The organism is Granulicella sp. dw_53, from assembly GCF_018449545.1.
In the GTDB taxonomy this organism is placed as follows: Bacteria; Acidobacteriota; Terriglobia; order Terriglobales; family Acidobacteriaceae; genus Edaphobacter.
In genome coordinates, this window is record NZ_JAAVUR010000002.1 from 57,351 (window position 1) to 115,021 (window position 57,671).

Annotated in this window: 41 protein-coding genes (1 of these 41 only partly in view); 24 read left to right on the plus strand and 17 right to left on the minus strand. The window is 52.6% G+C overall.

Features of this window, described 5'->3' with window-relative positions; translation table 11 throughout:
• Nucleotides 1–64: 64 nt before the first annotated feature.
• On the minus strand, nt 65–1,054 hold the full coding sequence (locus HB393_RS03215; RefSeq protein ID WP_213803722.1) for a hypothetical protein: 990 nt from the start codon (nt 1,052–1,054) through the stop codon (nt 65–67).
• A gap of 68 nt (nt 1,055–1,122) precedes the next feature.
• Nucleotides 1,123–2,745 (minus strand): hypothetical protein, encoded by a 1,623-nt coding sequence (locus HB393_RS03220; protein ID WP_213803723.1) that lies wholly within the window; start codon nt 2,743–2,745, stop codon nt 1,123–1,125.
• A 277-nt stretch (nt 2,746–3,022) separates the two neighbouring features.
• On the opposite strand from HB393_RS03220, the gene HB393_RS03225 reads away from it, so the two are divergent.
• From HB393_RS03225 to HB393_RS03240, 4 genes are all read left to right on the plus strand, one after another.
• A complete protein-coding gene (locus HB393_RS03225; protein WP_213803724.1) occupies nt 3,023–3,640 on the plus strand; it encodes an ECF-type sigma factor in 618 nt (205 codons plus the stop codon).
• On the plus strand, nt 3,637–6,783 hold the full coding sequence (locus HB393_RS03230; RefSeq protein WP_213803725.1) for a serine/threonine-protein kinase: 3,147 nt from the start codon (nt 3,637–3,639) through the stop codon (nt 6,781–6,783). Before HB393_RS03225 ends, HB393_RS03230 begins: the two co-directional genes overlap by 4 nt.
• Nucleotides 6,784–6,866: 83 nt before the next feature.
• Nucleotides 6,867–7,280 carry a hypothetical protein gene (locus tag HB393_RS03235; protein ID WP_213803726.1) on the plus strand — a complete coding sequence of 138 codons (414 nt, stop codon included), beginning with the start codon at nt 6,867–6,869 and terminating at the stop codon, nt 7,278–7,280.
• A gap of 67 nt (nt 7,281–7,347) precedes the next feature.
• The gene (locus HB393_RS03240; RefSeq protein WP_213803727.1) at nt 7,348–8,673 is read left to right on the plus strand and encodes a hypothetical protein; all 1,326 of its coding nucleotides are present in this window, start codon (nt 7,348–7,350) and stop codon (nt 8,671–8,673) included.
• 293 nt (nt 8,674–8,966) lie between these two features.
• On the opposite strand, the gene HB393_RS03245 is transcribed toward HB393_RS03240, so the two are convergent.
• From HB393_RS03245 to HB393_RS03265, 5 genes are all read right to left on the minus strand, one after another.
• Nucleotides 8,967–10,205: an alpha/beta hydrolase gene (locus HB393_RS03245; RefSeq protein WP_213803728.1), complete on the minus strand. Its 1,239-nt coding sequence runs from the start codon at nt 10,203–10,205 to the stop codon at nt 8,967–8,969.
• A 158-nt stretch (nt 10,206–10,363) separates the two neighbouring features.
• On the minus strand, nt 10,364–10,645 hold the full coding sequence (locus tag HB393_RS03250) for a GntR family transcriptional regulator (protein ID WP_345945047.1): 282 nt from the start codon (nt 10,643–10,645) through the stop codon (nt 10,364–10,366).
• Nucleotides 10,646–10,703: 58 nt separating this feature from the next.
• Nucleotides 10,704–13,412 carry an ABC transporter permease gene (locus HB393_RS03255; RefSeq protein WP_218623879.1) on the minus strand — a complete coding sequence of 903 codons (2,709 nt, stop codon included), beginning with the start codon at nt 13,410–13,412 and terminating at the stop codon, nt 10,704–10,706.
• Nucleotides 13,413–13,414: 2 nt separating this feature from the next.
• Entirely contained in the window at nt 13,415–13,762 is a 348-nt protein-coding gene (locus HB393_RS03260) for a PadR family transcriptional regulator (protein ID WP_213803730.1), read from the minus strand.
• 238 nt (nt 13,763–14,000) lie between these two features.
• Nucleotides 14,001–14,150: a hypothetical protein gene (locus HB393_RS03265; protein WP_213803731.1), complete on the minus strand. Its 150-nt coding sequence runs from the start codon at nt 14,148–14,150 to the stop codon at nt 14,001–14,003.
• An 864-nt stretch (nt 14,151–15,014) separates the two neighbouring features.
• Here HB393_RS03265 and HB393_RS03270 point away from each other — a divergent pair.
• The 5 genes from HB393_RS03270 (at nt 15,015) to HB393_RS03295 (ending at nt 22,773) form a co-directional block, all read left to right on the plus strand.
• Nucleotides 15,015–18,302, plus strand: a complete 3,288-nt coding sequence (locus HB393_RS03270) for a hypothetical protein (RefSeq protein ID WP_213803732.1) — start codon at nt 15,015–15,017, stop codon at nt 18,300–18,302.
• A complete protein-coding gene (locus tag HB393_RS03275) occupies nt 18,299–18,772 on the plus strand; it encodes a hypothetical protein (RefSeq protein WP_213803733.1) in 474 nt (157 codons plus the stop codon). Before HB393_RS03270 ends, HB393_RS03275 begins: the two co-directional genes overlap by 4 nt.
• Complete coding sequence (locus HB393_RS03280) at nt 18,769–19,980, plus strand: response regulator (protein WP_213803734.1); 1,212 nt, start codon at nt 18,769–18,771, stop codon at nt 19,978–19,980. The genes HB393_RS03275 and HB393_RS03280 overlap by 4 nt, the downstream gene beginning before the upstream one ends.
• Before the next feature lie 763 nt (nt 19,981–20,743).
• Complete coding sequence (locus tag HB393_RS03290; RefSeq protein WP_213803736.1) at nt 20,744–21,769, plus strand: hypothetical protein; 1,026 nt, start codon at nt 20,744–20,746, stop codon at nt 21,767–21,769.
• Entirely contained in the window at nt 21,766–22,773 is a 1,008-nt protein-coding gene (locus HB393_RS03295) for a hypothetical protein (RefSeq protein WP_213803737.1), read from the plus strand. The genes HB393_RS03290 and HB393_RS03295 overlap by 4 nt, the downstream gene beginning before the upstream one ends.
• A gap of 503 nt (nt 22,774–23,276) precedes the next feature.
• On the opposite strand, the gene HB393_RS03300 is transcribed toward HB393_RS03295, so the two are convergent.
• The 4 genes from HB393_RS03300 to HB393_RS03315 form a co-directional block, all read right to left on the minus strand.
• Nucleotides 23,277–23,537: a hypothetical protein gene (locus HB393_RS03300; RefSeq protein ID WP_213803738.1), complete on the minus strand. Its 261-nt coding sequence runs from the start codon at nt 23,535–23,537 to the stop codon at nt 23,277–23,279.
• The gene (locus HB393_RS03305) at nt 23,537–23,989 is read right to left on the minus strand and encodes a hypothetical protein (RefSeq protein WP_213803739.1); all 453 of its coding nucleotides are present in this window, start codon (nt 23,987–23,989) and stop codon (nt 23,537–23,539) included. Before HB393_RS03305 ends, HB393_RS03300 begins: the two co-directional genes overlap by 1 nt.
• 83 nt (nt 23,990–24,072) lie before the next feature.
• Complete coding sequence (locus tag HB393_RS03310; RefSeq protein ID WP_213803740.1) at nt 24,073–24,609, minus strand: hypothetical protein; 537 nt, start codon at nt 24,607–24,609, stop codon at nt 24,073–24,075.
• 515 nt (nt 24,610–25,124) lie between these two features.
• Nucleotides 25,125–26,411 carry a hypothetical protein gene (locus HB393_RS03315; RefSeq protein ID WP_213803741.1) on the minus strand — a complete coding sequence of 429 codons (1,287 nt, stop codon included), beginning with the start codon at nt 26,409–26,411 and terminating at the stop codon, nt 25,125–25,127.
• A gap of 103 nt (nt 26,412–26,514) precedes the next feature.
• Between HB393_RS03315 and HB393_RS03320 the strand changes: the two genes are divergently transcribed.
• A complete protein-coding gene (locus HB393_RS03320; RefSeq protein WP_213803742.1) occupies nt 26,515–27,651 on the plus strand; it encodes an RES family NAD+ phosphorylase in 1,137 nt (378 codons plus the stop codon).
• A gap of 7 nt (nt 27,652–27,658) precedes the next feature.
• On the opposite strand, the gene HB393_RS03325 is transcribed toward HB393_RS03320, so the two are convergent.
• Both HB393_RS03325 and HB393_RS03330 read right to left on the minus strand, forming a co-directional pair.
• Nucleotides 27,659–28,453: a DUF2971 domain-containing protein gene (locus HB393_RS03325; protein WP_213803743.1), complete on the minus strand. Its 795-nt coding sequence runs from the start codon at nt 28,451–28,453 to the stop codon at nt 27,659–27,661.
• Between the two features lie 117 nt (nt 28,454–28,570).
• Nucleotides 28,571–29,779 carry a hypothetical protein gene (locus HB393_RS03330; protein ID WP_213803744.1) on the minus strand — a complete coding sequence of 403 codons (1,209 nt, stop codon included), beginning with the start codon at nt 29,777–29,779 and terminating at the stop codon, nt 28,571–28,573.
• Nucleotides 29,780–30,003: 224 nt separating this feature from the next.
• On the opposite strand from HB393_RS03330, the gene HB393_RS03335 reads away from it, so the two are divergent.
• The 4 genes from HB393_RS03335 to HB393_RS03350 all read left to right on the plus strand — a co-directional run bounded on the left by HB393_RS03335 (nt 30,004) and on the right by HB393_RS03350 (nt 35,673).
• A complete protein-coding gene (locus tag HB393_RS03335; RefSeq protein WP_213803745.1) occupies nt 30,004–31,701 on the plus strand; it encodes a hypothetical protein in 1,698 nt (565 codons plus the stop codon).
• 310 nt (nt 31,702–32,011) lie between these two features.
• Nucleotides 32,012–32,878, plus strand: coding sequence for an endonuclease NucS domain-containing protein (locus tag HB393_RS03340; protein WP_213803746.1), 867 nt, complete (start codon nt 32,012–32,014; stop codon nt 32,876–32,878).
• A gap of 566 nt (nt 32,879–33,444) precedes the next feature.
• Nucleotides 33,445–34,617 (plus strand): Fic family protein, encoded by a 1,173-nt coding sequence (locus HB393_RS03345; protein WP_213803747.1) that lies wholly within the window; start codon nt 33,445–33,447, stop codon nt 34,615–34,617.
• 63 nt (nt 34,618–34,680) lie between these two features.
• Nucleotides 34,681–35,673 (plus strand): DUF3644 domain-containing protein, encoded by a 993-nt coding sequence (locus HB393_RS03350; RefSeq protein ID WP_213803748.1) that lies wholly within the window; start codon nt 34,681–34,683, stop codon nt 35,671–35,673.
• A gap of 238 nt (nt 35,674–35,911) precedes the next feature.
• Here the strand turns inward: HB393_RS03350 and HB393_RS03355 are convergent, their stop codons facing one another.
• The gene (locus HB393_RS03355; RefSeq protein WP_213803749.1) at nt 35,912–37,138 is read right to left on the minus strand and encodes a type II toxin-antitoxin system HipA family toxin; all 1,227 of its coding nucleotides are present in this window, start codon (nt 37,136–37,138) and stop codon (nt 35,912–35,914) included.
• Nucleotides 37,110–37,388 (minus strand): helix-turn-helix domain-containing protein, encoded by a 279-nt coding sequence (locus HB393_RS03360; protein ID WP_213803750.1) that lies wholly within the window; start codon nt 37,386–37,388, stop codon nt 37,110–37,112. The genes HB393_RS03355 and HB393_RS03360 overlap by 29 nt, the downstream gene beginning before the upstream one ends.
• A gap of 884 nt (nt 37,389–38,272) precedes the next feature.
• Between HB393_RS03360 and HB393_RS03365 the strand changes: the two genes are divergently transcribed.
• On the plus strand, nt 38,273–39,493 hold the full coding sequence (locus HB393_RS03365) for a hypothetical protein (protein ID WP_213803751.1): 1,221 nt from the start codon (nt 38,273–38,275) through the stop codon (nt 39,491–39,493).
• 104 nt (nt 39,494–39,597) lie between these two features.
• The gene (locus HB393_RS03370) at nt 39,598–39,972 is read left to right on the plus strand and encodes a hypothetical protein (RefSeq protein WP_213803752.1); all 375 of its coding nucleotides are present in this window, start codon (nt 39,598–39,600) and stop codon (nt 39,970–39,972) included.
• Between the two features lie 718 nt (nt 39,973–40,690).
• Here the strand turns inward: HB393_RS03370 and HB393_RS03375 are convergent.
• Together HB393_RS03375 and HB393_RS03380 are read right to left on the minus strand one after the other, a co-directional pair.
• Nucleotides 40,691–46,252: a DUF3320 domain-containing protein gene (locus HB393_RS03375; RefSeq protein ID WP_255550767.1), complete on the minus strand. Its 5,562-nt coding sequence runs from the start codon at nt 46,250–46,252 to the stop codon at nt 40,691–40,693.
• Nucleotides 46,253–46,349: 97 nt separating this feature from the next.
• On the minus strand, nt 46,350–47,207 hold the full coding sequence (locus HB393_RS03380) for an abortive infection family protein (protein WP_213803753.1): 858 nt from the start codon (nt 47,205–47,207) through the stop codon (nt 46,350–46,352).
• A 1,686-nt stretch (nt 47,208–48,893) separates the two neighbouring features.
• Between HB393_RS03380 and HB393_RS03385 the strand changes: the two genes are divergently transcribed.
• From HB393_RS03385 to HB393_RS03420, 8 genes are all read left to right on the plus strand, one after another.
• Nucleotides 48,894–50,177, plus strand: a complete 1,284-nt coding sequence (locus tag HB393_RS03385) for a hypothetical protein (RefSeq protein ID WP_213803754.1) — start codon at nt 48,894–48,896, stop codon at nt 50,175–50,177.
• 361 nt (nt 50,178–50,538) lie between these two features.
• Nucleotides 50,539–51,234 carry a hypothetical protein gene (locus HB393_RS03390; protein ID WP_213803755.1) on the plus strand — a complete coding sequence of 232 codons (696 nt, stop codon included), beginning with the start codon at nt 50,539–50,541 and terminating at the stop codon, nt 51,232–51,234.
• Nucleotides 51,222–51,599: a hypothetical protein gene (locus tag HB393_RS03395; RefSeq protein ID WP_213803756.1), complete on the plus strand. Its 378-nt coding sequence runs from the start codon at nt 51,222–51,224 to the stop codon at nt 51,597–51,599. The genes HB393_RS03390 and HB393_RS03395 overlap by 13 nt, the downstream gene beginning before the upstream one ends.
• 30 nt (nt 51,600–51,629) lie before the next feature.
• On the plus strand, nt 51,630–52,898 hold the full coding sequence (locus tag HB393_RS03400) for a tail fiber protein (RefSeq protein WP_213803757.1): 1,269 nt from the start codon (nt 51,630–51,632) through the stop codon (nt 52,896–52,898).
• 57 nt (nt 52,899–52,955) lie between these two features.
• Complete coding sequence (locus HB393_RS03405) at nt 52,956–53,975, plus strand: hypothetical protein (protein WP_213803758.1); 1,020 nt, start codon at nt 52,956–52,958, stop codon at nt 53,973–53,975.
• Between the two features lie 19 nt (nt 53,976–53,994).
• Nucleotides 53,995–54,201: a hypothetical protein gene (locus HB393_RS03410; protein WP_213803759.1), complete on the plus strand. Its 207-nt coding sequence runs from the start codon at nt 53,995–53,997 to the stop codon at nt 54,199–54,201.
• 212 nt (nt 54,202–54,413) lie between these two features.
• Entirely contained in the window at nt 54,414–55,409 is a 996-nt protein-coding gene (locus HB393_RS03415; RefSeq protein ID WP_213803760.1) for a hypothetical protein, read from the plus strand.
• A gap of 359 nt (nt 55,410–55,768) precedes the next feature.
• On the plus strand, nt 55,769–57,671 hold the 5' portion of the coding sequence (locus HB393_RS03420; protein ID WP_213803761.1) for a hypothetical protein. The gene runs 947 nt beyond the window's last position; the window shows 1,903 of its 2,850 coding nt (coding positions 1–1,903); the start codon lies at nt 55,769–55,771; the stop codon falls past the right edge of the window.

Sequence of the window (57,671 nt, forward strand, 5' to 3'; positions counted from 1 at the left end):
CACGCCGCTGTCTACTGCCGGTTTTGAGTTTGGCGAAAATCCGGAGCTGCAAAAGTAGCGGGTCCTAGCTCGATACGAAGGTGAAGTTCAGTGCATCCATAATTGGGCCAATCGGGCTGAAGACGCTGCCACCACCCTCTGCTTGCCCGAAGTGAAGCCCCACGATACTTCCTGTTTGCGCATCCAACACCAACGAGCCGGAGTCACCATCCGTTGTGTAGTGCTCGCAAAGCACCTGATTCTTGAAGCAGATCTGTCCGACTCCGCCGTAGAACATTTTGAAGTGAAAATTCGCGTCCAGGACTTTTCCTGATGTGATGCCTGAGCTCCTGCCTTGTAGAGTTACGGTCATGCCAATGCTCACGGCCGCCACCGTGAGAGGCGAAGCTGCATTGGCAATGTTGTATGTGATGTCCGGAAGACTGCCCTCGAACACTTGTGCCAGCGCGGCATCCATTTCGTTTACAAAGGCGCCACCGCGCACAAAGGGAATGAAATCGCTCAGAGTCGCAACCCAGTTGGTGGGATCAGTTCCCCCATCGACCGTTCCTGGATATAGGATTTTGTCTCCTTTGGAGGCAAGACCGTTGCGGGCAAGAATATGGGAATTACTCAGCAGGAATCGTGCATCGTCTTTTTGCACAATGGCGCCAACGGTGCCGGTCAGGCCCGAGATGTGGCCTACGCTGAAACCACTCTCAATAGGCTGGCTCCGAATGAGGTATCCCGGCGAAAAGTTGCCAATTTCCTTCACGTCGGTAAATGCTGCCTCGCCCTTGGCCGAGGCGAGCACCGCCGGAATCATGTAACGTCGCGAAATCCTGCTGAGTGGCCGCTTCCGTGCAACGTAAAAACAAATAGAGAGCTCGCCCGTCTCCTGCCCTTGACGCTCTTTTCGGCTGATTCCGATACCAACAATATTAGGATCTTTCAAAGTTACACGAATCTTTGCAACGTGCATTCCATGGGTGCGTTTAGAACGCGGGGTCCCCGGCATCTCTTCTGCTGTGATGGCCTCAAGGATTCTGAGAAGTCGCTGCGGTGTTACGTGCATCTGTTCCTCCTGGTGGTCAGCGCGGTGGCGGCCAAGGCAGTCCGCCGCCTGAAGCTGAAATTAAAGCGTTACTTTCCGAATCCCGAGAATGCCTTGATCAGGTTTGTGTTGAAAACCAGCCCAAAGGAGAAGGCAGGGGTGGTTGCAGTTTGCGTCGGCGCTGTTGTTCCTGAGAACAGCGACACCTTGTCTCCATTGCTGCAGCCGGAGGTTGTGCTGGTCGTGGTGATCGTCGTTGTGGTGGTCGTCGTGGTGGTGCCGCTGGCGGTTGTTGAAGTTTGGCTCGTATTGGTTGAGGAAGGTGCCGATGAAAACGACGGGCCAGTCCCGTACCCCGTGCATGCCGTGATGCCTTGCGAAAGCGTCGTCTTGCTGCGCAAGGTAAGACCTGCAAATACCTGGACACCGGGAAAGAATTCATAGCTCGGCGCCGCTGTGAAATTACCGAACGAACTGACCGAGGTGCCCACAAAAATGCCGAATGAACCCTTGGGGCTATAGGCAGATTGCGTGAGTGTTAGCCCGTGTTGGTTCGTTACGGGGTACGTATCATGGCCAAACGGGTACCATGTCAGACCGGCGATTCCGCTGTACTGTTGATTGCTCTGTTTCTGTGACAGAACGTATGACGCTGTCCCGCTGACCGTGCTGACCGTGGTTGAACTGTTTGTTCCTGTATTCACGCCGTTAGTCAGCGTGGTAGTAGATGCGGTGTTAGTCGTTGTGATCACTGTTGGGACAGAGATCACGGAGTAAGCGTTGGAGGGCGCGTTTACGGTGAGTATGCCGCCCCCAGCGGAAAAGTGGATGATCTTGTGCCTCTCCAGCAACACAGTTGCAACCGTGTCGGATCCCTTGCCGGGGCCGTCCCCGGTACCGGTGTCTACCGAAAACGTCACCCTTTCCAGGCTATTGTTCGTCACTTTTGTTGCATCGAGAACATACAGCCGATCCATCGAAGAAAGCTGCACTCCCGCCAGCTTCGCACCTTGGGGGGTAACACCTGTGTCGTCTGGTCCGGTCACAACCACTGACGTTTCGGACATCGAAGAGCCGTCGCCAAACTTTGCGTTGCAGATGAGCACCAGTACCTTTTCCGTGGTGTACACCTTTGCGACAAAGCCCGGATTATTGATTGGACTAAGCGCAACTCCGTCGCCTTCCTCTTTCCAGAAGAGCTTCCCGTGCGTGGAAGAGCTGCTCCTTGCTTTCTTCTTCTGCTCCTGTATTGCCTCCGCATCGTCTGCTGCCGCGTTCAGTTGCGCTTGCTTCGTCTTCCGTGATGTAATATCTGTCTGCAGTGCTGCCTTTTGAGCTTGATCTGTAAGTTTAGTTAACTCCTCTTCTTTATCCTTGATAGTCTGGTGCGCGGCCTCAGCGTCCGCGCGCTTCGTTAGCGCATCCTGCGCCGCCTGCACGGCGTCCAGTCCCGCGCGCACACCCTCCATGTTGTAGATCAAAATTGGATAGTCCCTTTTCCACGGCTTATCGAGAAGCCTGCCTGCGGGGGACATCGTGAACAACGACGCCGAATTTGGACATACAGTTTGGAAGGTCTGGGCCTCCAACTGGAGGCGCGCCATGGAGACGGACAAAACAACAGCAAAACAAACCCAAGAGACGAGCCTGCCTGATACGCGTAGACGAATTCTCATGTCAATCCTCCAAAATGGTTTTTCAAAGCCAGCCATTTGCGCCGCATGACCGGCATGTGAGTGGTTCCACGACGCCGACCAAAGTCGCGACGGTTTATCCGGAAAGGCGTATTCGGCAAGAGCGCAAAGGTTCTACGTTTGCCTTGTCTCTATAAGCGAGAATTTCTAGGAAATGGGGACATCCGTCACAGACGGTCTTAAAAGAACAGATTCGAAAACCTGGTAATCCGCTTCAACTGGTCCCGCGACCGTGATGATATAACCATGGTAGGCCCCTGTCTCGGATGTTTCGTTCGCTTGCAGAGGAGTAAGTATGCTGTCCATCGACGGCCCCTCAGACCATGACATCACCCGCCTGCTCCGAGAGTTACGTACCGGAGGGCCGACGGCCGACGAGAGGCTGATTCGCGCCGTATATAAAGATCTACGACGCCTTGCAGCCAGTTATCTCCGCAAGGAAGGTGACGACGAAAGCCTTCAACCGACCGAACTCGTCAACGAGGCTTACCTTGGTCTTGCGGACAAAGACAAGGTTGCCTGGCAGAACCGCTCCCATTTCTTCGCCGTGTCTGCCAAAATCATGCGCCATATCCTCGTCGACCGCGCACGGGCTCGACTCGCGGCCAAGCGTGGCGATGGCCTGCAACGGGTGGAGCTTGAAGAGACACTTCTCGCTGCACCCGTTACCTCGATTCAGGCGCTGAGCGTACACGAAGCCTTGGAGCGTTTTGAAAAGATCTCTCCGCGCCAGGCACAAATCATAGAGTTACGTTATTTTGGCGGCCGCAGTAACGCCGAAATTGCCGAAATACTAGGAATCGCCGACCGCACGGTGAAACGAGACGTCGCCTCTGCTCTGGCTTGGTTCTTCCGCGAACTGCAGCCATCGAACCGCCGTAGTCCTAAAGCTGGAGGCTTCGCGAGTCAATGACGCCCGCACAATGGGATGTGGCCAAGGAAATCTTTGACGCCGCCATCAGCCTGTCGCCGCATGCGCGCCTCAATTTTGCACGGAATGCCTGCGCCCACGAGCCAGAAGTTTTAAACGAGGTGCAGCAACTTCTCGAGGCCTACGCCTCTGCGCCGAGCAGCTTCCTGAAGCCCATATGGGACGAAAGCTCCGTTGCCACGCCTTCGCTCGAACCTGGTGATGTCATCTCTGCACGATACCAGATCGTCCGCCGCATCGGGGCCGGCGGCATGGGCCAGGTCTACGAAGCTCGCGACCTCACTCTCGACGTTACTGTAGCCCTCAAGATGCTTCGGTCCGACATCGCCGCTGACCCAGAGATGCTCTTCCGCTTCCATCAGGAAGTACGAATTGCCCATCGAGTTACGCACCCCAACGTTTGCCGAACCTTTCATCTCGACCGCGAGATATCACACGTCAGCTCTCACGGAGGCCCACCCACTGATCTCACCTTCATCATTATGGAGTTCCTCGAAGGAGAGACCCTTCAACAACTTCTAAAACGCGAAGGCTGCTTGACCCAGGACCGCGCGCTGGGCGTTATACGGCAGATGGCCGCAGCACTGGAAGCAGCGCACCGGACCGGTGTTATCCACCGCGATATCAAGCCCGGAAACGTCATGATCTGTCCGGCGGCACGGGACAGCTTGCAACCGGTGCGCGTCGTTATAACAGACTTCGGCCTTGCCAAATCCGGCGGTCCTGTGGGCGCTGACCTCTCGTCTGTGAGTCATCCGGGAGCTGCAATTGGCACGCTCTCCTACATGTCGCCCGAGCAACTGCAAGGGCTACCGGTAACCTCTGCCACCGACATCTACGCGTTTGGCCTCGTCCTCTTCGAAGCGGTCACGGGCCGCAAAGCCTTCCCCAATGCATCCACCTTTCCTGGTGCCCTCGAGCGCCTCACCCAACAAGTTCCTTCCGCATGCGGGTTCGTTACCGGTTTGCCCGCTGTCTGGGATGCGGCTATCAGCGGGTGCCTCGCCATTGAACCGACGATGCGGTTCGAGCATGCCAGTGATGTCATCGCAATGTTAGAGGGAGAGAAACTTGCCCGGTCAATTCCGCAACCGCACTTCGCGAAGCGTCTAAGCGTTTCTTCTCCGTTGCAGGGTTTCTGGTATCGCAACAAAATATGGGCGATCTTCTTATCTTTGATACTTTGCGTGGCCCTTCTATGGCGACCGTTCCGCTTATCTAAATCAAGAAGTGATGGAAGAGTCGCACCCGGAACTTTGGTTTACTTGGCTCCGATCCGCAATACAACGGGAGATGCACAGTTGGAGAACGTCATTGAACTCGCACATGCCGGACTTAGTCAGTCCACGCAGATTAACCTGCTCGATCGTGGGAGCGTGGCAGAAATTCTTGGGCAGATGACTAAGCCTCACGATATCACCATCACCGATCCAATCGCCCGGGAGATCGCCATGCGCGCCAACGCATCTCGGATTATCTTCCTCACTCTTTCTCGCTCCGGCAGCCGCCATAACATGACGGTCGAAATCCAGCGTCCCGACCTTACAACACCCTTACGTGTCCGAGAACACTGGACGAAAGTTTTCGAGTGGACTCAGCCATCTCAGCCTCAACCGACTGTGCCGTCCGACCTGCTCGACGCCATTCGCAATGCTACTGACTGGGTCCGTAGCACGGTCGGCGAATCCAGCGGCGATGTCACTTCTTTGAGTGCATCGCCTGAATCCGTCACCACCGACAACTGGGATGCTCTCACAGCATTCCGGCAGGCTGAAAGCTTCGACGCCCAGCATCGCAAGTGGGAAGCCGTTTTAGCGCTTCGTAAAGCAACCGCTTTCGACCCACACTTTGCCCTTGCGTATGCACGCCTTGGCGACATTCTTTTCAACATCAATCGAGATGCCGAAGGCCTCGATGCCTACCGCCATGCGCTCGACGCAAGTACAGACAGAACTCTCTCCAGGCGCGAGCTCGATCGCGTTCAGGGGATGTATGCCATTGACGGCCTAGATTATCTGACTGCTGTCGCGGCTTTCAAGGACTACGCCGCTTTTTACCCAAATGACTATATCGGCTGGGCCTATCCGACCTCCGCGTTACGAGCCCTCGGACGCGATGAGGAGGCTGTAGCCAACCTGCGTCGAGCCGTCGCACTTGCACCGTCCCTCCCATTCCCGATGATCGAGCTCGCGAATGAACTTGCCATCATCGGTCAGCCTGCCGAAGGCCAGACCTGGGTCGAATCTCTCCGCCGCAAAGGTTACGAGACGGCGGCGAAAGAGCTCGAGGTGCGTCTTCGCTTTCTTTCTCTAGACTTCGCTGGAGCGCTCCAGTTTGCGCGCGAACTCGAGGCTTCCAATGACCTTCCGCGCCGTTTAAGGACCTATCGCACCCACCTGAGACTTGCAGCCGAGCTTGACGACTACGACCAGGCAATCCAGGTCGCTAATCAAGGGGTTATCGACAGCCTCGCCTCAGGCGAACAGGCTACTCAGGCTGCCATCCTAGTCGACCGCGCTTCGCTCGAATGTCAACAAGGTCAGATCCAACCCTGTGTCGCCGACATCGACAAAGCCTTGTCCCTCGACGAAGGACTCAATACTCTCAGAGCAGCTGAAGACACCCTTGGTCCCGCCGCCACCTCTGCCGAGACAGGCGAACGAAAACTCATCCGTGTACAACTTGCTCGCCTCGCCAAAGACATCGATCATAACGACTTCGGCTATACCCAGCGCTTCCTCCATACACGTGCCCATGCTGAACTCCTTTTGGCCGACGGCAACATTGACGCTGCTCTCGAGGAGATGCGGCGCGCCGGACGCCTGGACGCTCCAACTGCTAGCCACGAATACCTCGGTCGCACTTTGCTAATCGCCGCCCGTACCTCCAAATTTGCCGCCCACACCCGTCAATTGCGTCAGGAGGCACTTAATACCTTCGCCGTCGTTGCCCGTTCCCCTCGGGCCGCCGTGCTCAGACCGTGGGATAAGCCTCCAGGGACCCTGTCCACACAGACCGCTACGTACCTTCAGATTGCGCGTGCCCTCCGTGAACCTGCTCTGGGTATTTCCAAGGACTTCAGTTTGTACGCTCACTTACGACCACACGCTCTCAGTCCAAAGTAACAACCAATCGTGTTCACACCTCCTCTCCCCATCAACTTAAATTAAAAACCCGGCGCACAGTCGCCAGAAACGAGAATTTGATCATGAAAACGAAAAAGGTACTCGACAAGGATAGCGCTGAAGCACTGATTCTCCTGTGGGCCATGGTCACTACGCGCGCCGATTGGCTCTTGGGCGCTCAGGAGGAACATTTCGAAGCCCTGGACATGGCACTGAATCTCACGCCGGGTTTCAGCAGTTACTTGTGGTGCGCAGCAAAATCGGACACATCTGTTCCCGCGGCAGCAACCTTCTTCAAAAATTTCGTTGCTGGAAATTTCAGGTCAGCATGCACGAAGCCTGACACCGCAACTGTTGACCCCTGGAGTACAGATGGATGCAGGATGCTCGGCAATTATGTCCAGATTCTAAATCCCGATATCGACCTCGACACATTTCCGGACATCGTAACGGCTGAAGTGCCCTTTACTGCGTCGAGGAAAAGCTCTACCCGTTAGAGAACCGATTCACCCGGCCGATCTCCTACACTGGTGGGATCGGCCCCACCCCTGTCGAGGCGAAGCCATGCTTTTGAAAACCGTACTATCGTCGGTCGCCACGTTGCTTCTCTGCGCAGCCTTGCATTCCTGTGTGCCGACCTCGCAGTCCCCCTTCGAAGCGCGGAGAGTTGCCGCAACACCACCGACAACCGATGAACTCGTCTCCTCGCAGGAAGGGAAGTTCGGCAGGCCCGTTGCCTGGGATGAATTTAGTTGGAAAATCTTCGCCTCCATCTCACATACGTTTTCCCCTTGCACGATCAAAACTCCAAAGGGCAACCTTGAAGAAAATGACGTACTCTGGGAGCGCTGGGCGGATAACGACACTACGTTTTCCGTGGCGGCGCAACCGTTTCCTAGCACCGATCCCAATTCCGGCGGCTCCTGTCCCATCTCTCACCGGAAGTTTCAAAGAGACGAGTTGAGGTTGCTCTTAGACAATCCTCGAAAACGACAAGCTAACTCCGGCGGAGCTGAGAAACAAAACCCTACGATTCCCGCCGATGCCATTGAAGCGGTCTACCGAAACAGGCTTGCCTTTGACATCCTGAATGGTTTCCGCACTAGGAAGAAGCTACTTAAGGCTGTCGGTGACCTTCCTAAACCCGAAACGGGGAAAGTTACGTATGACTCCATCTTCGACTTGCCTTCCGGCGCTATCCAGGTCAAATCTCAATGGACGCCTCTGCCGGAGTGTGGCTCCGCAGATATCATGTGCCAGCAGACCAACTCTACTTTTCACACTACCTACGATACAAACGGACGCCTTATGGGACTGGTGGGGCTCCACGTCATGACGAAGCTCCATCCTTTGCCAAAGCAAGAAGGACTTTGGATATGGTCTACGTGGGAATGGGCAGGCGATAGCAACTTTCCAACCAGACCAAGCGGCAATGCCGGGCGCTGCGACATTATCGGTTGTAACGACACCTTCGGTCATCCAACTCCCGAGCAATCACAGCAAGGGGCAACTCATCCTCCACAGGGCTCCCAATACATTCCGGGCATCGTCTCCCAGAATCTCAATGATCTCTTCACCGCTTATCAGCTGGCACCAGTATGGAAAAATTATCGGCTCAAAGGTACCCAGACTTCGTACGATAACCCTGCGAAGCTCGGAAACTCCCAGATCGAAGGCAGATACATACCCACCTCGTCCTGTGTAACTTGTCATAATCGCGCCAGCGTAAACAACCAAGGCAACGATGTGATCGGAGGTCGCAAGATTCGGATACTAGACAAAAATACTGCTCAGACGGGCCCCATGAAGGACGAATACTTTACCGATTTGCACCCGATCCAGATTTTCTACCGGACGGACTCAGTCTGGTCGATCATTCATGTTCAATGATGATTCGCCAGCGTTGCCGATTGGCTTGCACAAGATTCTCGATTGAGGCTGACAGACCCAAGGATGTCATCGATGAAAGAGTTAGTAATCGGAAACGTGCCAGGGTCTAGGTGTGCCATTGTGCGCATTTCGCTGCGGCAATCCACTTGAGAGTATGGTCGGTTTTCCGGGCAAGTGACCCTTGGCTCAACTGTCGCAAACAAGCCAAAACATGTTTCCAGCCGAATACGTCGTCGAAACGCGAGTTGACGATTTCGTATAAACCAAGCTTGCGGCATGCATGTTGCCTGGTACTAACGGGGCGTTTCGCTCTTCGGCAGTCCATCTACAAATCGGCTGATCAGCGAAAGTATTTCGGCCTCATCTGACAGAAAAATGTAGTGTGTGGCGTTGGGAATCACCACGATCTCGGCCTTCCGCTGCTTGTGCCAAATTTCGAGTTGTCCCTGCTTCCGGCTAGCCTCTTGCGCCTTGTAGGCCGCGAGTTTTGCGGGATCATGTGTAACACCGATGCTTAGAGCATTCGGATACGGGACGATTACGAGTGCCCGGGTGTCTACGGAGCTAAATTGCTCCTTGTCAAACTCGTGCACTCTCTTGGCACTGGGGTGGACCATCCGTGCTCCGACTGCCCCGTCTGCCGTGATTTCGTAAAGCTGCCTGATCTCGTCCTCAGGCAGAATGCCGCCGTAATACCCAACAAAATACTTTTGAAATGTTGCAATGCTCGATCGATCCGATTGGGTCGGTGAGGGTGACTCCGCCCCTTCAACTTCGTCGCGAAGATCTTGCAGGTTGCGCCGGTAGCGGGTTTCGTCAGCAAGCGTTTTCACGATGGTGGCATCGTCGAACTCATTGTGAGCAAGTCGGGAAAGATCCTCTTGCAATTCAACCCGGTCGGTATCGATGTCTCCGTGCTCGGGGTTGTAAAGAGCGAAAGGACCACCTGCGTCGAGGTAGACGAGCGCTGCTGCCCGCCCTGGATGGTATTTGGAGACCGCACTCATTTCCTGGCCAGCTATCGAATGGCCGATCAACACTGGATCGGTGAGACTCAGGGCATCAAGAACCGCGACGACATCGTCTCCGGACCGTCTTGCTGTATATCCACTCGAAGGTGAAGATGACACGCCGGCTCCGCGCCTGGTGATTCCATAAACGTGAAAATGCTTAGCGAGCTTAGGCGCAAGAATTGCAAACACATGGGCTGTGTTGCCGCCCCCCGCAAGCAGCACAAGGTTACGGCCTGAACCACCCCAGTCCATGACTTCGAGCTTTACATCGGGCGAAACAGCGACAAACTGCTGCCGTGGGGGCGTGTTCGATACCACAGGCGCTCGCTGCGCCATGCAGGCGGTCAACGAGCTAACGAGGAGCATCGACAACCACTCAGTCTTCGCGCTCCGTCGCTTCGTTAGAATCACTTTGTGCGGGTCGACAGCAGTCATGGTCTGAGGATAAGCTTTTGCTTTGGGAGAAATGGAAACCCTGCGAACCACATCAGTACCGACAAGTCGGCCAGTGTCCTCCAATCTGCCTCGACTGATCTTTGATAGTCGATATCAGGTCAATAGTGTTTCCAGAGCCGACATGCGTCGAATTGTGACTTGGCGATTTATCACAAGCGAACATCCCACAACCGTCAGTTTTGATTAAGGAGAGAGCGCTTGCATGCTCAGACAACATGCAGCTAAACTGCAGCCCTTCCAACAAATGTGCCGCGCCCCCTATCGCGAATGATGTAACCCTCCATGCGAAGCTCGTAAAGAGCCTGCCTCACCGTCAGGCGGCTGACTTGAAATGCGGCCCCCAGCCGCGTCTCCGATGGAATCAGATCACGGGTGGCAAGGTCACCATGTTCAATGCGATCCAATACGAGGTCTTTGATCTGCCGATATAGGGGAACGAAGCTCTGGCGATCGAGCCTGCAATCCGTAATCGCCAATCTCGCTGGCGGGGTTTCATGGTGCACCAAGATTTCCTCCTCTTCACAGTAAGCCGTTCGCATTACGTTTTTCTGCGTGATGCTGCTAGTCCCCACGCAAGGCGATGATGGGGTTGATCTTCGCTGCGCGCATGGCGGGGAGAGCGGATGCAGCGAGCGCAAACGACAACATGGCGACGGCAGATAGTGTCAGCACAAGTGGATCGAAAGGGCTGACTCCAAAGAGAAACGTACGCAGCAGGTGAGATACAGCGGTTGAGGTGAGCAGACCCAGGAGACATCCAACGGCGCCGAGCTTCACTGCCGAGGTAAGAACAAGGTGGAGTACTCCCGTGCGCTGGCAGCCGAGCGCCATGCGTATCGCCAACTCCTGCTCTCGCAAGGCAACCGAGAAAGCGATGACGCTGTAAATCCCCAGCACGGCCAGCAGCAACGCAATTATCGCGAAGGATGAAATCAACACCGTGTTGAACAGGCGTGGAGCTTCGCTCTCCGAGATCACACTCTCCATCGTCTGCATGTCGACCAGGGGGAGCTGAGGATCGATCTTTCGGGCGGCGGCCACAAACGGGTTCTCCAACTGCTCCGGAGGAGTCTCGGTATGCAGGACGATACATCCGTAGGTTCCGGTCAGTTCACCGGCCGGAGCAAACGCTCCTTCCGAGATGACCTGTTGGGTTACAGGCTGATAGAACTGTTCTGCTGTCTCGCCGTCGGCCGATCCCAGCTTGACGTCATCCACGACTCCCACGACGGTCAGCCAGGGAGTCGGCGTCTCCGGCATCCCGCGGCGCAGCCTTTTTCCGAGAGGGTTCTCGCCGGGCCAGTAGTGCTCGGTCAGCTTCCGGTTCACGATCGCGACGAGTTGGGAGTCTGCCTTGTCCGACTCCGTAAATACTCGTCCGCGCAACAAGCGGATGCCGAGCGCCTGGAAGGGATCACCCTGCAACAGCGATACCGTTGCCATATTCAGTTCCGCGTCTTTGCGAGGGACAACGCCCTCCACGGTGATTGCGATTCCTCCGTTATTCCCTGAGCCGGGCCGTGAGGAGGTTATACCTGCGGCTTTGACTCCGGGCAGTTGCCGCAGACTGCGCAGCAGATCGTTCGTCACGTTGTCGATTCCGAACTGTGTCGCATACCGCTCTTTGGGGAGGACATAGTATGCGGTGAGCGTGTGATCCACCCGAAATCCGGGATCGATCTGACGCATCTTTTCGAAGCTGCGCAGGAGAAGCCCAGAGGCCGTCAACAAGACCAGGGCCACTGCGATCTCCGCGATGACGAGCGCGGAACGGAGCCTTCCGTGTCCACTTCCTGCGGTGCCGGTTCTTCCACCCTCCTTCAGGGTGTCGTTGACGCTGGTCCGTATGGCCGCGAATGCAGGCGCCAGGCCGCAGACCAGACCGATCAAAATAGCCAGCGCGAGAGCAAAGCCTACCACGGGCCAATCCAGCGTAATCTCACGAATTCTCGGCAAGGTCTCCGGCAGGAGGCTGATGCCGATCCGGATGCAGGCGGTAGCGAAGACCAATCCGACGAGGCCTCCCGCGATGCTCAGCGCCAGGCTTTCCACCAGCGCCTGCCGTAACAGCATCCCGGTACTCGCTCCCAGGGCAAGGCGGACGGCGATCTCTCTTCTTCTCCGGATCGAGCGCACCAGAAGGAGACCGGCCAGATTCGCGCATGCGATCAGCAAAACCGTCACGACCGCAATCAGTAACGTGTGCACCAGCGGACGGGCCTGTGTCACGGTGTCTTCATGCAGGAGTTTTACCTGCGATTGAATGCGCAGGCTCCGCATAAATCCCGGGTAGTTCCTCATCGTCTCTTCGGCGACGAGCTGGGCATCTCTCTGTGCTTGTGCTGGCGTAACGCTGGGTTTGAGACGGCCTGCCATGCGAAAGTTCCACGATGCCGCGTAGCCCGCGGTGAACTCTTCCGGGCGCAGGCTCAGCGGAATCCAAAGTTCACTGCTGTTTAAATGCCCCGGCACCAGGGGAAATTCAAAATCGCGAGGCATGATGCCGATCACGAGATAGGGTTGGCGATCCAGAAGGATCTTCGTGCCAAGAATCTTCTCATCTCCATGAAAGCGGTTGCGCCACATGGTATAACTCAAGACGACGACCGTCTGATGCTGGTCGTCTTCCTGCTGGGTGAACCAGCGGCCCATCAGTGGGTCCGTAGCCAACGCCGAAAATATTTCACCACTCATTCTCGTCGCATAGATGTGCACGGGATCGCCGACGCCGGCCAACTCGCGACCGATTCGCTGATAGCCGCCGAGATGGAGAAAGCTGTGCGTGTCCCGCATGTAGTTGCGGACGTCCGGCGGGGTGACAGTAGGCTGGGTCCAATGCGATCCGACGAGGTCATCGCCAAGGATGACGAGGCGATCGGGATCGGCGAACGGAAGCGGACGCAGGAGAACTCCCTCGACGATCGAAAAGACGGCTGTCGTCGCGCCAATTCCGAATGCCAGCATAAGGATCGCCGTGAGCGTGAAGCCCGGGGACTTCCGCAGGTGGCGCAGGGTGTACCGAATGTCCATCACGATGGTGGCCAGCCCTTGGAAGGCTCGTTCGTCGCGGTGCAGTTGCTTCGCCTGCTCTACTCCTCCATAGGCGCGCCGGGCGGCGCGGCGAGCTTCCTTCGGAGTCATCCCCTGACCCAAGAAGTCGTCTTCCAGCAACTGAAGATGAGCTGCGATCTCCCGGTCCAGCTCGGCCTCTGTGCTGGAGTTAGTGAAAAGGCTAAGGAACCTGAGAAAAATTCGCCTTAGGTCTTTCATCTTTAGAGCTCCTCGACAAGAAGCTTTTCGACGAGCCCGGACATTCTTCTCCACCGCTGCGTCTCTTCCCCAAGCGCCTTCTGGCCAGTTCGAGTAATCGCGTAGTACTTCGCTTCCCGGTTGTTTTCCGTTTTCCCCCAGGTTCCTTTGATCCATCCGTACTGCTCGAGACGCACAAGCGCTGGATAGAGCGTGCCCTGATTGAGGCTGAGAAGATTGCCGGATACGTGCTCCAACCGGCTCGCTATCTGATAGGCGTGCTGTGATCCCATGCTGACAAGCGTACGAAGGACAATCAGGTCCAGCGTCCCCTGAAGAAGTTGAATTGGTTCGTTCTCTTTACTTGGCATCCAAGTGCTCCCTTGATGAGGCTCGTCCTTCGAGCACTTGTTTGTCAAGTGAAATATTGATGAGCAATGCGATGACGAGAATTGTCCATTTGCGGCACCTGTCTTTACGCCTTATAGATAGCCTTTTATTTTGATTTAGCTAGTTTGGATTGAAGTCAATTGGCGTGAACAGGGCATTCCGCGTTCCCAGATCAGATGTGCTCGAACGTGCCTAGGCGATTTATCACTTACCAAGAACCTAGGTTGGCCAGCCGATGCCATGAGCTGCGATGCGCTCTTCAACTGGGCAGAAAATAGCTTGTAGATCTCCCATAGCTTGCTTGCGTATCAGCGGCACCAGTTCGTCGAGGCTACCCGCACTGTTCTGCGCCGCAATCGAGAGCGACATGGGATGAACGACCAGTGCAAGGCGACAAACCGGGCGGCTTTCATGAGGCGGTTGTTCGTTGCGATAAGTGCGGCCTCGGTACCTGCTTTGTCTGGCGGCGAAAAAGAATCACCTGACCGAAGCTCAATGAAATCATCTAAGAGGCCCGGAAGGTTGGTCCATCGAAGACCTGACATTGACCAACGGAATTGTGGAGTCGTGATGCCCATCTGGTGAGAGCTTAGTTACGGCGACGATACTGCGGGCTGAAGTCTTCGAGCGAATGCGCTCAACTGCGTCTTTCAGGGGTGGTCCGAGTCCTGCGTCAGGCGACCGGCTCTCAACTGGTGCGTACAGGCCAATTCACGTTTCTAGTCGCCAAAAGACCGTCGAATCACGCATTGGCAATTTGCCTCAATGGACTATGCAGAGCATTGCCGAAAATTTCCATATTCGGCTATTCCAATTGCTTTTCAAGGCCCCGTTGCAGAGGGCTATTCAACACTCTGTCTGGGACGTTTTCTAAAAATAGGCAAGTGCCTTAGAATCTGCAACTTTTGTCCCGGAAGATTGCGGAAAATGCGAGATGCTTCCCCATGACAACTATAGGACGACAGAGCCCAAAAACAATGTTCCGAAAGGGTGGGTTTCTGACATGCTTGCGAGAGGAAGATCCCGAAGGCAAAAACTGGATAAATCATCGATTGCCATTGCATCGGTATCGATTAACACCGAGCATCTTCGACCTGAAATATACCTTATGTTATGTATTCGAAAGCAGCATAGAAGTCGCAAAGCTAAGTGAGCAATTCGATATGCCTGGCAATGAAGGGGTCGTGTATTCTTGTCACGACACTTCACATGATCTCGGAGGCTGGGACTGACTTGGCTGAAAGCTCGATCCCACGCACCTTCAAGAACGCCATTGCGGGAGCAGAAAACCCCCATTACGCGCTGTCTGCGTTGCGTCCGAAACTCCCGGTCATACAATATCGACCCCTCCTCCAGTTCTTGCCCTCGGTCGCGCGTAGAGGCGCGCAATCTGCGCGGCTCGCTCGGGGTAAGTTCTCAGGCTTGTCGAGCAACGGTTTCATTTCCGCTTTAGGCGTGCCGTTTCCAAAGTCTTATAGCGACCTCATGAGAGCCCAAAACACACTCTCGCCACTCCCGATCGAAAACGAACTTCTTTGGATGTCAGAACGAATTGGGCTGGCCGGCCAACAAATTTCTGAGTTTGTCTCTCGAAAACAGGCCATAGAAGCGGCAATCCTCGCCGGAAGTGCATCGGAGATCCTAGAGTTGCTCGACATACTAGAGAACGATCGAGGCAAATCATTTTTCCTAATCGAAACGCGACTGGCTATTCTGCAAAATTTCAAAGGGCTTGAGGCGCAGAAGAAATATCTACAGACCATCCGGAGCGCGTGGAATCGAGGTATCACTCCTTTCGTCGCCTATCATGTGAGTCAGAAACTTGAGTTCGCGACGAATCCGCTTGCTTTTCCGGAGCGATTCGTCTCGGTACTCAATCGATCAGAGATCCCGCGGGGGATGTTTGAGTACCTTCTATATCGAGTACTCCGCCACACACCGACCCGCGATCTCTGGCCCGTGATTCTCACCTGGGAAGAAAATGCTCCACTGATCGATCAATATGAGACTCTGATCACGGCCCTGTGCAGCTGCGCGAAATCACCCGAAACCATAGCGCCGTCCCTGGCTGTACTGAGAAATAACGTCAAGGATCCACGAATCGATCGGCTCTTGGTTTTGACGGGGCAAGTCCCCCTAAGAGAAGGTATGGCTGTGAACGAGGTTCGTATCAGAGAGAAGATAGACTCGGATCATCCCGAAGAAGCCCTTAGAGAGCTTTTAGAAGATCCAGTTCTATCCGTCACGTCTCACACCATCCCCCTAGAAGCGATCTGCCGAGCAGACCTTCCCATTGTGCCGGAACAACAGAGTTACGTGGTTGGCACACGAGACTATATAGTCGATCATTTGGCTAGAGTTATTCGCAAAGAAAACGAAAGCTACGAAGATTCTCTTCTCGACTTAGTACGCTTCACCGACGCATTCGCATCGTTTTCGATGAGCAGAATTACAAAACCAGAAATGTTTAGTGCTGCATCGGATCTGTCTTTCGACATTGGGGAGGATCTCGTTGAATCGTTTGTCTCTGATAGCGGACTGTCGCCTCAATACCTTCCGATCCTTCCGCCTGACGCAAGGCAGTCGCTAATCGAAGATGCCTCTCACTATGGTGTACTTCTTACCCCGTCTTTGGGACGGAGTGCGCAAACTTCTCGCCGCGTTCATAACGTAAACAAGAGATCTGAGTTAAACCAACTTCTTAATCAAGACGAAATTGAACTGGCGATTGAGCGTATAGCTTCCTCGTACATGTTGAGTCCCCACATACTTCGTATGTTGCCTGTCCGTCGCGCAGTCGGAGCAATCGGCGATAATGCAGCTTCGTCCCTTAAGCCAATCCTCGCGTTAGCGATAGTGTATGACCTGTACCTTCGCTTCATCGGTGATGATCGTCCCTACATTAGGAGCGATGCATACGAGGACTTTTTGTCAAGCAAAGGGTGTGACCGCCCATCGCAATTGCGACTTCCCTTAGAAGGTGAAGACGTAAATCGTGTGATCTACTTTTTGCGATACATTTGTATACCCGAAGTGATGCACGATTCAAATGCTTTCCGTTCCTCGCGGGAGCTATTAGAAGAACGCCTCCGCGTGTTGTCCATCCTTCGTGCGAATGACAATGACAACGCTGCTGATTATGATACCGAAATCCGCGACATTACCAGATTCCAGATTGTTCAGCAAGGGCTCCTTCACGTCGAGAGAAGCAAATTTGCAATCAATAGCCAGCCTATTCGTAAATGGGCCGACAAGAATCTCAGAGAGAGCTACCAACGAACTCGAGACCTCGCCAGTGTGAGCCAAATTGAACCTTCGAGGACCCAAGTAGACGATGAAAGTCTGCTAAAGACCCCTATCGACGAACTCACCGATGTGAACCACGAAGCGCTAACGCGTTTTATCGAGGAGGCGTACACCAATTCTTTTTACGGACTTGACTCCTACCTCAGCATGCGCGCACGACACGGATCATTTTCGGGTCACGTCAGAGCGGTCCTGGAAGAGGAGCGTATTATCACATCGAGAGATGCAAGAACAGAAGAATATAAGTCCAATGACTTGTGGCTTCATCGTCTTTCCCTCGATCCATGGAACGCCGAAAAGCTCGATGGTTTTCTGCGAGACTTTTCTAGACAATTTGACCAAGTCGTGAAAAAGTTTGCAGACGATCGACTTCAGATAAAGACTCACGAAAAACCAAATGGTCTATTTCAATACACAGTGACAGATCTTGACTCGGTATTGCTCGTCGCCTCCGCCGCTCCTCCCAATGCTTTCGAGAGATATGTAGATCAATGTCTCGCGGTGTTTTGGGATAATGTCGAAGTCTCCACCGCAGGGGTTCGCGCGGCTATCGACGCAGAATTGAAGCCGAATCTCGAAAGGATAGTTCGTGACCTCATCACCTCTTTGGAAAAGATGCGGTCTTCTCCTCTTGAGCTTGAAGATCTGATAAATGCTGTTCGTCGAGCTCAGACGAACCTGCATTCTTCTATTGACACGCTGAAGGATTGGTTTCACGTTCACGAGGTTCTGCCCGATCGCGTGTATTCGATGGATGAAGTGATTGACATCGGTCTGAAACAGGTCAAGAAGCTTCATCCGGACTTCGATCCGAGTGTAGAACGGGAAGTTAGCTATAGTCTTGGGATCATTGAGTTGCCCAGATTCTCCGACATTTTCTTTATCATTTTCGAGAATATTCAGCGTCATGCCGGCGTCGGTCATCGTCCGTATGTGCGCATTCGAGCAGCGCACGAGGAAGGTCGCTTCACGCTCTTGGTTGAGAACGAAATGCAACCATGGGATGGGATCGCAGAGCGACTTGGGAAATTGCGGTCGGTCATTGCTGCGGGACAATTTCAGCGCGTTGTTAGCTCGGAGGGTGGTACCGGCCTAGTGAAACTTTGGAACACGCTGAGTACCGATAAAGCAACGCTCAATTTCGCAGCAGCTGATGATCGCTTCACTGTAGAACTTTCAATTCCCGTCATTGAGTTTGATGGAGGCCATACATGAATCTACGGATTCTTCTGATTGAGGACGACGAAAATAAAAGGTCTCAGATACTGAGATTCATTCAAGATAATTGGAAGGACATACCCGTTGAAACTGCATCTTCTTTCCAAACCGGACTTCAAAAGTTTAAGGATCACGATTTTAGCTTCGTGATCCTCGACATGACGTTGCCAACTTATGAAGTTGGACCTGAGGAGGATGGTGGCGAATTGAGACAACTGGGGGGGCAGGAATTTCTGAGGAGGATGAAGCGAGTTCAGTGTCTAGTCCCAACAGTAATCGTGACTCAATATGAGACGTTCGGATCGGGTCGTGATCGGTTCGATTTAGCGAGTCTGAGGGAGACGCTCAATGAAAAATATGGCTCGTTCTGTAAAGGCGTCATCTACTACAACAGTGCGTTAGATAGCTGGAAACAGGAATTGAAAGATTTGATTAACGCAGCTCACATCGTTGAGGGCGAAGCATGAAGGCTTTGATTGTTGAAGACGACTCGAACAAACTTCAATCTGTAGCAAATGTATTAAGGCAATCGGTCTCAGGTGAAATCGAAATTGAAACTGCCAATGATGTCGGGCAGGCTAAGCGGCTTCTGACGCAACATCAATTTGATATCGCTGTGCTCGACATCTCCCTGCCCATTATGCCGGGAGAAGACTCTACCGCGCTGGCTGGCCTAGATCTCATGGAGGAGGTTTCACGACGACAGAGATATAAGAAGCCTGGTCACATTGTAGGTCTTACTGCATATCCCGATCTTTACAGTACTGCTCTTCCTCGATTCAAGGATGAACTTTGGAGTCTCATTCACTTTGATCCGACAAGTGATCTCTGGGCAGAACAAATCTCTCGGAAGATACGGTATATCGAAATCTCTCTGAAGTCGACGACTCTGCCGCCGTATCAAAGTGATCTTTGTGTGATCGCCGCCCTTCGCGACCCAGAACTGAAAGCGCTTTTGCGCCTACCTTGGGGATGGCGTGATCTGTCTATTGACGGAGACGCAACTCTATATCACGAGGGTCGTTATACTGGTCTACGGGGTGAACGCAGGGTGCTTGCTGCTCACGCACCTCAAATGGGTATGACGGCCGCTGCGATTCTCGCAACCAAGATGATCCATGGTTTTTCACCAAAATATATCGCGATGGTGGGCATTTGTGCGGGTGTCCGTGGGGTCTGCAATTTTGGTGATGTGATTTGCGTCGACCCTTGTTGGGATTGGGGAAGCGGCAAGTTTGTTGATCGTTCGGGAACTTCGGAATTTCTCCAAGCTCCGAGTCAGCTACGACTCGATACCTTTATACGTGCGAGGCTAGATTCCATGTGTGGTGAGCAGGAACTCTGGGATCGAATTAAGAGCGAGTGGGATCTGACGAAAGCTCCTACTACGGCCTTGAAGATGCATATTGCTCCTCTAGCTTCAGGATCAGCTGTTCTGTCGGATCTGATCACGGCGGGGAGTATTAAAGAGCAGCATCGACAACTCGCGGGAATAGACATGGAAGCTTACAGCGTGTTCGCCGCGGCTGCTGAGTCTGTTTTGCCCCAGCCTAAGGCATTCGTATTGAAAAGTGTAGTAGATTTTGCTGATCCCAAGAAGAGTGATAACTATCGCGACTACGCTTCGTTCACTAGCGCCAAGGCACTCGAAGAATTTGCGAACCGTTACATCTAGTATTTCCAGATTGACACAAGTACGGCTAAAGTCGATTCCGTCTTCGAGGTGTCGTCCATCCTCCGGATCTACAGATGTTTCGAATATGCCGCCTCGCAAATTTCGATGATGACGATCGCGGTTGAGTTAGTCTAGGTCTCCCGTTTTGCAGACGCTCGAGAACTGATGGATTATTGTGGCGTTGTGCCGAGTGAGAACTCCAGCGGGAGCGAACTCGGCGCGGTAGTATTACGAAGACGGGCAATATGCACCTAAGACGAAGCGAAATGGAGTTATCATTGTCCTCCTGCCAGCTGGGCTGGGTTGCGCAGGCGACAGCAAAGCACGTCGGAACAAGCTAAAGAGATCGCATGGAAGATACAACATCGACTGCATAAACGGTGCGCGAGACTGGTCGCCACGGGCAGATATAGGAAGCTGACCGCACCGGAAGATTCTTTATCAGATTGATCTGGACGAGTTCAACATCCCATACCGATGGTTGCTTTTCATCGAGGATGAGCCGCAGATGCTCACAGATTAGCCGGCTGGAAGATACTTGGACATTTAAATTCTTGTCCAAAGATCTAGCGGTCCATCCGAGTCCTGACTCGTCTTGCCTATACGTCCGCGTTACTCATTCCCGTCAGGTATTGGAAGGCATAATAAAGCATAGATCGCTAACTCGACCTGCTCATAGTCTGAGAGCAACGATGAAGGTCGATATATCGCAGTCGAAACACCGTGATTCTGTGCCAGTATCCGATCGGGATGGATCCCGGCCATGAGGCTCGATATTGGTGACGACGACCTGCGCTACGTCCGGCGCGAGAGGGTACCGGATCTTAGACCAGAGGAACCTGTCAGCAAACACCAAGAACCTTTGATCACGCCGGGTTCGCTTGACCGGCGTGTTTCCGAACTTAGAGAACTAGCGGGCGAGAATCGGTTTCCTGAGATCCCTCGCCGGCAGTATGAGCGCAGGCAAGCTGCGGATCCTTCGCCCACATCCGACGAGAGGCATGTCCGAAGCCGCCATCATCTGCAGCCGGGACCAAACGGAATCCGGCTGCGCTCAGAAGAAAAGGCACTTCTGGGTGAAGCGGGACGCTTTCGTGTCCTCTCTTTAAAAGACGCCGCGGGTTCTCTCTACGGCGGAGACGAGCGGGCCCTTCGCAGTGATCTGCGATTCCTTAAAGAGAAAGGCCTGGCTTCGGTCGACATCATCAACGCCCGGCGCGACGGACGCTCGCGACCGGTCGAGCGAATAGAGGTCCTCAGCCTCACCCGCGAAGGGGAGAAACTGGCTCGCCAGAGCAATTCCGTTTCACCTGATCAGAAGCTCTATCACGGTCTGGTCAAGCCCCGGGAAGCAGAGCACGACACCCAGATCTACCGCGCCTACCGGAAAGAGTGGGAGCGGATCGAGAAGGAGGGCGGCGCGAACCCTCGGGTCCTTTTGGACTTTGAACTGAAGTCCCAGGTGCAGCGGGCCATCCACGCGGCCAGAAAGGAAGAGCCTGATCGCGACATACAGGAGATCAAGCGGGAGGTCGCTGCAGAACAGGAGCTTCCCTTCATCGACGGGCAGATCCAGATTCCAGACGCCCGGATCGCGTACGACCTCGATCAGGGATCCCGTAGCGGCTTCTCGGACATCGAGGTGGTGACCGCTGCCTACCGTCCTGGCCACCTTCGTGCCAAGGCGCAGGCTGGCTTTCATACCTACATCTCAGGCCGGGATGCTGCCAGCATCTCCCACCAGATCGAGGGAGAGCACCATCTGCTCGATCACGTCTTCGATCTATGACCCCAGCCTACGATCCTATCCCTGAGTTGCGCAAGCTGGGTTACACCGAACGGGAGGCGGCGTTCCTTTATCTTGTGGGGATACACTCCGGCTACTTCCTCCGGCGTCAGTTCCTCGGATTCATCGAACGGAAGGACGGAGCGATGGCTCAGCGCTTCTTGCAAAAATCTATCGGCGTCGGACATGTTCACGCCATCGAGTATGCCGCCGGACGACATATCTATCACTTGCGTTCGAAGCTCATCTATCGTGTCCTCGAAATGGAAGACTCACAGAACCGCCGGATCAAAGGAGACCGCCAGATCAAAGCGCGGCTGATGCAGGTGGACTATTTGACAGTCCACTTCGGAGAGCAGTTTCTGGAGACGACGCAGCAGAAAGTGATCTTCTTCCAGGAAAAGTTGAAGCTCCCGGTAGAATCTCTGCCTCAGGTTTCCTATGGCAGCAAGAGTGCGACCTGCTATTTTCCGGACCGGTTTCCGCTCGCGGTGTCTCAGGAACCGAACGAACCCCACCCCACGATTACACTGACCTTCTTGGATGACGGCCTTCGTTCACTATCGGCTTTTCTCCGCTGGCTAGAACAGTACACTCCACTGCTCCGCTCGCTGCACCATGTTGAAGTCGTTTATGCAGCCGACAACTCCCGCAACTTTGCCGATGCGGAGAGGAAGTTTCTTCAACAATTCCCCAAACGGGTGGCGACAAAGGAACTTCCCCGCGGAGTCGAGCATTTCCTCTCTTACCTGGAAGTCCGGACCAGATATGACCAACAGAGCGGTGGCTACTCAGCGGATCAGGTGCGCATTCTCAGGGATGGAATGAATCTCTACACTAGTCTGGAGCATCAGGCCCTGCTCTCCGCATGGAAGATGGGCAGCACCGCCGAAGCAAAGATCCGCGCTCGATTTGAGCCCCAGACCAACCGAGCTTCCATCCAGTGCTACCTGCTCGAGTACGACTATCCTGTTTGGAGCATGAAGTATCGGCGCGCTGTGCTCTGACACACATACACTTCCGAACGCAGGAAGATTTTGAAAATCTTCGACAGTGCCCGGTGGATGTTCGCTCTTGATTCGAAGCGATCCGCAATCCAGAAACGCTACTCTAGATCGACCTCATACCTCGAATTGCAACTGTGGCCCGGCCTCTATTCAGAATAGAACAACCCCTTTAAATACAGCGAGGTCCTGGGAAGAGCGGGTCAAGGATAAGGTGAAGTCAGGGGCGGGAGCGACCCCGCCCTCACGGGCTTCCGCTGACGCTGGTCGCTCCCGCCCCTGACTTTTTGAGGTATCAGATTCGTACCTCCGCCGGACCAAAGCAGGTACCGACTCAGGCCCAACTGAGGTCCAGGTTAGGTCCTAAGTCGGTGCCAAAGCCGATCAGCTCTCGATCAATGCAGCATCCAGAAATGATCAGAGGTTGATACCGAACTGATCCAGCCAAGATCATTCCGGTACCTGATCGGCATTCTTACAGGATCAGTGCAGTATCCATGTTCTGCTCATTGGATATCCGTTCGAGGCCTAAAGGAGAGCAGTTCGGCACCGACTCCGAACAGATTCGCGATCCGGGCTACGGCCTCCAACGAAAAGTGACTCCATGCCTCTTCGTCGCTGGCGGCCACAAACTTGGCCCAATCCCTGGCCGCGACCGGACCTATTTGTTGATGGAACCTGAGCATCGGCATTCCAGCCTCCGTCCGTAGCGCCTCCACTCTAGCGATCAGCTTGCGCCGGTATTCCTTGTTGTTCATGGTCGGCATCAGGACCTCCTCGCATCGCTTGCCGGCTGTCGTTGATCGCTGTCAGGTTCCGTCTCATCTTCATCATTGTCTTCGAACGAGCCGCTCAGGATATCCTTCGTGGTCGTCCTCCTCATACCCCGCAGGATGCCGAGCTGCGAGGGCAGGCCCTGCTCCCGGAGTTCCTCTTCTCGATTCCTGACATCGAAGTAGCAGTCATCCGGATCACGAATTTTCTTCTCCCAGGCCACTCGTTCCCGATTGGCTTTGAGCATGGTCTCCTGCTCAGACTCCTCCAGGGCATCGAGTACCATCATGTTCGTATCCGCCAGGTACTCGCGGAAGTACGACTGATAGATGATGAAGTCTTCGTTGTTCAACTCCGGATACTCCGCCAACTTCTCTAAGAAAAGTAGCGCGCCTTCCACGTTTCGATTCAGATCCGCCAGATATCCCAGTGCATTGCGATCCATGTACAACCAAACCTTTCTGCAGCCGCAGGGCTGCGGTGGGAGCCAATGTGTCTGTCGAGTGAACTGCGGAGATACGCTATTGATCAACTGGACTCATCGGGTTTGGTCGCTTTGGCAGTTCTGTTTCTTATGGATAGCTTTTCATCGAGAAACTCGATGCGGGGAGGAAGGCCCTGATTGATTCGCTCGACCTCGCGCTCCCGGACATGGAAGTAGACATCGTCCGGATCGTAGAGCTTCTTCTCTTCGACGTGACGTTGACTCTGAAAGAGCCATGCCTCGGTATGCTCGATCTCCGACATGGAGTCCAGAAGTTCCCGGCTGGAAGCCGCACGGACGTACTGGATCAACGACTGGTGATAAAGAGAAACCTCTCGGTTGAGGCCGAACCGGCTGCTTACTTCCTTCAGAAGATCGACCATCTTCTGGGCGTAGACGTTGAGGGAGTACAGATGCTCATAGACCGGAAATCGTAAGGGAGGTGTTCCTGTGCCGGCATGGCGCACAGCTTCATGCCATGCGCGTTCGCGCTCCTCAGAGACTTGACTGTTTTGGAAGAAGCTTTGGAAGGGTTCGTTTGTGTTCGATGCGGACCTGCGGGTATTTTTAGAGACAGCCATTCTGTCGCCTTTCGTTGGAAGGTGATGGGTGGTCAGGGATACGTCGGTGCTAGAACACCGGCGTGTCCCGCTAAAATGCTCTGTCCGTGTTACCTCTGTTTCGAAACCAAATCAAGTCATTTCTCTACGCGAGTGCGGCTCGGACGACGATGAGAAGGTATGAAGTCGTAAAACAGCATTTCCATCGGCGGCAATCCACTGTAGTGGAAACAGTGGAAACCTGACGAATGAATCTACCTGCCGACCCTAAGTTCCGTTTGCGCTCGTCGCTTACCAGGAATGGGACTCGGCTTGCGATCATCAATTCCGCACTACTGGCCGACACCAACATCAAAAAGGTTCCATGCACGTTTGGGGTGTCCCGGGTGGCCCTACCGGACCGAATCCGAGGGTTAAACCGCCGCCTAGCTGCTTTCCGCACTGGTTGTGCCAAATGGTCAGGCACCACCCATCTACCTGCTAGTCAAATATGAAAAAATATCTCGATTGGCAAAGGACGCAACGCCTACCGCTACTCAGCGGAATCCAGGAATGATTGAAACTGGACTGTCAAAAACGATGGGTTTATCTGAGAAACCTGAGCGCCAATGTTCGATCGTCGCTGGTAGTTTCGTTCTAGATGCTGGCTCGGTCGTGAAATAACGGACCACATCGTCATCGATATACGCCGCCCATAATGATCCTGTACTACTTCTCATGACAATCGCTTCCATAATTGTCGCTAACCCCCTTACCAGACCAAAAATTGCTTTCCCTTCAAAGATCTCTTTCCATTCGGTCTCTCCCGTACCTCCAAATCGCAACATGAGTGATTCGAAGTGTTGGCCAGTAATCGAATAGAGCCTCTGTAGATCCAGTTCGTCGAAGAAGCCGAGATCGAAGAGGGGGTCTGCTTCTCGCTCAAATGTATTGGTGAATGACGTACCCATTCCATGCCAGTGTCTACAGCCTGAGATCTCGGCTACTTCGATTTTCATCGGTTCTGTTTCGTTTCGCCTAAAGTGAATGCGGCATATTTCTGTGGAATGCGAGGCAACAAGCTTTGCCTCCGCCGTATAGAGGCTTGCGAATTCAGCGAAACCGGCTACTGAACCAAGATGAGCTCCATTGTGAACATCCAGATGGAAGAAGAAGCCTTTGCTTCCCACCTCCCTGATGAAGAGGCGTCCACCATAGCTGGAAGTCGCATTTCCTGACGTCCAAAAGCCCCACCATCTAGGTTCCCATCTACCCGGCTTGGTCCAGAGAGCTTCGAGTGGATCGAGGGACATGCGGAGCGCTTGATCCAGTTGACGAGTCAAAGTCTCTTTAACTTCGCTCTTTTTCTCCTTTGAGCCAGAACTTAAGGTAAAGGTGAGAACTCGTCGTCCGCGCAAATCGAAAGGCAAATCATTCGGCGAGCCAAAGGCAACATTTTGAATCAAGATGATGCGATCCCATCCGATATGGGTGATAGCAAAACCCAGCTCAACAAGTACATTCGGATTTGGTGATCGCTTGACTTGTCTATTGGGACGAGAAATTTCAAATCCGAAGGCGCTTACGACAGGTCGTACATTTATGAGGGTGATGTCGGCTACAAAGATGTCGGACGATGCGATCTTGTGAAAAATAGAGTCAACAATTGAAGGAGTGCCGGATAAGCCGCTCGTATCTCGATCCAACACTGGGGACAAATCCGTTTTTGAGTCTCTTCCAATTTTTTTAAGCGCTCTTTCCAAACTATCTTGGATAAAGTTGCGGCAAAAACGCGAATCGATATCTGATTGCCATGAGTAGAAAACCGTTCGTTTGATTGGCATGGAATGTTCGTGGAGGCCTTTCGGTGCCTATGCGACGCTTTTATATGAGGTCGTTTGCTAAAGCAAACTCATCTGATTGACGAGATTATGTGCAGATTAGACTATGACAATGAAAGCTTCAGAATACTTTTGCTGCGAAGCGTGCTTCGAACATGCCTGGTTACGGGGCTTGGCGAAAGAAAAGAGCGAATCACAAGGGCGATGCTTCTACTGTGATACTGTGTCCGCCTTGACGCCCATCGATGCTTTCCGTACCGGCTTCACAAATCTTCTTGGCGATTACATTCCGGTTGAGGGTGCAAATGGTGGGCGAGACTCCTATTTCCCATCTGTTCCTATGGTCGAGGCCGTTCAACGTGATTGGAAGGTGTTTTCCAACCGCTGCCTTCCAGAACGAATCGAATATTTTCTCCCTTCGCTTTTCAACGGTGATCGTGATTCGCCAGCAAGAGACTTCCAAGCTCCTGTAGTTCCATTCCACCGGAATGCGATGAGTACAGCCTTCGGCAAATGGTTTCAATTCTGGATGATTGATCCGACAGCATTTTCCAAACGTATAGACCCCGATGAGCCGTTGGACATTGATACGATTGCAACTCTTCCAAATCAACAGGCTCAACATCTCAAATATTTTGTCCGCACTCTATCTCCAGCGCAGCAACTATGGCGGGCTCGCGGTGATTATGCCGGAACCTCAGAATGGGACTGCCAGCCGTTGCCACGCCATCAAATGGGACATAACCCAAAATGCCCAGCGAGTCGCCTGAACCGTAGTGGCGAAGCTGTTCTTTATGCTGCTGAAGCTGAGAAAACAGCTATCGCGGAGATCCGGCCGGGACGAGGTTTTATATGCACTACCTGCGAGCTGACCACAAAAAGACCGTTAGAGGTGCTCGATCTAGCATCACCGCTCGCCGAACTCAATCCGTTTACACACGAGCATTTATCGTGGCACCTGGATCTACAGAGAGTGGCAAGAAACGTCAGCGCTCACATTGCGCAGCCGATCAGCAGAGGCGAAGATTCTGTTGTGTACAACAAAACACAATATCTCGCGAAGCTAGTTAGAACAATGAAACTTGACGGTATTCGTTTCTCAAGTTCGCTTGATACGCCGAGCGGAGTCAACCTCGCATTATTCGATCCCTCAGCCGTTGAATACTCTAATGCGCGTCTTGTAACGATTACAAACACACAGATCTCCTATGAGATTAAGCAACCGAGTAGTTTGAATAAGTGACGATCCCTTACCAATTCCGGTATGGGATCTGCGAGGAGCGCACAGCCACCCCATGCAGATTTTCTGACTCGATAAATGCCCGCATCGAATAAGCCGAAAGCTCCTTCTCTGGAGTCGGGCCAACAATAATCTCTTTTATGAAGGAATTTTCCATGCTTGTCCCTGTAAAAGAAAGATATGTTGCCGGAACCAGGAATGATTTGCCCAAGCGGCACACCACAGGTAGCGGATCGTGGATGAAGACAGAATTTGCGGACATGCGTATACGCCATTCGCGCTCATTCTTAAACGCGATATGTTTGTAAAACGGTCTTGCTGATACCAACAGGCGTTCCGCCGCGACTGATCGAACGACCTCGCCATTTATTACATCGATGTAATTGCAAGCGGAGGTAATGAACTCATCAAAGCTCGAGCCTTCGTTCTCTCCGAGATAAATCATCCTGCCTAGCATTAAGAATCGTGCCCGGTCATGTCGATCCCCTTTCGCCAGGTCGAGAGCCTCTCTTAAAGCCTGTGTATCAAACCCAATGCATACGCCTTGGCTTGGAGGCGTGTATCCCCTCCATTGGCTGAGATCGTCGGCGTTCTCGGAAAGAGAAATAACATAAACAGGATCATGCTCATCGTTCTCTAAATGATTGAGCAGCCATTTCAGCGCGGGTTTGGTATCTGCGTCGGCACGTCGCAAGCGTGTCTTCAATCGATCAGTGATAGTGGTCGTGAGATGCGTCAGCTCTTTGGTGTCATTTAGAAATCGAGTATCGCTTGCCAGCAGCGATCGGCTGCCCACGATTTTCATCAGTGACTCAATAGATGTGTAGTGATATAGGGCACTGGGAGCCTCTTGATCGAGGTGATCCCAAAATCCTCTAGGCGGCTTTCTCATGGGGTCCGTTCTTTATCTTGACTGACATACTTATGTTACTGGGCTCGGTTCGAGTTCTTTCAGAAGAGTTCCGCTGAGCGTCTTGAAGCCGGGAAGCCCAGTACCCAGCACCCGATTGAACAGAACAGTAAGCAGGATTGGCTCTTCATTCGTCCAATCGTCGAGAAGAGGATAGATTGTCCACTGCTCACTCAGAGCACGATCCACGCGTGATATTAAATTGCCGGGAATAGTGTTTAGGGCGCGACGACTGTTGACGTCACGCGTGACAGAATAGGCAGCAGCCTTCTCCGTCACTATCTGGATATGGCGTCGAACTTGGGGAATCGAGTAGTGCTCCAAGGCATAACGTAGGGCTTCCTCGGTCTTCGCTCCTTTTCGGTAATCAGGAAGTCGGTATTTTGTCACCGCTTGCAGAAGAAACCGGGAGACATCATCGACAGCCAGCATCCACCAGAGAGCTTTGACGCTCTGGCGATAAGACAGGTATTCTTCACGAGAATCGATCATCGCGCCAAGGCGTGTCATGAGTTGTGGAAATGTCACGCCATTCACATCTCTAGCGAATTTCCATCTGATTCGATGTGGATTTGCGCTCCAGCCACCTTCGTCCTTGATTTCAATCGCTGACAGCGGGGTGTGCCGCGAGATTTGAAGTATTCCTGTGTCAGAGAGTTGTTTCAACAATTCACCGGAAAGTTTGTCCGTCGGACAGAGATGCAGGTTTGCGCTGTCACCAAACTCTCCGGTTTCACATGCGTGATCTGATGCCAGCAGGATGGCATACACGAGTATGGCCGCTGTGTATCCGATTGAGCCGTAGTCGTAAGGGATGTCTTTGCCGCTTAACTTTTCAAGAACAGCAATCTTCGCAGAGCGGATCGCGAGTTCTTGTTCCTGGCGTTCACGCTCTACTTCCTCTGCCCGTCGTCTCCTGCATTCAAAACAAATGTAATCGCCATAATTTTTCGCGACGAAGTCGGAACGTGAAGTCAGTTCTTTGTGTGCCGCGCATTTTATGCATGATATTGACTCGTCGAAGGAGGTCGACGTTGCACGGACGATAGAGGTGATGTCCTTCCGTTTCACGCCATGAGACGTGACGACCTGATCTACCGATTGATCCCAGATCCACCGGTTACCATCATAGTGTCCTCTCCAATAGTCGATCGCCACCTGACGACTTGGTTCTTCACTACCGGATACAAAACGTAAGATCGGCCTTTTCTGCTCCAGCATTTCTCTTCCGAACCTCACACAGATGATTCACTGATCATGCCATGAGCGAGAGTGTGGAAAAGATGGACGTTGGGTTTATCGGATCTGTCCCGAAAAGTATCTACAGACGCGTGACGGCTATACTCCGCAATGGATTCAGAACCTATTGCTCCCGCGCCAAATCATAGGTGCTCCATTACCCGTGCGTTCCTATGGGGCATCGGGTTCGGTGAAGGCAGATCTTCGTGACTCTTCCGGAATGGAGAACCTGGGTCTATTGGTCAGAGATTTCGGACAGTAAAAAAATTACTGTTGACGAGTTCAGGCAAGCCATTAGCCAATATCCGCGCAGCGCATGGCTAATCGCGTGCGCACGCCTCAGCATTCTTTTTAAATATGGGCCGGAAGCAAATACAGTTGCGTCGAGAGAACTCACTGCAAAATGGGCACCAGCAATGTTTCCTCCCGTACTCCTACCGCGGGTGATGAAGGAATCGAATCAAGATCGCCCTATCTTCTTTCAGGGGCAGCTACGCTACCTGGCTTCACAAGTCATGCGACTCAACCCGGCTCATGAGGAAGATGGAAAGAGCATCCCTGACATTATCCTGGGCGGAATACTTCTCGCAGCCGGTGAGTTACTCTACGAGCCGCCTCCGAATAACCTGACGAACGATCTGGATAAACTAGCGAACTATATCGCCGATTTCTTACCCACATATGAAATCGACTCTCACACAGATCCAATCATGCTGTTTTTGAGGTTCTATATATTTCTGAATATCATCATCCCCACCCTTCCAGAGCACATCAAGAAGCAAGCAGCAGTCGAGGAACTTTGGGAGAAAGAGTTTCATTTCCCGCTGAAACGATACTGGCAGCTCGTCTATGCTTGCACCATTCACGCGATGGCAGAACGTGCCGATCTTCCCGCGGATACCCCACCTCCGGATGGCGGCATACCAATCTCGTGGTTTCAAAACACAAATCTTACGCCTGAGCAGATAAGCGCGGTCTTTGACACCATTTCTTTTCAGCTCAGTGATCTTCCTGACAAGAAAAAGGTCCATGGTTTCGCTGATTTCGAATATTTGAAAGACCATCCGTATTTCCACACGAACGATAAGGTCTATGCTATCGACTATGAGTTTGCCGTTGCAAAACTAGAGAGCGGAGCCTTGTGGCGGGTTGCAATGGCTATGCCTAAGAACAAAAGGGAGACCTATTTCGGATTTTGGGGAGAGGTATTCGACCGCTATGTTCACTGGATCTTCGAAACCTACACCGATAAAGAAAAGAATAAGTTCTATCCGTCACCGATGTATCTGAACGGGAAGGATAGCCGCCCAATTTGTGACGGAATAGTCATGTGCGGGTCGACAGCCGTATTAATCGAATCGAAGCTTGGGACCTGCGCCGCCGAAGTTCGCTATTCAGGCGAATATCAAAAGTTTCGCGAATATCTGGAAAGGAGTCTGGTCACAGGAAGCGACCGCGCAATCGGTGTCAAACAGCTTTTGGCAACCATTATGAATCTGACGCAGCGCAATAAAGCTTTTCTGCCAGATTATCTACGTGGTGTGCGGAAGATAATCCCCGTCATTATCACCAAAGACGAAATCGGATCGAGCTGGGTAACGAATGCTTACCTCAATACCCGATTTCAAGAGCAGCTTAACCGAAAAGCCTGCAAGCCGGTAAAGATTACACCATTGGTAAGTATGAATGTGTCGACTCTTGAAAGGATGATCACGGCTCTATCGGAAATGGAGTTCTCCGACATACTGGAGGATCGGATTGAGAATGACACTTTATTAACTGGTCCATTCGACGCCGCGAGTTCCTATGTCCGCCACGGCATGCCGGGCAAGCTATATAAACATCTCGAAATACTCCATGAACTGTCGGAAACGATGGGAGCTGACCTTGGAATGGTTGAATGAGACAAACGGTCACGACCGGCTTCATAACAAACCGCGCTTACAGCCCACAGCGGCTGTGATATAGAGTCGTTACGCGATTGGACGATCACTTTTTGTTGGACCGGGTCTCCTTTTTAGCCATGCCCATTTTCGGGTATGTGGTTCTGGTCGGATATAGTCGATTGACCGATTTCAGCCATGACCATCAGCACAGTCAGGCAGTGAGTTAGTAGATATGCCGAAGCTGTCGCAGTTGTTCGAAGACAATGGTTTGAAGCAATACATGTAATGCGGGAGAGGTTCAGCAATGCGACTTTGGAAGATCAACTGTATGGAGAACGACTTCCCCGGCATCTGGCAACGCTGGTACCGGAATCAGTGCGTTGCAGTCGGTTGGCGTTCCACTTGGGGTTTTCCCTTGGAAGGGCCGATGCCCAAGAAAAACTATGGCTGGAGTCGGACGCGCAAAGCTCTCCAGAGAATTCGGATTGGCGACTACGTCGTTGTCTCCTTAAGCGACAATCGGATCGCCAGATTAGGCGAGGTCACGGGCACCCAATTCGCGGATACAGATTGGCGTCCGCTCGTTCCGCCTGGTCCGGGCGAGCGCGACGGCGAGATGGGTCGCCGCATACTGGTCAGATGGGATTTGACGATTGGCCCCGATGATCGCGACACAGTTGTACGCATGCCCGCAGGATCTCGCTTCACGAGAGGTGAAATTCGACCGACAATCGGAGAGATCAAATCGATGTCCCTGGCTGACCTCACAGGCATCATGTCCGACAGGAAACACTGGGAAAGTCTGTTTGCTCATTTTGATTACGAGAAGGCTTTATCCGGTTACATCGCCACCTACCCACATCACCTTGAAGACGGTTTAACTCAACATCCGAACCAGAAAGTGCGTGAGAAGGTTTTCAAAGACCGCACGAGGTCGGACGTTATTCTATTGGACAGGGACGGAACGACAGTCATCGTCGAATGCAAGCAAGGTCAGCCGGAACCCAAGGATGTTGACCAGCTTCGCCGCTACCTCGCTCATTTCTTCAAAGAGACGAAGCTGAAAGCCAGAGGCATTCTCGTACATGGTGGATCGAAGAAGCTTCACGCTGATGTTGAGGCAGCGGCCTCAAAGTCCCAAAAAATCGAGGTAATCCAGCACCGCCTCGAAGTCGAGTTCTCGCGCTGCAACTAAGGGAGAGGACCATGCGGGAACACTCCAGCCTACGAACTGCACCCAAATTTCAGTCAACTAGAATTCAACGCAGTTGTGAAATCGATGCAAGAGGCTGACATGCTGAGGGTTAGGCTGTAGGCTCGCGGCGGTGTGGGATCGCTTATGCCTTCGGTGAGAGGGCTTGGAAAGGCCGGTGTTTGCGGGCGCCTGAACTCAATCTCGCCGGGGTGGATCCGAAGACCCGCGCAATTCATGGGATCGGATCTCATGCCCGATAATATGCTGAAAACAAGAGACTTAACTCGTGGGACTAACATGCATTTCTTGCTGCTACGATATTGCTAGTCGATTGTGCCTCGAAGCGTTGCCTAACCGAAATCACTTGCTCGCTGCGGCCAAGATCGACTTATAAGCCGATCTTGACGCACTGGGCGGCGATAAGGTGGCCTATTACTAGTTCAATCGCGGACGAATTCACGTAACCGATGGAATATGCGCGATTCGCAAAACGCAGCCTCCGGTTCAGGGCGATCCGCATTAGCTGCACGCTGGGTGCTACCCTTTAAGCTCATCGACACTCAAAAATGGGCATTGCGAAGAAAGCATCGACGGCCGAAACTCTCCGCGGCTGGGTCGGAGGTAATGTCAACGCTGAACGCTTGGCGGGGGCCATACTTGCCCTCGAGGGTTACAGGCAGATCGATCCTCAACACCCGCTTGGAGGTCCGGATGGCGGAAAGGACATTCTCTGCACAAAAGGCGGCAGAAGCTACGTCGGGGCCGTCTACTTCCCGGTGGGCGATAAGTCCCTGGCCGCGATCAAAAAGAAGTTCAACGCCGACCTAAAGGGCGCGAAAGCTTCCAAGGTCGATGGCATCGTGTTCGTCACAAATCAGGCGTTGAGCCAGAAGCAACGGGGAACGCTGAATGCGCTCGCCTTGGGCCAGAGTCTGTTATGTGAGCCGATCCACCGAGAACGTATGCGGGTGCTCTTGGATTCGAGCGCGGGGTATGGAGCTCGCCTTCAGTTCCTCGGCATCGAAATGGCTCCCGAAGAACAGTTCGCCTATTTCACCGAGAACGACAGCCGGGTCGAGCGCGCTCTGGAAAAGCACACCAAGGAGATTACACGTTTGGCGAGACTGATCGAAAGGCTTGGTCTTGGACAGCGTGAAATCTTCCACACGATGGCCTTGCTGGCGACACCACCAGCTGACGATGCTCCGACAGCAGTTTCTATCCCCGACCTTCTCAGGTCCGACGCGGAAGCCGATGCGGTGACATCAAACATGACTTTGGGCTTTCTTCTATCGATGCATCGCGTTTCGTGCCCAGATCTGCAGGCTGACATATTGGGCCACTTGAGAACCGTGCAGGTTGAGATTCGTTCATTTCACACGGTCGTCAGCAGTAACGGTGAAGCCATGCCGCCCGCGCCCTCGGAAGTCCCGGACCTTTTGAAGACGCTGCTGGTCCGATGGAATGAGAGATACGAGAGTCTGAGCGTCGCGGATGAGAAATCGCGGGTACGCGCGATAGCCCAGTTCCATGCCGAGTTCCTGCGCATCCATCCCTTCGCAGACGGTAATGGGAGGGTCGCTCGGGCAGTCTTGGTACAGCAATGCATCGATCTCTTAGGTCAAGCTGATGCGGGCCTACTTGATGCAGGCGTCATTTATCAGCGTGCCTTGAGGATGGCTATCGAGGGCAAGCCGGACGATCTCTGCACATTGATCGGTCAGATCGTTCATGGGTAGAGGACATTGAACAACTGACCAAGCCTCGAACCGCATCACCCTCAGAAATAGTTACGATGGTCTATGCCACTGAGCGCCGATTTAGCAGAGAAGTCCGTCCAGGCCGCAATCGCAGCGATCGAGATTTATAACAAGCCGAACTTTTCGTACAGAGAAGAGGCATTCTCCTTGCTAATGACGAACGCATGGGAGCTGCTGTTGAAAGCGAAATGGCTCGTCGATCATAGCGAGATTGTGGAGTCGCTCTACGAGATGGTGAAGAATGAACCGACCGGTCCCGAGCATCCGAAGGTAAACGGCAGCGGAAATCCGATCTCTCACGGTCTGGTCTACCTAGCGGCGCGAATGATGGAGGACAAGAACTCAGGGCTCGAGCCCGCATCCAACGAGAACATTCTGGCGTTAGTGGAGATCCGGAACAACGCAGCCCACCTGATCAACAAAGATCTCTACATCGGCCGACGCGTACAGGAGATCGGAACGGCGTCTCTACGCAACTATCTGACGCTTGCCACAGAGTGGTTCGGCCTGAATCTGTCCGTCTACAACTTCTTCTTGATGCCGATCTCGTTCTACCATGGGTTCGAAGCCGCCGAGCCCGCAAGTCGAGCTGCTTATCCGGAGCAGATTCAGCGCCTGCTTTCCTACATAGACGCCCGAGAGGCGACCGAGGCCGAAGGCGAGGGCAATCAGCACGTCGCGCTTCACCTTGAAACTCGTTTGGTCAAAGGCAAGGATGCTGCAGCTCTTGAATTCAGGTACACGGACGATCCAAAGGCACCGGCGATCGCCGTGCGAGAGCAGGACGTTTTCAAGAACTATCCGATGACCTATCGCGATCTGTCAGACACGATGAAGCGACGCTACTCGGACTTTCTCGAGAATCGCGATTATCACCGCCTACGTAAAGCTCTCGAACGCGAGCAGAAGTTCTGCATCTTACGCTTGCTGAACCCGTCGAAGCCTGAGAGCACAAAGCAGCGCTTCTATAACGCGAATATCTTCCAGGAATTCGACAAGCATTACCAGCGTCGCAAGAAGGGCGCGCAAGGATGACAGGCATGTTCAACGGCGAGCCGGTTGTCGGCGGTGGTTGATGAGAAGGTCCGGATCGAACGCGTTGAGCATATACGGAACATCGACGAATCTAAAGCAGTCCAATTGGTCCTATTTCATCCTAGATCGCATCGATCTAAACTTCATGACATCAGCTACATACATTGACTCTAAAACCGCTTATCTGGATTGGAAGGCAGCCCTGAAAAGGCCGGTGGCCAGAGGGTGTCGATTCCAATTAGATTTTGATCGATAGGGCAATACCTTTTTCCCACTCGGGAAGCAACCGCTCACCAATATCCACAAAGTGTGGATGTTCCTTCATGTAGCCGCGCACTTCCACTGATGTGCTATGGATTGCTTCTGCGATGCGACCAAGAATGTTTCTTATCTGCGCGGGTGTGCCGCCAGCGCGCGTTTCGCCAAGCCGCTGAAGTTCCTTTGCAGTTGGCCATCGGGTGCTTCCGTTGAGCGTCAGGGCCATGCTGTCTTTGGGAAGATAAACAGCGGTCGTCACAAGGTCATAGACCGGAGCCAGGCGTGCTTCGCCGAGCACGTCATCATAGACGATTCCGAAATTCTTCAGATGCGCATCTCCATTGCGCAGCGCGCAGTTGAGGGCGATGAGAGTGAAGAGTTTCTCAAGATCGGTGTAGACATGCGGCGAGTTCGCGAACTGCTGAAACCGCTTGAGAATCGAGGTTTCGTAACTACCGCTGTATTTCTGGTCGGTTCGTTTTGCATTGAGTACGCAAAAATCCTCAAAGCCGCGATAGGTGCCATCAAGGCGAAGGTCGAAACGGTCAATCACCAGCGCGCTCGCATCCTCAGAGAGGGAGAAGTGGGGTACGTCGAGTCCACATTTCTCGGCGACCTTGAGACAGAAATACTCGTTCGCCGCCAATTGCGGAAACTCATTCGGTTCCCAGAACTTCACAATGTGAGTCGCACCTCGATAGCTTTGCGACAGCCGTACATCTTTTCTATGGGCCGAGAAGGCACTCTCATCACGGACCAGCACTTTGGGCTGAACGCCACTAATGCCTGAGAATGAGGCGAAGCGCTCGATAAGGTAGCGGAATAGATCACCGCCACGCCGGCGTTCCAGGATCTCATCAACGGACTGAAAGGGGACATCCTCCTCCAGCTTCTCTTTCTGGCCGGTATAGCGAATGCGACCAACCTGCGACCGTCCCACGATTCCCAGCAGGTCAAAATCATCGAATGTCCCGGTAGCTTTTGCAAAAGCGAGTCGCAATCGCTCGCGAAGCACGCCCTCCGGTAGATTCATCTCGAAGATGGGCGCAAGACCGAAACGTGTACCCCAGGATGCGAGGCGCACTGGCATCGTGACTGATACAGCACTCATACCGATGGTTTCGGGCAGGTACACGAAGGTACTTCCGCGATCACCGGAGCGGTCGAGCAACCCGGTTTCAGCGCTGTCGGTCCAGACCCTGATCATCCTGATCCTCTTCCATGAGCTCTTCCAGCGTTGGGCGACGGCCTGATGTTTCCTGAATCTTCAGTTCCATCCCGAGCACCGACAGGAGCTTGATGATTTTGGAGAGACCCAGTTCTCCGAGGCGGCCGTTCTCCAACGCATCCAGCGTGGAATGCCCAACTTTTGCTTGCTTTGCAAGCGCAGCCTGACTGAGGCCCAGTGTTTTGCGTCGGACGGCAATTTGCTCGCCTATGGATCTGAGCGTCAGCATCAACCTAATATATAAGGTAAAAATGGAAAAATCCAATAGGTCGCACGGTATATGAGGCTGTAAACCGAAGACTGAGACACTTCAGCAGCTAACTGTAGGCCATAAGTACGATTTGGAAATTGGAAATTAGTTTTAGAAGTATCGTCGGCTTAATAGATGAGCCGCTAGAAATGTGATCTTTCCCGGACCAGACAGACTTGGCATTCCCTTTGCTCAAGCCATATTCCGCGCCAGGCCTAATGCGAAAGGAAGCACAAGCAAATTAGATACATTGCAGGCCTGCGCAACCACTCATTCGTTGAGCTCTCGATGTAAATTGATCCGTCGATTCGAATATGACGTGGGAGGGAGGTAGCAGTGACGATAGCCGAAAGTCGGCGCCGAGCGGCCTTCAGTAGGCAGGGAAGGTCGCCTTGAAACGTCGGAACAAATTTAGGAACAATTGGAGCCGAACGCACTCCAAATAGGGCGTCAGGCTCCGCGTAAATCCAACAAAAGACGGCCTCTCCGGTTGCCTTTAGCCCGCTGTTAACCGAAGGGTTGTAGGTTCGAGTCCTACCTTAGAAGCCATAAACACAAACCAGTGATGAGTTGTTGCTGGGGTGCGTCGAGATGTGCAATGTCATAAAGCTGCGTCCAGCGGCGTTGCTGCTTCTCCGTGCCGGCCGCAAGGTACTGTTTAGAGGGAAGTGCGGAGGCAAATTTGACTGATAACGATGGCATTAGGGTTCCTGTCCTTACGAAGACTGCTAACTTCTCGCTTAGGTGATCTCGAAACGAAGAGGAAGCAACATTCATCGTCTTTTACCGATTCGCCGTGGTAACGCGCTCCGAAGGGTTCGATTGATAGAGACTGTAGGTCTTCTGGTCGATATGCTGGTGCTATGAAGGCTGCCACTTGGGATGATTTGACCTCTTCCGTTTGCGTTGGGGATTCGATACGCTATTGGGCTCCGAAGCGTGGCTATAGGAATGCAACATTCAATATCGTGGCAATTAACGGGAACCGTCTTGACCTTACGACGAAAGAAGGGAAGCCCGTTGAGGTTCATCGAAAAGACTTTGGGAAGGTAGCAGTGCAATTCGACGACCTCCTACAAGGCACAATAAGCCGACAGGAACTCACGAAGACGAGCGGGCGCACTGCCTACATTCTCAGCCTCATCCGCGAACTTAACGAACGACTCAAGAGGCCGCACCCAAAATTAGGAGATCTTCTCAGCGCGAACAGTCGAGTGTTTTTGAAATCCGAGTATGGTCCTGTCTCTAACGAGTGGCCAGCGGTGTCCTTCAGTGTCGAGGGTTATGCACGCAAGCTTGCCGAGATTTTCGACACAAAGGAGGATTGGGTGCTCTTCGCAGGAACGGACGACCATGACCTCACACCTCCGGAGTTTCGCAAGAAGTTGCTGTGCGTGGTGAGGATCCGTTCAGGGCCGCCGGTCGACTCGGGTGTACTCGTAGATCCTGGACGACTGAACTATTTTCAGCAAGGCGATCCCAAAAAGTTCGCCTACTCCCTTCAGGCGACGGCAGCTTGGAAGCTGGCAACTCTGCCAGCGGCTCGTGACCTATTAAAAGAGAAGTACGGGGTCATTGGTCGCGGACAGGCAAGAAAATCGTACTTGATTCTTTCCCCTACAGAGATTGATCGTCTTAAAGACCTGCCAGTAGCCAGAATTGCGTTATCGGTCCTTCCGCTCGACGAATTCCATCTAGCGGAGGTCATAGACAGTCTCGAAGATCAGTTCGACCGACTGTTGGGATTGTTAACAAGACGTGCTCAACTTGGTGGGACGGCGGTGTCTCGGAACGCCCCTATTCGGATCGTTAAACTGACCAAGCAAGATCTTCGAGAGATGTGGGCGGAGCAAGGGGGGCTTTGTCGTCTTTGTAACGCCGCGATACCTCGGTCCACGAGGAATTTCCTTCTTCAGGTCTCAGCAGATAGGACCGACAGCAAGGTCGAGACATACAGCCGCGCGAATACGCAGCTAACCCATCTCGGTTGCAATTACGGAAAGAATTCGGCCGACGCGGAGCAATTCGCCGACTGGCTTCGAATCGTACGAGTGGCAAACTCGCTCAATCACGATGATGATTAGATTTGCGCGTATTTGCGTTCATTGCATACGCTAGATCATGGATTTCGCATTGTGGCGCTGTCAGGTGCGAACGGGAATGGTAGGCTTGCTTTAATGGAGGTTGGATGAGCATAGCTGGAGCAATAATCGAACTGAATAAAGAGATCGATCGTCTCAACAAAGAGGTTGAGCGGCTTATCAAGATGCGTGACTCGCTGTCCCATGGATATGTCGGAGTAATTCCTCCAGTTGTGAGCCAACCGGCCACTGAAGAGAAAACTGTTCAAGGCAAGAGAAAGTACACAAGGTCAGCAAAGCTCGCGCGGAAGACAGCGGCTAAAAAAACGGCACCAGTGGAGAAGCCGTCTGTCGCCAAGAAGGCCTCTACGGTTTCGACGGTAGCTCCCTTAAACAAGAGAGTGATGTCCGCTGCAACGAGAAAGAAAATGTCGGATTCTGCGAAGGCGCGCGCGGCGGCCAAGGCGGAAGCGGCGAAATAGCCTCAAGGGAGGTGCGAGGAAACTCGCGCCTCCAATCCCGCAATATGCCGGTCGCACGACAACTCCCATCCCGGTGCTCTGTGAGAACCGAAGTCGTGCCCGAGGAGGATGATGATCCGACCGGCGCGGCTAGGCAGTTCGATGTGTGGTGCCACGCTGGTGGGAAGGTCGTGGCCGGATTGGTCAGGCGGCGGGCCGCTGAGTCCGGGGCTGTTTGCCTCCGAGTTGCTGGCTGGCCGCCCAAACGGTCTCGTTCAACAATGAATTCGAGAAATAACAAAGGTCGAGGTGCTTTAGCCATTGCAGCACCTCGACAACACTCTCGCGTTCATTGCGTTGTCATAGGTTCCTGGTTGTCGGCGACTTGTTCGACGAGTCAGCTGAGACCTCTCCCGAACAAGGGCAGAGGTCGGAATCGCGGCAAGTCCAATTTGCGAGGGTGCTGGCGAGGGTGCTGAAATTTGAGATTCGCGTTTTTCCCAATGTTTTTGAGTGCTCAAGGATACTGCCGTTAGCCATCAATGCCCATGAAATCATTTAGATACAACCAGTTAGCGTAACGTTGTGTAGGCAATCAGTAGCTCGCGGAAGAACGCTCACTGCTCTTGGAGGTTTCCAACGTGCTTGTCCCTGAAACTTGGACATCCTAGTAGATCTTCGCCATAGGGAAGCGAACCTGCTGGGTTGCGCCGCTTGTCTGATCCGACAATGCCCATCCTCAACTACGAATGCAGAACATTCCGTCCTTCTCAACCAGCCTTTCATTTTCAACCAGCGACTGCTTTCTGCCATCGATAACATCTCGAAGCTGACCGCTCGTGGATTTGAATCCGAACATCCGAGAAACCGCTTGGATCACCTGTTCGGTCGTTCCGCCCATACTTACATTGATGACGCTGAGGATTGCGGTATCGATCTCCGTGGGTGGCAGCATCTCTACCCGTCGCAAGCCTGGCGAATTCACTAATGATCGATCTCGTGGGATGCTCTCTTTTCCTGCGATCTGTAGGAAGTCCCCTCCTACAACTAGACCCTCGCTGATCGCTTTTTGAATGGCGGTGTCCAATACCGCCTGAATCCTTCCTCCTGAACGTAGGAGATTCCAAGCCGAGCGAATACGAACGACGACCTCATCACGGTGAACAGGGCCTTCAACTGTAACGACATCTTCCACAAACTTCGCCAATAGCGTTAGCGAGGTCGACGGAAGATCTTGATGCGTGGGAATTGCCGTCAGCGTGGCTTCTTTGTAGAAATTGGCAGTAGTTTCAGGGAGAGCTTCCAGCCTCAGTTCCGCGACGTCTCCGCGTTCGATCGTAACGATCTCTACAGGTACGGCTGCGTCACGTTTCTGAACTCCTTCGTTTCGCAGAACCTCTTGCGCATCCTTGATTGCCTGAAGGAGCTTCTGTGCCTGCTCTGCAGGACGCTGTAACCAATCCATCGCCCAAATCCGATGAAGTTGCCATCCATGATCGCGCAACACGGCGTTTCTGAGGCGGTCACGATCCCGCGCAGACTGAGCATTGGCGTATGAAAGGCCATCTAGTTCAACGCCGAGGACGTACCGCCCAGGCTGTTCCGGGTCAGCGACAGCAATGTCGATGAACAAACCTGAGAGTCCGACGTGTCGATGTACTTGGTACCCCTGCACCTGAATCACATGTTCAACCTGGTCGCCCATGGCACTCAGAGACGGATCTTCAGACGCAAATGGTCCCAATTGCAGGCGGCCTGTCCGGGCATAGTGAAGAAAGAGTTTGAAGGCTACGACACCTTTGCCTTTCGCCCGGTCTGTATCTATATCTTCGTCGGTGATCGATGCGAATACATCGCAACGTCGCTTTGCCCGGCTGATCAACACGTTCAGTCGTCGTTCTCCGCCATCGGTGCCCAGAGGCCCGAATCTCATGGCGAAGAAGCCTTTTTCATTGCGACCATATCCAACTGAGATAAAGATCACGTCGCGTTCATCGCCCTGCACGTTCTCAAGGTTCTTGATGAAGAAGGGTTCGCTCGGATGTGCTGTAAAAAAGGCTTCAGCTGAAGGATTTACACGGCGCATAGCCTCAAGCTGGTCCAGAATCGCCTTGCGCTGACGTACCGAGAATGTTGCGACGCCCAAGGAATGCTCAGGGTGATCCAGAGCATGACGGATCACAGCCTCCGCAACAGCCTTCGCCTCAATTGAATTTGCTCCGCTAGATCCCGATTCAAAAACGCCGTTCGCGATGTGGATGAAGCGAAGCCCCGTGCCCGCCTCCTGCGTGTAAGGGCTCGGAATGATCCGCAGCTTGTTCTCGTAGAACTGACTATTTGAGACAGCAATGAGCGATTGATGTCGGCTTCTGTAGTGCCAGCGGAGCATGCGTTGCGGCAGACCACGTGCCAAACAAAGCCCGAGCACGCTTTCTACATCACCCACCTGCGCGCCGGCTGTTTCGTCATCATCATCAGCTGCTGAACTATCGTTGGTCATTTTGCTGAAGAACTGCGTTGGTGGTAGTTGACGTTCGTCGCCAACCACCACGATCTGCCGACACCGCGCAATCGCCCCGAGCGCATCGACAGGTTGAATCTGGCTTGCCTCGTCCATCACCAGCAGGTCGAACATCGTGTGCCCGGGTGAGAGAAACTGCGCCACAGAGAGTGGGCTCATCATCATTACCGGTTTCAGCGCTTGGACTACTGGGGCGGCTCTTAGCATCAACTGACGGATGGGCATGTGGGCGCGGCGTTTCGCAATCTCGCCACGAAGAATGCCGACCGGCCCGATTCCGCCTGAAGCCGGAATTCGACGATGGTGCGCTCGAGCGGCTGCTAACGCTGCAGCTTTGATGTGTTGCAGATCCATCGAACGGAACGAGCCAATAGTCCGCTCATGAAGCGCACCATCAAAGCGAGCCAATTCAGGAAACGTCCGCAATTGATCCTGCAGTAGCCCCTCGTAATAGGAGGCGTGGAAACACTGAAGCAGAGCCGATCCAACTATCGTTCCCGTCTCAAGTGCTCCAACAAAATCGCTCAGTCCAAGTTCCTTTGCTCGTTTCGACCGCTCTTGGTAACTTGTCCAATGCGAAAGTTGCTCACGCTGCTCCAGCATGCGGCTAAGCCTGGCTTCAAATGGTCTTAGAAGAAGTGAATCCAGGTCCGGACCTCCTTCATCGCTCTGCAGGTCCCAGTGAAGCAACTCAACGAGGAGAGCAAAGTCGCGGCAGCGATCTTCCCGAGCCATTGCCAGCTCTGTGGCCTGTGACGATAGTGCCGCACAGTTCTCGATACCGCCAGCTATCCATCGGATGTCCTCGTTCTTAGATACCCATGCAGTTGCCTCACTCATCGCTCCCCAATCAGACGATTCACTTTGCCACATCTCTCCAAACGCATTTGTTCCCAGGGCGCTGGCATCAACCAATGCAGCCTTCGTGGCCAGAAACTTCTCAATCGTTCGCAATAGCGAAATTCTCTCGGAAAGAAGAGGGGGCGGCAATACCGCTATCCGGCAAAACAGAGCATCCGCAGCTGCAATTGGGTTCAACTCATGAACGAGTTGTTCAAAGCTCCGATCGGAAGGAACCACTTGAGAGATTGCGGTTAGATTGCTCTTGAACTCACGAACAAGACTGCCCAGTTTCGAAACTTCAATATGCAATACTTCGCTCTGTCTTTGCGATACCGCGAGGTTGCGGATCATCGCCCGATCAGACGACAAGGAAAAGTGTGAAAGGCCTCTCATCCAAGCTGTCAGAGCCAGAAGGTGGGAAGACGCAGACCGAGCACCTCGCCATTCAGGCCCGAAGATTTCGGAGCCGAATTCCTTCTCTCGATCAATTTCTGCTGATGCTTTCCTGCCACGTTGCAATGCATCCAGTAAGGCGAGCTTGTGATTGAGTGGAGCCTTCGGATCCGACAGAAACGAGTTCACAAATCGATTCTGCTGGCGCCAGCGGCCACTGAAGAAGCGTGTCAGGCTCGTACCGTACTGTCCTAGAACCTGTCGCGCTTCGCTCAGATCTACCTGCCAGCCTGCATCTGAAATCTGGTTTCCGACAATCTCCTTCGCCTTTTCCAAATTGGCAAGAGCTTCGGCGATGTCATGTGCGCGCTCGACCTCGTTCTCCCATCTCGGGCTCATGAATGCTCCGGCTGATACAGCAGGAGCATTCGCAATCTGCGTTGCCACTTGTAACAACAACTCCACGGACTGAAGAGTTTCCAACGCCTCTGTACGCTTGATGGAGCGATTGAGGGAAGCCGCAGCTTCGCATAGTTTGGGAGTCGCCAACAACAACTCGGCCACGATGGACAATTGTGTTTCTGAGAATCCCGGGGGTAGGACAGCCAGCGTTTGTATAGAAGACGCAAGCTCTGATCGATCAAGCCGTGAAACCTCGTCCACCTTCATTCGACCGTGGAGATTGGTCATCAGATCCCCGTATCTGGTACCGAGACCGATCAATGCTTCAATTTCGTAAAACCGGGTCCACGCCTCTGACCGTAATGCAACCCCGCTCAGCCCCGGAGCTGTGGCCACACGGCGTGCCAACTCTTCCATCTCCTTTGCCTGACTTAACGATTCCGGTTCCGGCGACAGCAGCGTCGTCGCCAACGCCGATAAGCCCGCAAGATACGACCGGAGTGTTCCCAGGATTGGATCGATATGCATGGCCAGTCGTGTGACATCCGTGGGGAGCAAAGGAGGAAGATCAACACCATGCCACGCATGCTCCGCAGGTGGGCCAATGAGAGCTATCCTCTCTCGCAGACCGTCGAGTAGCTCTTCTCGTTCCTTCCGTTGATCCTGAGTCCAGACAGGTGCCTCGGCCAGCGGATATTCGGTAGGCAAGATCCCATCCGCATGCAGACGCGATAGCTCTCCCATGACCTGAAACGGAGTAAGGCCCGCTCGATCGTGAACGAGATGCAGACGAGAGACAAAGCCATTTAGTTCGTCTCGTGTCGACAAGAGCGATGAGTTGAGCGTGTCTTCTGCGGCGCCCCGCGGACTACCAAGATCCCAGGTTCGGCTGAGTTCTTGCAGGAGTTGACGCTTGTTGGCCTTATTGCTATGCAACTCCAGGCAGGCGTCCCCAATACCCGCCTGATCGAGACGTCTTTTCACTACGTCGAGCGCAGCCATTTTCTCAGCCACAAACAGAACTGTTTTGCCGTCCGCCACTGCCGATGCAATCACGTTTGCAATCGTCTGTGATTTTCCTGTTCCAGGAGGACCCTGGATAACCAGATTTTTACCACGGCGGACTTCATGCACTGCCAGTGCCTGAGAGCTATCACAATCCACAATGTGAACCATGTCAGCCGGCTTCAGGAGAGCGTCCAGATTTGCGTCCTCAGGCGTTAGCTCATCCTGTTGAGCGAAGCCATCAGAGAGTAGAGACCTAACTAGCGGCTGCTCAGCGATTGTGTTGTTCGAAGGCCAGCACTCTGGATCGAGATCGCGATACATCAGGAACTTCGCAAATGAGAAGAATCCGAGGACAATGTCGTCCTTGCAAACCTCCCATCCTTCCTTGCTCTTCACTGCATCGGCCACGGATCGCATGTATAGCGATGGATCAAAGTCGTCCGTTACGTCACATTCAGGCAGCCTGATCTTATGAATGCGATCCAGATACGCTTCCAGGGAGAGGTTGGATGACACATCTTCTGTCCTTGCCTTCAGCTTGAACCGTTCGGCTGCCGTTCCGCGCTCCAGAGCCACGGGCACTAAAATCAGGGGAGCATAACGGACCAGCCCTGCATCTTTGGGATCGATCCACTTCAGTGTGCCAAGCGCCAGGTAGAGGATGTTGACACCTTGCTCCTGCTCAAGGGTGCTCGCGTCGGTATATAGCTCCAGCAATCTCTTCTGAAGTGCTTGGGAGGTCAGGCGCGTCTGAAGGCGTGTATCACTATGGCGTGCAAAGACGCCCCGCTCATCCATCGAGTTATCTTCTGGCTGTGCAAGCTCAGATATTTCATCAAGCTCGGCTTCTTCGGAAGGTTGAGTCGCCTCTAATTTAGTCGCCCCGCGACCAGGAAGAAAGGTGAACGTCTTTCCTTCCTTCACGAGAAGGCGATAGGTCTCCACCGACTTTTCGTCGATCACAGTAATGCTACGAGCGTTCTTTGCAGATCTCGGAAGGTTCAGCAGACGATTGCGTGCCGACAGGTCAAGCAGTTCCGTCCGGGCTCGCTCCAGCTTGGTGTCGAGGGGCAGCGCTTCGCGGAACACAGATTGAAACTGTTCCGACGGCAAAGGCTCTTCTTGAGTCGGCATATTCCTCTGATGACCTGTATCGGGGTGTTTTGTTCAACGATGAGTGTGAGTATACGCGCCTTCACGCGTTGCCCGTTTTCTCAAGTCTCGACATCGGTCAGCTGTTCGAATTGTCCAATCTCTCGATAAGGCACACTAGCGCCACGATGTGCGTAAAGATGAATTCGGCTTCGTCCTTCTGAATGAGTTGGTCAGTCGGATGGGCAAGACTGTGATCGTTCCTAATTCTGTTGAAGCTCTCCAGAGTCGAAATCGACGAGCGCAGGATTCGCAAGGTCATCTCAGAGACTCCCCTGCCGTTGGCTTGCAGCCCTTTGACATAAAGACCCATCAGGGAATGTAGCGGCACATCGTGAGGCTGGGTGTTTCCTGAATCATCAGCGACGAGAAGCCGAAGGTACATTGTCAGGAATGTATGGAGGCGGTCCAGTCCCGCGTCGTATGCTCTCGACTTAATACAGTTTTCGACTTCTCCCCGCACTCGGCGAAAGACATCATGCACGCAGGCAAAAGTGAGGGTTGGTAGTTCCGTGTGTAGCTGGCCTGCCAATCGGAGTGCAATGCTTTGTGCGGAATTCCGATCACTATCGGTGACAGTCGGATACGCATCAAGATTCGGAAATCTCTTTTCGCGGTTGAGCAGGGCAAGTATCAGTTTCGAGACTGTTGTGTCGCTCTCGGTCTCGATAATGCTCCGAAGAATCTTGGCTTTAGATGTGCCAAACTTCTCGTATTCGCCCGAATAGGGATCAATACCGATCGCATCCGAAACGAAATCAGAGAACGTCCGGTTACTAAAATCGAGGACATATCCGCTTTTCAGCGAAAGGACTCGTTCCAATACATCGCTTTCATCGAAGCTCAGCTTTGCCATGGCCGCTAGGGTATCAGATAGTGCTCCACCATCCTCTCTGGAGATGATGGAGTTTTGCAGTGGTTTCTCAGTAAGCTCCATTCTGATTTCAGTTACGCAAGTCTGTATTACCGGCTTGTCAATGATGCGAATTCTTGGATAAGATCTTGGGACTGGGCTTTGTCAATGGAATTACGCCCATGCGCAACCGAATCCTATCCACCCATGACCTCTCCCCATGCTGGCAGAGGTGTTCGCGGAAATCCAAGGTCTCTCGTCAATGTTGTGCCGAGGAGGGTGCTGAACTGTCACTGTTTGAGCAACAGAAGCGTGTCCCGGAGGGCTTATCCTTCGCTTGTTGCACCCCACGGCCGTGATTCACCCTTTGCCAACAGACCTCGTTTTGGAATTCGATGTATCGTGTGATACCGATGTGAACGGGGTATAAAGCAATCCATAAACACCTCAGCGATCAGCCTCTGCGCTGTCGAGACCAGCGCAACGCTCCTAGATCGGCCTGTATGGAAAAGACAGAACCGGCTATTTTCGACGAACTCGGCCAGCTTTGTGTTTCGCCCTGTTATATTCACGCGTTGGCGTTCTGTATCTACAATAATGTCCTCGGAATTATGACGAACTTTCCGGGCAAGATCTTCTGAAGATGCACTCACCAGACCGACTGATTCGCACCGAGCTATATGACCAGAGGGTAGAACCAAGGTGGGGAGGAGAGCAGACTCTCGCTGATTGCCGTTCGTATCGCGTTGTTCTTGGATACACCAGCGTGGGTCCAAACGTGGGTCCGATATGGGTCCAACAAGCGTTTTGTAGGGCTCTTTTCCGCTCTCCAAGGCATTGGTGGATTTGGCTAAGTCACTAAAAATAAACAAGTTTAGAGGATTGGGGTGGGTGAGGTCGCTAGTTCGAATCTAGTCGTCCCGACCATTTTTGTTCCTTTGTTTTTAGCGCCTTACGGCGAACCCAACTCTTCTGTTTCGAACTCTATTGAGCGAATTCAGCTGGTCGGGGTCCTGTGGTGGAGCGCCATTCGCGTCGGTTATTTAAAGTAAGTCTTGCAACTCACTACAAATTCATTTGACTCCAAGCGGGAAACCTGTTTTTATGTGGCTGACCCACTCTAGATTCTGCCGCTGCCCGAGTCCGACGAACTTTTACCTTCACCATAAGACGTAATTTACTTGTATCTAGATCCGCAAAGCTTGATCGCCACTTGCACCACTTTCTTTCCAATTCTGAGATCGTCCTGGAGTTTTGAATGTCTTCTCTTCCTGCCGGTATTGCACCGCCCTTCCTACTCCGCTCCTCTGCGTTGACCCTTGAATTGTTTTGGCGGGCGACGCACGTACTTCAAACTACCCTCTATTAAATTCATTTCAAACCTCAAACTCTCCCGACGGGAAGCGCTTGAGATTTTGCGTCTGCGAACACAAGACGTCCATCTTGAGGATAGAGCTGTCGCGTTTAAACCAATGAATTGGTCAGGCGGTTCATATTCATCGAGTGCCCCCTCACGGTTGGAGACTGGCGATAAGAATTCAATTCAGAGAAGAGGACTTCCTCAGTTCACAACATCACGGATCTAAATCAACCCGGCAGGATTACCTGGTATGCAAAGGAATAAGCTGCAATTCGTGTCGCACTGATGCCTCTGTTCATAGATAGAAGTGTCGGTCTCGCTCCAGTAGATAGGTTTAAAAACCGAATAACAGCGCAGCAGGCATTCAGCTTCAACCAACGATTCCGGAACGATAGAGCACGAGGAGCAATATGTTGAAACAGATCGCACAGCCGCTACTTTACATCGCTCTCCTGACGACAAGTGCCGTTGCTCGAACTAACAATGTGGTTTCCAAGTTCTCTCCGAGTGGGACCCTGGTGGATTCATCCATCACAGAACTGAATGGCAATGTCGGCGTCCAGACACAAACGCCAACGGGCAGATTGGACATCGGTGGTTACGGAGGTTTAGTCGTCGCAGGATCGAACATAGATCCCCGCGGAGGATACTCCCTGGAACCTCTAAAAGATAGCGGTAGGGCATTGTTGGGTTGGAACTACTCTGGTGGCGAAGGCGAGGTTGACATTCTTGCAAATCGAGCCGCAGGAGCATCTGGCGGTTTTAGGTTTTATGACTACTCCAATGCTGGAGCATTAACGAATCTCTTCACTTTGAGGGGTGACGGTAGAGTCGGCATTGGGACGATGTATCCCATTGCACCGCTCAATGTGGCGATAGGTACGGTTGCGAATGCCAATGAAGTTTATAACGCACTTGTTGTACAACCGGCGCAGGGGGCGGCCCAGTTTGGCAATGGAGCGAGCATCTTCCTGAGTTCTGTAGCGAACTCCAGGATTGCGCCGGTCGCGGGTATTTGGAGTTCTCTGGGGTCGGGTGGGAATGGTGGCTATACCTATAGCGGTGCTCTTGTACTTGGTACGACTCGGGAAGGCAACTCAGTTCCAATAGAAGCCATGCGGGTCGACCAATTCGGCAACGTCGGCATTGTCACAACCACTCCCACTGCGCTACTCGAAGTAAAAGGGAACATCAAGCTCAGCGGGAACAGTGGTGGCGGCATCATATTTCCCGACGGAGCTGTACAAAGTACAGCCTGGACAGGCTCTCTCTGCGGTGGAGACTACGCCGAGTCTGTGGACGTGTCGGGCAGCAGGACCAATTACGAGCCTGGTGATGTCTTGGTCATAGATCCGGCCCATCCGGGGAGTTTCCTTAAGTCGAATGCACGCTACTCGCGGCTAGTGGCTGGTATCTATTCGATGAAACCCGGCGTGGTGGGAAGGCGCCAGACAACTGATCCAAAGTTGAGTACAAACGAAGTGCCGATGGCGATGGTAGGTATCGTTCCGACTAAAGTTACAGCGGAGAATGGGCCCGTCGAAGTTGGCGATCTTCTTGTCTCTTCCTCGCTTCCGGCACATGCCATGAAAGCGGGAGACGGTGTCATCCCAACCGGCACTGTCATTGGCAAGGCCCTCGGAGAGCTAACATCCGGAACTGGTGTCATTGAAGTTCTGGTGTCGCTTCAGTGACACGATTTGTACGTAGCAAAATCATGTCCGGACGCTTATCGAGGTTTGTGGTTTGGTTGCAGTAAGAACGTGTGACGTCGAATGTATGTCTGGCTAGAAAGAAATCGGAGTCTCGAAGATGAAGAGTTACAAGCTTTGGATGGCAGCTGTCATTGCGACAATCACTGTAAGCGCTGGGGCTCTGGTGACAGGCTCGGGAACCTCTGGCGCGGTGCCATTGTTCACTGGACCCTCTGCGCTTGGGAACTCGCCCATCACGGTGTCTGGCAGTAACGTCGGGATCGGGACCACAACTCCCACAGCTAGCCTAGCTATTCGTAGGGATGCGGGTACAGGAAATCCTCTGTCTAGTCCCGCTGCAATGATTGATTTTGACGCATACTATACCGGCTATGACACAGAGACTGTTAAGGCGTCGATAAGGTCCGGTGTCGATGGTACCGCTGCTTGGAATACTCAAAGTGGATTTTTGGCTCTTTACACGGCGAATGCCGGAGCTTTAAACGAAGCGATGCGTGTAAGTGCGATAGGCAACGTGGGCATTGGAACCGCATTGCCACAAGCGAAGCTGGAGGTCGCCGCCGGCGATGTCACCGGCAATTTTCAAGTCTATAACGCTTTGACGGTACGTCCTGTGACGGGAACTGGAGGATATGGAGGAAACGGATCCAGTGTCTACATGTCTTCCTCGAGCAATCATGGCATTGTTCCCATCGCGGGCCTGTGGAGTGCCTTGGAAGATGGTGGTGATGGCGGGGTCACTTATTCTGGGGCTCTAGTGTTGGGTACCACAACCGGAGGGAATGCGGCGCCGGTTGAAAGTGTTCGGATCAATCGCTTTGGAAATATGGGTATCGGAACAAACGTGCCTGGCGAAAAACTCGAAGTCAAGGGCAACATCAAGCTACGGCGGGCAGTGGCAGCTCCATCATATTTCCTAACGGAGACGTCCAAAGCATGGCCTGGACAGGATCTCTCTGCGGTGGAGACTACGCTGAGTCGGTCAACGCATCGGGGGATCACAAGAAATATGAGCCAGGTGACGTGCTGGTTCTGAGCGAGGATAGTGGGTCTGACGTCTCTAAATCTTCTCAGTCTTATTCGACATTAGTAACAGGAATCTACTCCACCAAGCCCGGAGTGATCGGTCGCAGACAGGCGGGTGTGAAGAGTGATAGCGAAATTCCCATGGCGATGGTCGGCATCGTTCCTACCAAGGTCAGCACTGAGAATGGACCGATCAAGCGCGGGGATTTACTGGTCACCTCGGCCACCGAAGGATATGCCATGAAGGGGACCGATCGTGGCAGGATGCTGGGCGCCATTGTCGGCAAGGCGCTCGGCTCTCTGGATTCTGGAATGGGTGTTATTGAGGTCGTTCGTCTCGTTGCAGTGAGCATCAGTTATTTCGAATATGTGTGACTGAATTATTAGGAAATTGGAGCCTTGAAAATGAAGACGAACAAGCTTTTGTTGGCAGCTTTGATTGGGATGATCTCGATAAGCGCTGCGGCGCAGACGATGACAAGCAGCGGCACTACGGGCACCGTGGGGAATATTCCTTACATTTCTGCCGCTTCCAGCACATCCACAACGCTGGGTACTTCGCCCGTCGCGGTTTCTGGCAATAACGTTGTGGTGAGTGGCAATGTTCAAATTAATCCTCCTGCAATAAATAATAGCGGTAACGGCCTATACGCAGGCAATGGTGACGGTGCAAGCGCTTCAACCGCCGATGTGGCGGTTGAGTCGTGGTGGGGCTTAGGCTTCAAATCAACCTGTTGTTCTAACTACGGCATTATCTGGAATTATCCCATCGTGTTCGATACGCGTGCGGGAGATATTTATGCTGAAGGTCGTGTCGGGATTGGGACGACATCACCACTTTCCCTCCTCGATGTATCAAGCCAGAAATCAGCCACTGACGGGATTCGACTTTCGGGTCTTGAATTTAATTATGGACAAACATCTACGGATGGCATTGCCATGCGCTTAGGCATCAACCGCTCCAGTAACAGGCAGCTTTGGATTGCTGACAGCGCAGCAGCCATCAATACTACGAATGCTCAACTGCGCATTTTCGTAGGCAGCGGTATGGGTTATACCGGAGTTGACAGTCTTTCAACTGATGGTTCAACTTACACCAACCTTGCTCTAAATTCAGGAGGCGGCAACGTTGGCATTGGGACGACGAGCCCTGGAGCAAAGCTTGACGTAAGTGGAAACATAAAACTAAGCGCACCCGGAACAGGCATCGTCTTTGCCGACGGCTCAGTTCAGACCTTACCGTGGACGGGATCGCTTTGCGGTGGAGACTATGCCGAGTCGGTTAACACATCCGGGGATCACAAGAAGTATGAACCAGGGGACTTGCTGGTCCTGAGCGACGATAGCGGTTCTGACGTATCGAAATCTTCTCAACCTTATTCGACTTTAGTGACTGGAATCTACTCCACCAAGCCTGGAGTCATCGGTCGAAGACAGGCGGGTGAGAAGAGTGATAGAGAAATTCCTATGGCGATGGTCGGCATCGTTCCTACCAAGGTCAGCGCCGAGAATGGACCGATCAGGCGCGGGGACTTGCTAGTCACTTCGGCCACGGAAGGATATGCCATGAAGGGTACCGATCATGGCCGGATGCTTGGCGCTATTGTGGGCAAAGCCCTGGGCTCTCTGGATTCCGGAATGGGTGTTATTGAGGTCGTCGTCTCTTTGCAGTGAGCATGAGCTATTTCGAATATGTGTGACTGATTTATTAGGAAATCGGAGCCTTGGAAAATGAAGACGAACAAGCTTTGGCTGGCAGCTTTGATTGGGCTGATCTCGGTAAGCGTTGCGGTGCAGACTGTGACAAGCAGTGGCACTACGGGCGCCGTGGGGAGTATCCCTTATATTTCCGCCGCTTCCAGCACATCCACGACGCTGGCCACTTCGCCCATCACGGTTTCTGGCAGTAACGTAGGGATCGGGACGCCGGCTCCGGCGTATCCCCTGAATATCAAAAGAGTAAATGATAGTGGCGTGATATTCGGTATTGGCAATGATGATGTAGATTTTCAATTCTCACGAAGCGCGATCACCGGTGCCTTGTCAATTCAAGGGACACAAATTGGCTATAACAATATCGTATTTGCACCGACAAGGGGCAATATAGGGATCGGAACGACGAGTCCTCAAACTGCGCTGCAAATTGGAACCACTGGTTCTGGAACCACCGGCTCAAACGCTAATAAGCTATCCATTCCGGGAACCTACAATTTTGAGAACCTCTACTTGGGACAGTACGGAAATGGAGATTCCGCTCTGGAGTTCGTCAATCACACAGGCCCGAGCGCTTCTTACGGCGTAAAGCTGGCTGCCAATGTGGACATCGGAGGGGCAGGACTTCAAATTCAAGTCGCCCCCTCCGCAGCATCGTATAGCGCCTTGTCCTATACGACGGCGATGATGATTGCGGCTAACGGTGCCGTCGGTATCGGAACAACAACCCCCAATTCACCGCTGGAAGTGCATGGCGACATAAGGCTGACGACCAATAGCGGCACCTCGATCAAATTTCAAGACAATTCGACTCAGAACACAGCCTGGACTGGAACCTTATGTGGGGGCGACTATGCTGAGTCGGTCGATGTGTCCGGCGGTCGTGCTAATTATGAGCCTGGAGATGTTCTGGTCATTGACCTCCAGCATCCAGGAAAGTTTCTCAAGTCTAGCCGAACCCTATTCAACCGCGCTTGCTGGGATCTACTCGACCAAGCCTGGTGTAGTTGGCAGACGGCAAACTATGCCACAGTCTGAATCCACAGAAGAGATCCCAATGGCGATGATCGGTATCGTTTCGACCAAGGTAAGCGCTGAGAACGGCCCAATCAAGCCAGGGGATTTCATTGTTACGTCATCGACTCAGGGTTACGCCATGAAGGGAACAGATCGCAACCTCATGTTCGGTTCAGTCATGGGAAAAGCGCTCGGCGGCCTTGACGTTGGTAAGGGCGTCATCGAAGTGCTCGTGGCATTGCAGTAGGCAGTTGATTTATGCCGCAGTGCTTATTACAGACAGATTCAAAGGTTGAGACCAAAATTAGCCAAATGGATAAAGAGAGCGAGCAGGAGAGTATGTATATAAAGAAGTGTAGTGATCGACCAGTGGATCTATAGCTTGGTTGAGCAAACTAATTGATCTAATAAATTAAGGATCCTAATAATTTCTTGTCTTGATGTAGGCAAATTTTAATCATGAAAATGGAACTGAAATATGCCGCAAATAGTCCACCGGTAATCGCCAAGCTTAAGTTCGCAAATATATATGAGGTGCATATGCCTTTAAATATGGAATCGCACATTTCGGCTGTATCTTCACTGGAAAAATCGGACTGTTCGTCAATATTTTTAAATCGTCGTTTGCTGTCCTGGGTTGAAAAATCGCTGATTGGTTTAATAATGATTTCAAACGTGTGTCATGTTGTTGCAGCTATCGGACAGAGTCCGACAACGCATGAAATGGCCGTTCCACTTGATACTCGAACAGCCGATAGAATTCTGACCAAGAACACTAGTGGCGTAGAGCTAATCCGAAATTCCCTTGGCAAGCTGGGTGATCCGAATGCAGTTCTCGCGGAGCAAAGCTGTGAAATAAAAGGACAAGTCACTTCGCCTGGCCAAAGTAGTGTCCCGGTAGCTTGGACGGTGGATGCGGATAACTATCTCTCTGTCATCCACGATCCACAGGGCACTATTAACCTCGGTAGTCATACTCCACATAAGACCACGAAGCAGGTATTTTTCCCAAGTAATCGCATGAATCTCATTCATTTCATTCCTGAGGCATCAACGGAGTGGCTCGCCCGGGCTCTTATCCGTCCGACAATTTCGATAAGCGCCGTGAGCCAAAAGAAGATGAATACTCGAGATATGCTAGTCATCCATTTAGCCGATCAAGCCAACCCTGTAATCCGTTCCGAGAGCGAACAGATATGGTATTTCGATTCGGAATCCTATCTTCCTATAAGAATCGATTATAAGTTAGCTCCAGAGGGACGAACTAGCGTGACTATTCCAGTCCACACCCTCATAAGTAGTTTCGATACATTCGCAGGTATCCAATTTCCCGCTAATCTATCAACGTATGTCAACGATACGTTCCAGTCCCAAACAGTAGTATCTTCAGTAGTTTGCTCAGTTCAACGCCATATTGACTCCTATTTCGACGCAAGTCACGAGGTGGGTAAGTGAAACACTGCTATGCTTTGATTTTTCTTCTATTCCTCTCTGCCGCACGCGAGGTTCAATGCCAGGATCCGGTGCCCAGCCAAGGTATCAATACGGGGCACAATTATTTACAGTCCCCGATCGATTCGATTGATACACAGACTGGAAATCTCACACTCAATATTCCACTGGTGTCCTATAAGCAACGAGGTTCTTTATCAGACTTATCGTTAAGCCTTCACTATATTAACGTTGTTTGGTCCGAAGCTAGCTCACCCGAGTTCAGTAACACGGGGCCTGGCTGCCTTGGGCCTCAATGCAGTTGGATAAATGTGTACTGGATACCCAATAGCATAGGAGTCTCTATATCGAGAGATCACGCTTTGGCTTGGGCCGCGATGGCGTTTCCTCCTGAATCAGCAGACACCACCGCCGATGAGTATGTTTATGGGGTGCTCGATGACACGAGCGCCAGACATCTCTTCTACAGAACGCAGGCCGATCCTGCCTACGGTGGTAGGACAACCGATGGAAGTGGCTTGCTAATGGCCATGGAAGCCAACACGGTTCACTTTGTTGATAAGAGTGGAATCAGGCATTCCGGCGCGTTTGATCAAATCATACCCGGCGCGGATGATGCTTGGACAGACCCGGACGGAAACGGCGTTACTCCCTACATGAACGGAAGCCAGATAGAGTATTGGATTGACTCGATCGGCAGAAGAGTTCCTGCGCCAGCGGAAATAGGACTAGCGGGTGCTCCAGGGTGTTATACGACACAGTTTCCGGCTGTGAACGTGGGGACGGCACCGTACACCTTCTGCTATCAGAAAGTCTTTGTGACGAGTGCAAATATTGGCACACCTCCGACTAGCTCGGAGTACGAATACAGCAATAATCTCACATTGCTTTCAAGTCTTATTTTGCCGGACAACACTGCTTATACCTTTGCATATAACAATTCGGGTGATCTTACTCGAATTACTCTACCTCAAGGCGGATCGATCAGTTATACCTGGATTACTGCTCAGACAGATCGAAATAACACCTCATCGTTCCAACGAGCTGTTCTGACTCGTACCCTCAATACCGGCAATGGTGCTCCGGATCAAATTTGGAGATACACCTATCAAATAGCCTACGGGTATGCAATTTCTCTCGCGACGGTTACCGACCCACTAAACAATGACACATCTTATTCAAATACCGCTCCTTTCTCTTCCCTTCAGGGATCAAACACCGAAATTCATTATCAAGGTGCCGCATCTGCCGGAAATATCTTGTACCGATCAGACGAATGCCTGCAATGGAATGGAGGCATAGTATATGCATTTGCATATCCCTATGTTCAGCCAAGCGTACTTTCCTGTGGCACAAAAACGACTCTTGGAGATGGATCGACTTCGCAAACTTCTATCGCGTACGATCCTGCACAAACAGTAACTGATCCACTGAATCAGTGGGACACCGAAGCAGAAGCGATGAGTCTCGGACTCCCGGTAGCAATAACACAAACCGATTATGGGGCGGGAGAGCCGGGGGCAGTCCTGAAGACGACTACGACCAAGTATGAGTGGCAGGTAAACAGCAATTATCTAGCAGCGAACCTCATGGGCATTCCATATTCAACAACAGTAACGGACGGGGACGGAGCACAACTATCACAAATCACGTTTGGCTATGATGAAAATAACGGCAGCCCCCAAGGGACATTTGGGCACCAAACCTCGGTTAATTCATGGCTCAATACGACAGGCTCTTCAATAGAAACATCTAGGATTTACAACAGCCAAGGGATGCTGGTTGTAAGCAGAGATCCCAATCAAAATCAGATGGCGATTACGTCCTACCAGTGCTCTGGCCTTTTTCCGCAAACACTGGTTTCCGCCTATCAGAGCGCTATGACTATGGCAGAAACAACAAGCTATGGATATGATTGCAACACCGGAAAACTAGTATCAGTTACCGACTCGAATGGCAATCTGAAACAGTACTTTTACGCAGATCCGCTAGGTAGGCTCACCCAAAGCAAAGAATTTGTAGGCACACCAAGTGAGAGTTGGACAGTCTACACATATCCAAATGCGACGCAAATTAATGTCAACCAGGATAAAACAATAAAAGGGGATGGGATTTTTCAACATTCTTATATCTACAATGGTCTAGGGCAGGTAATCCAAGCGATATCTCCCGACACCTCTATTATCGATACTACTTACGACTTGGTCGGTAAGATTGCAACTATTTCAAACCCACACTTTCCGGGCGTTGGCTCCAACGGATTTA

What these genes read in the sequence shown, in the direction of transcription:
- HB393_RS03300 (WP_213803738.1), bottom strand. Translation starts at nt 23,537, where the DNA reads ATGCCGACCATGAACAACAAGGAATACCGGCGCAAGCTGATCGCTAGA.
- HB393_RS03260 (WP_213803730.1), bottom strand. Translation starts at nt 13,762, where the DNA reads ATGCCAAGTAAAGAGAACGAACCAATTCAACTTCTTCAGGGGACGCTG.
- HB393_RS03400 (WP_213803757.1), top strand. Translation starts at nt 51,630, where the DNA reads ATGAAGACGAACAAGCTTTTGTTGGCAGCTTTGATTGGGATGATCTCG.
- HB393_RS03410 (WP_213803759.1), top strand. Translation starts at nt 53,995, where the DNA reads ATGGCGATGATCGGTATCGTTTCGACCAAGGTAAGCGCTGAGAACGGC.
- HB393_RS03380 (WP_213803753.1), bottom strand. Translation starts at nt 47,207, where the DNA reads ATGGAGCTTACTGAGAAACCACTGCAAAACTCCATCATCTCCAGAGAG.
- HB393_RS03225 (WP_213803724.1), top strand. Translation starts at nt 3,023, where the DNA reads ATGCTGTCCATCGACGGCCCCTCAGACCATGACATCACCCGCCTGCTC.
- HB393_RS03295 (WP_213803737.1), top strand. Translation starts at nt 21,766, where the DNA reads ATGACCCCAGCCTACGATCCTATCCCTGAGTTGCGCAAGCTGGGTTAC.
- HB393_RS03215 (WP_213803722.1), bottom strand. Translation starts at nt 1,054, where the DNA reads ATGCACGTAACACCGCAGCGACTTCTCAGAATCCTTGAGGCCATCACA.
- HB393_RS03340 (WP_213803746.1), top strand. Translation starts at nt 32,012, where the DNA reads ATGGAGAACGACTTCCCCGGCATCTGGCAACGCTGGTACCGGAATCAG.
- HB393_RS03230 (WP_213803725.1), top strand. Translation starts at nt 3,637, where the DNA reads ATGACGCCCGCACAATGGGATGTGGCCAAGGAAATCTTTGACGCCGCC.
- HB393_RS03280 (WP_213803734.1), top strand. Translation starts at nt 18,769, where the DNA reads ATGAAGGCTTTGATTGTTGAAGACGACTCGAACAAACTTCAATCTGTA.
- HB393_RS03415 (WP_213803760.1), top strand. Translation starts at nt 54,414, where the DNA reads ATGAAAATGGAACTGAAATATGCCGCAAATAGTCCACCGGTAATCGCC.
- HB393_RS03330 (WP_213803744.1), bottom strand. Translation starts at nt 29,779, where the DNA reads ATGCTGGAGCAGAAAAGGCCGATCTTACGTTTTGTATCCGGTAGTGAA.
- HB393_RS03345 (WP_213803747.1), top strand. Translation starts at nt 33,445, where the DNA reads ATGGGCATTGCGAAGAAAGCATCGACGGCCGAAACTCTCCGCGGCTGG.
- HB393_RS03375 (WP_255550767.1), bottom strand. Translation starts at nt 46,252, where the DNA reads ATGCCGACTCAAGAAGAGCCTTTGCCGTCGGAACAGTTTCAATCTGTG.
- HB393_RS03265 (WP_213803731.1), bottom strand. Translation starts at nt 14,150, where the DNA reads ATGTCGCTCTCGATTGCGGCGCAGAACAGTGCGGGTAGCCTCGACGAA.
- HB393_RS03290 (WP_213803736.1), top strand. Translation starts at nt 20,744, where the DNA reads ATGAGGCTCGATATTGGTGACGACGACCTGCGCTACGTCCGGCGCGAG.
- HB393_RS03360 (WP_213803750.1), bottom strand. Translation starts at nt 37,388, where the DNA reads ATGCTGACGCTCAGATCCATAGGCGAGCAAATTGCCGTCCGACGCAAA.
- HB393_RS03255 (WP_218623879.1), bottom strand. Translation starts at nt 13,412, where the DNA reads ATGAAAGACCTAAGGCGAATTTTTCTCAGGTTCCTTAGCCTTTTCACT.
- HB393_RS03350 (WP_213803748.1), top strand. Translation starts at nt 34,681, where the DNA reads ATGCCACTGAGCGCCGATTTAGCAGAGAAGTCCGTCCAGGCCGCAATC.
- HB393_RS03365 (WP_213803751.1), top strand. Translation starts at nt 38,273, where the DNA reads ATGAAGGCTGCCACTTGGGATGATTTGACCTCTTCCGTTTGCGTTGGG.
- HB393_RS03305 (WP_213803739.1), bottom strand. Translation starts at nt 23,989, where the DNA reads ATGGATCGCAATGCACTGGGATATCTGGCGGATCTGAATCGAAACGTG.
- HB393_RS03370 (WP_213803752.1), top strand. Translation starts at nt 39,598, where the DNA reads ATGAGCATAGCTGGAGCAATAATCGAACTGAATAAAGAGATCGATCGT.
- HB393_RS03320 (WP_213803742.1), top strand. Translation starts at nt 26,515, where the DNA reads ATGACAATGAAAGCTTCAGAATACTTTTGCTGCGAAGCGTGCTTCGAA.
- HB393_RS03220 (WP_213803723.1), bottom strand. Translation starts at nt 2,745, where the DNA reads ATGGCTGGCTTTGAAAAACCATTTTGGAGGATTGACATGAGAATTCGT.
- HB393_RS03355 (WP_213803749.1), bottom strand. Translation starts at nt 37,138, where the DNA reads ATGATCAGGGTCTGGACCGACAGCGCTGAAACCGGGTTGCTCGACCGC.
- HB393_RS03405 (WP_213803758.1), top strand. Translation starts at nt 52,956, where the DNA reads ATGAAGACGAACAAGCTTTGGCTGGCAGCTTTGATTGGGCTGATCTCG.
- HB393_RS03390 (WP_213803755.1), top strand. Translation starts at nt 50,539, where the DNA reads ATGATTGATTTTGACGCATACTATACCGGCTATGACACAGAGACTGTT.
- HB393_RS03275 (WP_213803733.1), top strand. Translation starts at nt 18,299, where the DNA reads ATGAATCTACGGATTCTTCTGATTGAGGACGACGAAAATAAAAGGTCT.
- HB393_RS03240 (WP_213803727.1), top strand. Translation starts at nt 7,348, where the DNA reads ATGCTTTTGAAAACCGTACTATCGTCGGTCGCCACGTTGCTTCTCTGC.
- HB393_RS03325 (WP_213803743.1), bottom strand. Translation starts at nt 28,453, where the DNA reads ATGAAAATCGTGGGCAGCCGATCGCTGCTGGCAAGCGATACTCGATTT.
- HB393_RS03310 (WP_213803740.1), bottom strand. Translation starts at nt 24,609, where the DNA reads ATGGCTGTCTCTAAAAATACCCGCAGGTCCGCATCGAACACAAACGAA.
- HB393_RS03315 (WP_213803741.1), bottom strand. Translation starts at nt 26,411, where the DNA reads ATGCCAATCAAACGAACGGTTTTCTACTCATGGCAATCAGATATCGAT.
- HB393_RS03385 (WP_213803754.1), top strand. Translation starts at nt 48,894, where the DNA reads ATGTTGAAACAGATCGCACAGCCGCTACTTTACATCGCTCTCCTGACG.
- HB393_RS03235 (WP_213803726.1), top strand. Translation starts at nt 6,867, where the DNA reads ATGAAAACGAAAAAGGTACTCGACAAGGATAGCGCTGAAGCACTGATT.